Genomic DNA, 57,671 nt, shown 5'->3' with positions numbered 1-57,671 from the left:
TTTTGAAAATAATCTTTTAATACCAAAGAATAGATAAGTTAACTTCCCAAGTTTTACCTTGTTCAGAATTTTTTTCAAAATTGAATTCGTTGAACCATTGATAACTTGAGCTGCAAAGCCAAAATCCATACTGTTTACAACCGTTCCGTATGAACTGTTTAAAACATATATCCTACTTGTTTTTCCCTCTAAAATGGCATCTACACTTCTATAGAGCGATGTTATATTCATTGCCTTAGCAAAATCATTTCCAGATCCTGTTGGATAATAAGCAAACGGTAGACTAGCTGGCCAAAAACGCAAAGCTTTAGATAGTGTGCCGTCTCCACCTAAAATCATTAATTGGTCCTCACTACTGACAAACTCCTTTAAAATAGCCTCTATTTGACTTTTTTCATCCTCAGGACCAACTGTCATAAAAATATTAACTGCAAGCTGTGGATAACTTTCTTTTATTTTGAATATGATATGTTCAGCAGTATGACTACCAGCATTAGGATTAGCTAATATATATAACGTCATTTATTCCCCATCACTAAATATATAAAAATAAGCTAAGTGCTATTTTTTAGTATAACATAAAAACGGCTAGTTTAGCCGTTCTTAATATTATTTAGTTGGTACGAACTGGTGTAACCAATTGGATAAAATCTTCCCCTTCATTATTTGGAATTAATGTAAATGGACGGACAGAAGAGATAAAGCTAATTTTCACTTGTTCACTAGTTGTGGCTTTCAATGCTTCTATCAAGTAAGTTGGGTTAAAGCTGATTACTAAGTCTTCACCTGATACTTCTACAGTATCTAATTCCTCATTCACACGTCCAACTTCTGGAGAATTTACATGAGCCGATACAACATTATTAGCAATTTCTAGTTTTACTGTACCATTTTGGGTTGCATTTGAAAGAAGACGAGCACGCTCCATCGAGTGACGAAGATTTGCAGTATCAAAAATTGCAGTTGTTTTAAACTCAGTTGGAATTAAGCGGTCTGTATCAGGGTAGGTACCTTCTAATAAGCGTGTATAGAAGCTAATATGCTCGCTTCTAAAAAGGATTTGATTATTTGAAAAGAAGACTTCTACTGTTTCAATATCATCTGTAAAAACTGCAGTAAATTCACGGAGAGAACGACTTGGAATGACAACATTAAAATCATCACCAGAGGTATCAAGGACCAATTTCCGTTGGCTCATACGGTGTGAATCTGTTGCAACAGTTTTTAGATTTTTATTTTCTGTTAAAACAAAATGAACACCCGTAAGAATAGGACGACTTTCTTGTGTAGAAGCTGCAAATGCTGTTTCATTAATTGTTTGTTTTAATACTTTGGTTTCTAACACCAATGGTTTTGAAGTTGGAACTTCCTGTAAACGAGGATACTGTTCTGCTTCTTTTCCCTTTAATGTGATTTCAGACTTACCACTTGTCAAAACGATTTGCTTTTGTTCAATTTCATTGAAGTCAAGGACCAAATCCGGCATACTGGATACGACATTAATAAAGAAACCAGCTTCTAAGAGAATGGAACCTGGAGAACTGATCAAAAGTCCTGCATTTTCATCTTGAATAGAAATAAAATGTTCAATCGAGATTTGTCCATTTGAACCAGTTAAAGTGATTCCTTCACTAGTTACTGTAATTTTTACTGTTGAAAGAATTGGAATAGCATTTTTTGTACTGATTGCCCGTTTAGTAATACTAAGTGCTTGTAGAAATATATTTTTATTAATAGAAAATTGAATCATGGATTCTCCTTTATTTATTATCTATAAGGTTAATAGTAATAGTAGTCTCTGTGTATTCTGTGGAAAAGTGATGAAAGACCAATAAAACTGCGGAAATTAACTTGTTCACAACTTGTGGAAAAAACAGAGCTTTTTTGAAAAGTTATACACAGGTTAACGAAGTTTATTTTTTATACTGGTAATCTCTATTTCTAAATTCTCATCATCCAAGAGGAGAGTTTTTATTTTATTGTATGCATGCATAACGGTTGTATGGTCTCGATTACCAAATTCTTTTCCAATTTTTGGAAGGGAATTGTCTGTCATTTCACGTGCTAAAAACATAGCAACTTGTCGCGCGTGAACGATATGTTGAACACGCTTAGAACCCTTTAATTCTTTCAAGCTGACACCGTAGAAATTTCCCACTTCGGTTTGGATTTTCTCAATAGGAATAACCATATTTTGTGGATTTGTTTGTTTTCTTGATCGAATAGCCTCAGCAGCAACCTCGACACTTATCTCAGACAGTTGACGCATAGTGGCTATCAAATGGATATCTTTTAAGGCACCTTCAAGGTCACGTACGTTCGAATCAAATTGTCCAGCTAGATAGGATAGCGTCTCATTTGTAAAGTTGTAAGGCAGGTTCTCGCACTTGTTACGTAAAATTGCGATACGTGTTTCAAAATCAGGTGGAGTGATTTCACTGGTTAACCCCCATTTGAAACGTGTTACTAGTCTTTCTTCCAAATTGTCTAAGTGATCGGGATTACGGTCGCTTGTGAGTACAATCTGCTTATTTTTTTCATGAAGCGCATTAAAAGTATGGAAAAATTCTTCCTGTGTTGTTGCTTTATTACGGAGAGACTGAATGTCATCAATTAGAAGTAAGTCCAGATTACGATAGGTTTTTTTGAAACTTTCCATATCATTGAGACGGAGGTGTTCTAAAAATTCATTGATGAATGTTTCCGATGAGACATATTTTATTCTTGCCTGGGGATTATCGGCTAGAACCTTATTTCCAATCGCATTTAAAATATGAGTTTTTCCAAGACCAGGACCACCAAAAATGAATAATGGATTGTAGAGCTCACCTAGGTTATCAGATACAGCTAAAGCTGCAGCCTTTGCCCAGTGATTATTGTCTCCTTGTACAAAATTAGCAAAGGTGTACTGGGATTTTATATCAGAATGAACCGGTTTAAAAGTTTCTTGAGGAGTAGCCGACTCAGGTGTCTGTACCTGGTGAACCACTGAACTTCTTGCGTTTGTAGTGTTCTTAATCTCCTGTTCATCCTCTGTAAATTGATATTGGATGGCAAGAGGCTCTCCGTAGATTTCAAAACTAGCGGCAATCATTAACTCTTCGAAGTTTTTTTCCCAGAAATCTTTTTTAAATGGACGATTTAAGAAAATATTGGCAACTTGCTGGTTGATTCCGAGTAATTTTGCATCAGCGACATAAAAATCATAAATAGATGGCTTAAAATTTACCTTTGCCAATTCAATAAATCGTTGCCAAAAAAGTTGTTCTTGGTTCATATTTTCCCCCTTTCACATTATATTCGTTAGAATAGTGTACCATAAAAAACAAAAGTTTTCCACAGATAATTTTAAAAATCCACACTGTTAAGAAAAGTTTTCCACAAGATGTGAATAAAAGCCAGAACCTTTGCTGGTCCTGACTTTTTGTAATGATTTTAGTGTGGAAAAGAGTGTTTATAAAAATAAATTGTAAACAAGTCTATTTAAAATTGTTGATAATTCTTTCGAATTCATCGAGATCATTAAAGCTAATCCGAATTTCTCCGCTCCCGTTTTTCTTCTTGATAATTTTTGTAGCTGTTCCAAGAGTTTTACTGAGTGAATCTTCCTGTTCTTTTAAAAATTGGTCGCGTTGTTTAAGCTTAGTGTGTTTTTTCTTATTTGCAGCTATTAATTTTTCAAGCGTACGCACACTTAAATCCTTTGATAAAATGAGTTGAACCCATTCGGCTTGCTTTTCTTCTGAAAATGACACCAATTGTCGCGCGTGCCCTTGTGAAATTTTTCCTTCTTCTACAGCTTGTTTAGTCTGAGATGATAGATTTAGTAGGCGCAATAAATTACTGATATATGGTCTTGATTTTCCCATGATTTGAGCAACTTCATCATGTGTTAACCCTCTACTAATCAATTTTTGATAAGAGGCTGCTTCTTCTATCGGATTTAAGTTAGAACGCTGCAGATTCTCTATGATAGCCTGATAGAGTAAATCATCATCAGTTAGTTCCTTTAACACTGCTGGTATTGTAGTCAGTCCAGCTAATTGACTGGCTCGCAACCTTCTTTCTCCAGCTAATAATTCGTATCCGATAATAGAAGATTTTCTTACAATAATCGGTTGAATTAATCCATTTTCCTTAATGGATTGAGCGAGCTCAAGTAGCTCCTTTTCATCAAAATGAATTCTTGGCTGATAGGGATTGGGATGGATTTCTGAAATATTTAGTGTACGTAATTCTTCCATATATCCTTATTCTAGCAAAAAAAAAGAGACTTTACAATTGTGTAAAGTCTCTTTTGTCAATTATTCGCTAAGTTCTTCTGTAGAATGTGTCAACTTAATGTCAACAGTTTGTTTCTGATTATTGCGGTAATAAGTTACAGTGATTGTGTCTCCAATTTGATGTTTGTAGAGAGCGCTTTGGAGATCACTCTTATTTTGAATAGTTTCTCCGTCAATCTCAGTAATGACATCAAAAGTTTCTAATTTTCCATCTGCAGGTAATCCACTTTGTGTAGAGACAATTACGACACCGGATGTTAATTCCGTATTTGATAATCCAGCCTTTTCTAATTGACTAGTTGACAAGGTCGTCAAGTTAACCATATGAACTCCAAGAGCAGGTCGGCTAACTTTTCCAGCTTTCTCAAGTTGATTGATAATGGCTACGGCATCATTTGCAGGAATAGCGAATCCCATCCCTTCCACAGCCACACCTGAGCTACTTACAGAACTTGAGGTGATTTTGCTAGAGGTGATACCAATAACTTGTCCTTGGATATTAATCAATGGTCCTCCAGAGTTTCCAGGGTTGATAGCTGTATCGGTTTGAATAGCGTTGGTTGAGATTGTTTGACCATCTTCTGATTGTGAAGTAACTGTCCGACTTAGACTAGAAATAATACCTTGAGTAACTGTATTAGCGTAGACGCTACCTAGAGGACTACCAATTGCGATAGCAGTTTCTCCAACTTTAATTGTATCGGAATCAGCAAATTCAGCAACAGCAGTGACTTTATCTGCTGATATTTTTATAACAGCTATATCAGAATAGGTATCGGAACCAACGAGTTCACCGCTGATTTTTTCTCCAGATGCTAAAAGAATATCAATCTTTTCTGCGTTATTAATGACATGTGTATTTGTCACAATATAGGCATATTGACCATCTTTTTTATAGATAACCCCAGACCCCTCTCCAGCAACAGCTAGTTCGTCAGATGATTCAATATTTCCAAAGATAGCACCAAGACTATTGTTGGCTGATTTTTGGTAATTAATAACAGACACAACAGCATTTTGTACTTTCTCTACAGCTTTTGTGGTGGAAGTTTCATTATTGTATTGAACATTGCTGACACTAGTGATAGCAGAATTTGCTTGTTGAACCTGTGGTTGGAAGAAAGATGCTGATAAGGCCCCAATAAGACCCCCAAAAAATCCAATTACAAATAAAATCGCAAATTTCAAATATTTTTTCATATAAGGAATCCTTTCCATTTCTTTAATTTTCCTTAAGATTACTCTTGCTTTCTTAATTATAGCTTAAAGTTTTCAAAAATCAATCCACAACCTGTGGATAACTCTGTGAATTATGTGAAAAAACTGTAGCTATATCCTGATTTTTTAAAAATATTTTCTGTCGTATGCTTGTGGATATGTTACAATTATTTTATGAAAATAAAATTGATTACCGTTGGAAAATTGAAAGAAAAGTACCTCAAAGAAGGTATTGCAGAATATAGTAAACGATTGGGACGATTTGCTAAGTTGGATATGATTGAGCTTCCTGATGAAAAAACACCAGATAAAGCCAGTCAGGCAGAGAATGAACAAATATTAAAAAAAGAAGCCGATAGAATTATGTCTAAAATTGGAGAGCGAGATTTTGTCATTGCCTTAGCGATAGAAGGCAAACAATTTCCATCGGAAGAATTTAGTCAAAAGATATCTGACATTGCAGTAAATGGGTATTCAGATATAACTTTTATCATCGGTGGTAGTTTGGGTCTCGATTCTTGTATTAAAAAAAGAGCTAATTTGTTGATGAGTTTTGGACAGTTGACACTTCCCCATCAACTAATGAAATTAGTTCTCATCGAGCAGATTTATCGTGCATTTATGATTCAGCAGGGAAGCCCATATCATAAGTAGTTTCACGTGAAACAAGGAGTGAAAATGAATCAAAAAGAGTATCGTGTTTTTGAGGGATTGAGAATTGCTTGTTCATTAACGTTTATCAGTGGTTATTTAAATGCCTTTACTTTTGTGACTCAGGGTGGTCGCTTTGCTGGTGTACAATCTGGAAATGTTATTTCCCTAGCTTATTTTTTAGCTAAAGGTAACTTTGCGCAGGTAGTTAATTTTTCCATTCCCATTTTATTTTTTGTATTCGGACAATTTTTTACCTACTTAGCAAGAAGGTATTTTGAAAAGCAAACATGGTCTTGGCACTTTGGTAGTAGTGTAATGATGTTAGTTCTTATTTTACTAACTATCATTCTCTCACCTATTATGCCTGCGTCTTTTACAATTGCTAGTCTAGCCTTCGTAGCCTCTATTCAAGTAGAAACATTTAGAAGGTTACGAGGTGCTCCGTATGCCAATGTGATGATGACAGGGAATGTCAAAAATGCTGCTTATCTCTGGTTTAAAGGAGTTATTGAAAAAGATTCAGAACTTAGAAAAACAGGTAGAAACATCTTATTGACCATTATAGGGTTTATGCTAGGTGTCATCATATCTACTCACCTATCCTTCCAATTTGAAGAATATGCCCTTATTGGTCTGATTTTGCCAGTTTTATATATTAATTATGAGTTATGGCAAGAAAAAAGACCTACTCGAGGTAGGTCTAAATGATTCCAGCAGGATTCGAACCTGCGACCGTTCGCTTAGAAGGCGAATGCTCTATCCAGCTGAGCTATGGAACCTTAACCATTTTATTTTACATTAAACAAAGCACTCTGTCAATACAATAAAAAATCAAAAAATGTATTGACAAACAAAGTTACATGTATTATACTAGTTATTGTTCTAAAAATGGTCCGTTGGTCAAGGGGTTAAGACACCGCCTTTTCACGGCGGTAACACGGGTTCGAATCCCGTACGGACTATTTCTTCCGCCATAGCTCAGTTGGTAGAGCGCATGACTGTTAATCATGATGTCACAGGTTCGAGCCCTGTTGGCGGAGTAAATAAAGCATAGGAAACCTTGAGAAATCAAGGTTTTTTATTTTTTACAAGAAAAAACCGAGAAAGTTTAGGATTCTCGGTTCTTAGAATAATAGTATCCAATGAATTGATAGGAGAAAAATACAAAAACTGCACCAAAAGAAATCAGTAAACCTAGATAGAAACCATTTGGTACAAAGGTTAAAACTAGTTTAGTTTGACCTGGACTTACCTCCACTTTCATAAAACCATCTTGCGCTTTTTGGATTTTGATAGGTTTACCATCAATGGTTGCATTCCATCCTTTATCATAGGGTAAAGTAAGGAGGAGTGAGGATTCTTTATCGGTTACAAAATCAACAGTTACTTTATTACCATCAGTTTTTGTTACTACTTGTTTTTCTTGGAGAATGGAAATAGCCTGTTGGAAAGCTAATAAGTCCAATCGATAAAATTGTGGTTTATCAAAAGAAACTTGATTATTTTCAGGAAAATATACATCGACTTGAACTTGTACATCTGTAGTAAAGCTCCCCACATTGAAGAAAGAGAAAGCATTATCTAATGTAAACTCACTTGACTGATTATTGACAGTAATGACAACCTTTTTTTGATTCTCATTTGAGAATGTTAAATTTGGCAAATTTAAGTATACTTGGCTATTTGCAGGTATATTTACTAAGAAAGTTGCTTTTGCAGCATCCTCATTGTCAACTTTGTTGACAGTCATTCGATTGCTCAGTTCAACTGTATTTTGTGAAACAACATCTGATAAAGTGTGGTAGTATTTTTGAGATAGCCCTGTTAGTTGATTAAGAAAATTTGTTTGATTATCGAGAGTCAGATTTGTAAAATTGACATCTTTGTAAATCCCTTCAGTCAATAGGGCTAACCCTAGATTAAAACTATTTTCGTAAAGATTAATAGTAGACTGACTCTGATTCAGTGTGAAACCAAACTTATTTGGGTCCGTAGTAGCTAAATTATATTTGACCCCGAATAGGCTATCAGCAATAATTGTATTATTCTGATAACGAAGATTCAAATTGGTACCGTCTGAACGGAAACCGAGCTTATCTAGTACTGAGCTGGAAGCACGATTTCGAATGGAGGAGAATTGAGAAATACCGTTGTAATTGAATTTCATGCTATCATTGCCAGTTTGTGGTAATAGACGTTCTATACGATAAAATGAATCAGTTGTAGTCTTTGTAGACTTTACAATACTGTCAATATCTGTCAATTTTTCTTCATAGTTTGATCGGCTAGGAAAATGCCATTCATCAGAAATCCCCTGAACCTGATAATGACTATGTAATCCAAGTTCTAAGAAAGTGAAGAACAATAAAACAATATTAATCAATTTTAAGGATGATTTATAGCGAATCATTGCTACAAAAAGAATGAAGTAGGCTATTAGAAATTCTAGTGTGAGTAGGAAATTTACATCCGTTAGAAACTCATAATAATCTCTAAAAATAAAGGTAGAAGTAAAGCAAATGAGTAAAAATGAAACAATCAGAGTAAAATTTTTAATACTTACTTGACGTAGTCGTACCAATGTCTCTGCTGCTAAATAGATAACGGTTATTGATAGAGCCCATGCATAACGATAGAGGAACATGTTTGGCGCATGCATACCTTGCCAAAAAAGATTGAGTGGTTGTAGGTAGAAACTTGAAATAATGAATGTAAAGAATAGAGCATAGGAGAGTTTGACAGTTGGTTTTATTTCTTTTAATGTAAAGAATAATAAAGCGAGTATTAATGGAACGAGACCAACAGAGATCATGGGAATAGAACCAAATTTTGTTGTATCAAAGCTACCAACTAAGTTTTTTGCAAAGAAGTCCAGATACCAAGAGTCTTCGGTTTTTAGGTTGGCAATTTTTGTAAATGTCTCACCATGAGTTTTTAAATCCAAATAGGTTGGCAACAACATGAACATGCTGCTTAGAGCAGATAAAATTGACACTATTGTAAAGTTGATAAATCTTTTGATTCTCTGACTATCTATCCATGATAATTGAACCAATGTCCATAATGTTAGAAAAATAGCCACCATATAACCGAAGTAATAGTTTTGGATAAACAAGCATGTTAATGTTATGTAGTAGAGAATCGGACCCTGTTTTTTTAATAATCGATGCAATCCAAGAAGAACGAGTGGGAGGAGTATAAAAACGTCTAGCCAGTTGTTTATTTCTAATTGACTTGTACTAAAACTCATCAGAGAAAAACTATTAGCGAGTAATAGTGCCCATTCTTCTTTCAAATTTTTATGGATACCCTTTAGACTGAAATAAGTTGACAACCCAGTCAATCCAAATTTGACAATAGTGACAAGGTAGATAGCGTCAGGCATGGATTGTAAATCAAAGAAAAAGACAATTGGAGATAGGAATGAGCCTAGGTAATAGGAGGATAGAGCATAAAAATTGAGTCCTAAACCACTTGAAAATGTGTAAAATAAAGAGCCGTCTCCGTGTAAAGTATTTCGTAATGTTTGATTAAAAATAACATACTGATGGAAGCCATCACTGGCCAATATTGTTGTATTACTTCCCCACCAGATTCCTTGAAATGCTAAGACGATAGAAATAATAGTCAGCGGAATAAGGAAAGATAAGAGATAATAAAAGGATGTTTTTGTAAATATTTTTTTCATAGATTTAAAAGAAAAGGCGAATAAATCGCCTTTTTATTATGCTTTCCAAAGTTCTTGTACTTTTGCTTGTACTTCAGCATTTTCCAAGAATTCATCATAAGTTTCGTCGATTCGGTCGATAACACCGTTTTTAGAAATGACGATGATATGGTTTGCTAAAGTTTGAATAAATTCGTGGTCATGGCTGGCAAAGATGATGGATTCTTTAAAAGCTTTCAAACCATCGTTCAGACTGGAAATTGATTCCAAGTCCAAGTGGTTGGTTGGATCATCTAAGACCAAGACATTTGACTTGAGGAGCATGAGTTTTGACAACATCACGCGCACTTTTTCGCCCCCTGACAAGACGTTTACAGGTTTGTTAACCTCATCACCCGAGAAGAGCATACGTCCCAAGAAACCGCGCAAGAAGGTATTGTCATCTTCTTCCTTGCTGGCAAATTGACGGAGCCAATCAAGGATAGATTCGTTTGTATCAAAGTCACGAGTATTGTCTTTTGGTAAGTAGGATTGACTAGTAGTGACACCCCACTTGACAGTACCTTCATATTCAATATCGCCCATAAGAGCACGAATGAGAGCAGTTGTTTGGATGTCGTTTTGACCAATAAGAGCAGTCTTGTCACCTGGGCGCAGGATAAAGCTGATATTGTCAAGAATCGTTTCACCATCGATGACAACTTTCAAGTTTTCAACTGTTAAGAGGTCATTACCGATTTCACGTTCTGATTTGAAGTTGATAAATGGGTATTTACGGCTAGAAGGAATGATTTCTTCCAACTCGATTTTGTCCAGCATCTTTTTCCGTGAAGTAGCTTGCTTAGACTTAGAGGCATTAGCAGAGAAACGGGCAACGAATTCTTGTAGTTCTTTGATTTTTTCTTCTGCTTTGGCATTACGGTCAGCTTGTAGTTTAGCTGCTAGTTCACTGGATTGTTTCCAGAAGTCATAGTTACCAACGAAAATCTTGATTTTACCGAAGTCAAGGTCGGCCATATGGGTACATACCTTGTTCAAGAAGTGGCGGTCGTGGGACACGACGATAACCGTATTTTCAAAGTCAATCAAGAAATCTTCGAGCCAGTTGATAGATTGGATGTCCAGACCGTTGGTTGGCTCGTCCAAAAGAAGAACATCAGGCTTACCAAAGAGGGCCTTAGCCAAGAGGACCTTAACCTTCTCACCGTTGGTCAATTCGCTCATGTTTTGGTAGTGGAGGTCTTCTGAGATATTGAGGTTTTGGAGCAATTGAGAAGCTTCACTTTCAGCTTCCCAGCCACCAAGTTCAGCAAACTCACCTTCTAATTCAGCAGCACGAACACCATCTTCATCAGAAAAATCTTCCTTCATGTAAATAGCATCTTTTTCTTTCATGATGCTGTAAAGTTGCTCATTTCCCATGATAACAACGTCAATCACGCGCTCATCTTCATAGTCGAAATGGTTCTGACGTAGTACAGAAAGGCGTTCGTCTGGTCCAAGTGAAATATGACCTGTTGATGGCTCGATGTCACCCGCAAGAATTTTCAAAAATGTAGATTTACCGGCCCCGTTTGCACCAATCAAACCGTAGGTATTTCCTGCTGTAAATTTGATATTGACATCGTCAAATAATTTGCGGTCGCTAAAGCGAAGCGACACGTCTGATACTGTAAGCATAGTTTCTCCTCTATTTCTGTCTATTAGTTTTATTGTACTAGAAAGAACTTGAATTTTCAATGAATTACATTGGAATCAAAATATCTTCATCATAATGTTTATGGTCTTTTTGAAGACTGAAGCCACGTCCACGCACCTGACTCGCAGGCATAACAACCATAAAGGCAGTTTCATCAATTTCTAATACCGCTGTCTCCAGTTTCTGCATTTCTGGAATAGAGATGGTAGTCATCAACATGCGCTTGTCAACCCCTGTAAAGCCACCAATAATTGGAAGTTCTGTCACACCGCGATCAGCAACTTTAGTAATATAGTCTTTAATTTCTTCTGATTTTTGAGAAATAATCATGACGTTTCGAGAAGATTGGGTACCAGACATCATGCGGTTGACAATATAAGTAATGGTCATTAGGGCAATAATCGAGTACATAACAGTATCAGTATCGAAGGCAACAAATCCAAGACCAACGATAATACCATCAATAATAGCCATTGTCAGACCTAATGATAAAGGGGTGTACTTGTGAATAAATTGAATAAGAATACCTGTTCCACCAGTAGAAGAATTTCCAAGGAAGACAAGCCCAAGTCCAAAACCTAGGATAATTCCACCGAAAATAGCAGCTAGGAGAGGATTTTCTGTCAAGTTGGGTAAACCTGCTGTCAACTTGATGCAAAGAGGATAGATGATAGCACCATAGACAGTTTTGATAAATACAGATTTTCCTAAGAAAAACCAACAGATGATTAATAAAGGGATGTTACAGTAGAGGACAAAATCAGACGGACTCCACCCCAGAAGAGCATTGAGTGCGATTGCTAAACCTCCGACACCACCAGATACGATATTATTCTCTAGAAAAAAACTGTTAAATCCAATGGCCATGACAACTGATCCGAGTGTGACAGAGATAAAGTCCTTTATACGTTCTTTCATATATTCTCCTTGGTTAGTGTTATAAAAGCAATTTCTATTATCCCTAATTTAGACAGTATCGTCAAGGCTTTGTCAGCTTGACTTTCTAATTTTTTGCGGTTATAATAGGAATCAATCAGAAGAGTAGTAAGTGGATAATTTTTAGAGAGTTTGTGGTTGGTGTAAACAAACAAGAGTCGCTTATGAATGGACTGAGTGAATAGAATCTGAATAAATAAGGATTCGGCTAGCAGGCCTTATGTGCAAAAAGATGTAAGCTTATTTAATGCTTATAAGTGAGGTGGCACCGTGTCCTTGACGCCCTCGCACAGTTTTCTGTGCGTGGGCTTTTATTATGTAAAAGGAGAATATTTTATGAGTAAACCGATTATCCTAACAGGGGATCGTCCAACAGGCAAATTACATATTGGACATTATGTTGGTTCGTTGAAAAATCGTGTTTTATTACAGGATGCAGGTCAACATGAACTTTTTGTCTTTTTAGCAGACCAACAAGCGTTGACAGATCATGCAAAGGAACCGCAAAAGATTGTTGAATCCGTTGGAAACGTAGCACTAGATTATCTAGCGGCAGGACTTGATCCAGCTAAGACAACGATTTTCATCCAGAGTCAAATTCCTGAATTGGCAGAGTTGACCATGTACTATATGAACTTGGTATCTGTTGCACGTCTAGAACGCAATCCTACAGTGAAGACTGAGATTGCTCAGAAGGGATTTGGCGAAGGAATTCCAGCTGGTTTCTTGGTCTATCCTGTGTCACAAGCGGCGGATATTACAGCCTTCAAGGCAAACTTTGTTCCAGTAGGAAATGACCAGAAACCTATGATTGAGCAGACTCGTGAAATCGTTCGTAGCTTTAACCATGCTTACCAGACTGATATTTTGGTAGAGCCGGAGGGCATTTATCCTGAAAATGAGGTAGCTGGTCGCTTGCCAGGTTTGGACGGCAATGCCAAGATGTCTAAGTCACTTGGAAATGGTATTTATCTGGCAGATGACATGGATACGCTCAAGAAGAAGGTCATGTCCATGTACACTGATCCCAACCACATCCGTGTTGAAGATCCAGGTAAGATTGAAGGAAACATGGTTTTCCACTATCTTGATGTTTTTGGTCGCGAAGAAGATAAGGCTGAGATTGAGGCTATGAAGGAGCACTATCAACGTGGTGGTTTGGGCGATGTGAAGACCAAACGTTATTTGCTGGACATTTTAGAGAGAGAATTAGGACCAATCCGTGAACGCCGTCTGGAGTTTGCACAGGATATGGGACAGGTCTATGCAATGTTGGAAGCAGGTAGCCAAAGAGCTCGCCAAGTTGCTGCGACAACTCTTGACCAAGTGAAATCTGCTATGGGAATTAACTATTTTAAATAAGGCTAACAATGAAAGAGCAATGTTGAGAAAATGTTGCTTTTTTCATTTGTTTTACGACGTAGCAAAAGACAAACATTCGAATTTTATATATAAAACTGAATAGAATTTTCTGAATTTTTAGGAATGATGATATTAAAGCGAATAATGATTGACAAATGATTTCAAAATGTTATCATAAATAAAATACAAATAGCAATAATGTTATATATTAAATAAGAAAAGAGGAAGAAAATGTCAAACTGGGACACTAAATTTTTGAAAAAAGGCTTTACTTTCGACGATGTATTACTTATTCCGGCTGAAAGTCATGTATTACCACATGATATTGATTTAAAAACACAATTAGCACCAAATTTGACCCTTAATCTTCCGATTATTTCTGCTGCTATGGATACAGTAACAGATAGCAAAATGGCTATCGCTATGGCGCGTGCAGGTGGTTTGGGCGTCATTCATAAGAATATGTCTATCGCAGAGCAGGCAGATGAGGTGCGTAAGGTAAAACGTTCTGAAAATGGAGTCATTATCGATCCATTCTTCTTAACACCAGAACACACCATTGCTGAAGCTGAGAAATTGATGGCTACTTATCGTATTTCCGGTGTGCCAATCGTTGAAACATTGGAAAATCGTAAATTAGTTGGTATCATTACTAACCGTGATATGCGTTTCATTTCTGACTATTCACAGCCAATTTCGACCAACATGACAAGCGATGAATTGGTGACAGCGCCAGTTGGAACAGATCTTGCGACTGCGGAGGCTATTCTTCACAAGCATCGTATTGAAAAATTGCCATTGGTTGATGAAAATGGTCGTTTATCAGGCTTGATTACCATCAAAGATATTGAGAAAGTGATTGAGTTCCCAAATGCAGCAAAAGATGAATTTGGTCGTCTCTTGGTTGCGGGTGCTGTTGGTGTTACATCTGATACTTTTGAACGTGCAGAAGCCCTTTTTGAAGCGGGGGCAGACGCGATTGTCATCGATACAGCTCACGGTCACTCAGCAGGCGTTTTGCGCAAGATTAAAGAAATTCGTGAACACTTCCCAACTCGTACCTTGATTGCCGGCAACATTGCCACAGCTGAAGGAGCTCGTGCTCTTTATGAAGCTGGTGTTGATGTTGTGAAGGTCGGTATTGGACCAGGTTCAATCTGTACAACACGTGTCATCGCAGGTGTTGGAGTACCACAAGTGACAGCTATCTACGATGCGGCTGGTGTTGCGCGTGAATATGGTAAAACCATTATCGCTGACGGTGGTATCAAGTATTCGGGAGATATTGTCAAGGCACTTGCTGCGGGTGGTCATGCCGTTATGCTTGGTTCTATGTTTGCTGGTACAGATGAAGCACCGGGCGAAACAGAAATCTTCCAAGGTCGTAAGTTCAAGACCTATCGCGGTATGGGCTCTATTGCTGCCATGAAACAAGGTTCAAAAGACCGTTACTTCCAGGCATCTGTAAATGAAGCCAATAAGCTTGTTCCAGAAGGAATTGAAGGACGTGTAGCCTATAAAGGCTCTGTTGCAGATATGATTTTCCAAATGGTTGGTGGACTTCGCTCAGGTATGGGCTATGTAGGTGCGGGTAACTTGACTGAACTGCATGAAAATGCTCAATTCATCGAAATGTCAGGTGCTGGTTTGAAAGAAAGCCATCCACACGATGTTCAAATCACAAACGAAGCTCCAAACTATTCAGTTCAGTAAAACAAAAACAATACCCTCTTGACAGGGTCTTTCAGATTGAAGAAAAAGTCCATTTTGGACAATTTTCTTCAATCTTTTTTCTTTATGTTGAAAATAAAAAAACTCTCAGAAACACCGAAATATCAATGTTTCTAAGAGTTTAATAACTTGCTATCTTTCGCAAATTTCTTCAATTTTTTATATTTTTAGGAGTTTGTCTACGTTCTGCAATACCCTCTTGACAGTTTTTTTACTTTTTGTAAACTTTATTGACGACAGTGTAAACAATCTTATTCTGACTCAGTAACCTTACCAGACTCAATATGGAAGATTTTTAAACTATCAGGTAGCTTATGTAAATGGTCTAAAGATGTCGTTGTAATAAATGTTTGAATCGTATCTGTAATAGTTTCTAGTAGTTTGATTTGACGATTATTATCCAGCTCACTCATAACATCATCAAGGAGTAGAATTGGGTACTCTCGTGTGACCTCCTTCATCAGCTCAATTTCAGCCAGTTTGAGTGACAGAACGAGACTGCGGTGCTGACCTTGGCTACCATAATGGGCATTCATTCCATTTATAAAGAAAGCTACATCATCTCGATGTGGTCCAACTCCTGTATTTTTCTTAAATAAATCACGTTTACGACACCTTTCCAATTCCGTCAAGAATTTGTCAATTAAATTGACATCGTCTGTCAATTCGATTGAGGTTTTGTATTCGATTGTCAATTCTTCCCGATTGCCAGATATTTCTTGAACTTTTCTATTTCCGAATTCCTCTAATTTCTTTAGAAAGTCAATACGATGTTGGATAACACGACTACCATATTCAGCAAGTTGCTGATCTAACACGGATAGGAAGTTCTCATCAATCTTATCTGTAGATTTGAGGTAAGTATTTCTTTGTTTTAAAACGTGGTTATAATTCGATAGGTCAGAGAGATAGAGTGGCTTGATTTGCCCGAGCTCGACATCGATGAACTTTCTTCTCAAAGCAGGCGCACCTTTTATCAGCTGTAAATCTTCAGGGGCGAAGAGAACAACATTCATGTGGCCGATATAGTTGGAAAGCTTGGCTTGTTTGAGATGGTTGACCTTGGTCACTCGCCCCTTGTCTGTCAAGTGAATGTCAAGTGGAACTTTACCACTTGTGCGATGGAGTAAACCAGAAACAGATAATTCCTTTTCTTGAAACTGTAATAGGTCCTTATCTGTCCGTGTTCGATGACTTCGTGTTAAGGCTAAAACATAGATAGATTCTAGAATATTGGTTTTTCCTTGGGCGTTTTCGCCTAAAAAGACATTGAGCCCTTTGTGGAACTCAATATCTAATTGGTTGTAATTGCGAAAATGTTGTAACTCTAATCGTTCTAGCCACATGTCTACATACCAGGGAAACGAACAGGTTTTCTTTCAATATTTTTAGTTGCTTTTTTAGGAGTTTTTACCTGTTTCTTATTCTTTTTATTTTCTTGATTTAACTTTTTAACGATTACAGCCACACGTTCTTTTTCAGCTTGATCCTCTTGGTGCTGTTTGATTTCCTCTGCACTAGGAGCGACGATTGTGATGCTGGTGTTGTGGTCTGGGAGTGTGATAACATCTCCGACACGGATTTTTTTACCGCGTCTTTTTTCATCCTCTCCATTGAAAAGAATGGTATTTTCTTCTAAGAAACCTTTAATGGCACCTCCTGAATGGAGAATACCAGTCGTTTTTAACAATGCTTGTAATGTGATGTAGTCATCAAATAATTTAAATTCCATAAGTCACCTCGTTACAGAATATTATATCACAAAATGGTATAATGGAAGGTACAATGTTTGAAAGAGGAAGAAGATGAAATTACAAGAGGGAGTAGATCTTCATTTTATTGATACAGATCAGTTTACGACAAATCGTATACGTATTCGCTTTGCAGCTGAAATGAGTGAGGCTACCGTTGCTGGTCGTGTGTTAGTTGCAAATATTTTTGAAATGGGTAACCAAGAATTTCAGACTGCTCAGGCTGTTCGGAGAAGATTGGCAGAATTGTATGGTGCTCAGTTCTCGACCTCAGTTTCAAAACGTGGTAGGGTGCACTGTGTAGATGTGACAATTTCATATGTCAGTCCTCGTCACTTGCCAGAAAATGAGGATATTACAGTAGAGATTCTTGATTTTTTATACACGTGTATATTTAGACCGCTGAAAAAGGGGCGAGGATTTGATAGTCAGATTTTCGAGGTTGAAAAAACGAATTTAATCAATTTTCTTCAGTCAGAGATAGAAGATAATTTTTATCATGCAGATGTTGAAATGAGTAAGCTTTTTTATAAAGATCCCTCTCTTCAAATTCCACGCGTCGGTAGGCTTGATTTGGTTGAAAAAGAAACAGCAGAATCAACCTTTCAGATTTATCGGAATATGTTGCGTATGGATAAAATTGATATATTTGTCTTAGGGAAGGTTGACAGAGAGCAAGTCAAAAGAAAACTTGAAGATTTTGGTTTTACTTATAGAAATCCAAAATTAGAGTTAGAATATCATCAAGAATACTCAAACATCACGCAAGAAAAAATCGAGCGTAAACAGGCAAGGCAGTCCATTTTGGAATTGGCATATCATTTACAGGTGGTTTACAACGATGTAAACTATCCGGCTTTGATGGTATTTAATGGTCTACTAGGTGCTTTCTCCCATTCGAAGTTATTTATGAATGTTCGTGAGAAAGAAAGTTTGGCCTATACAATTGGAAGTCAGGTCTCTATTTTTTCAGGAATGCTGAAGGTCTATGCTGGAATTAGCCGCGAAAATAGACTCAGGGTAATGAAGTTAATTAGTAAACAACTACTTGATTTAAAATGTGGTAAATTTACAGAAGAAGAATTAGAGTTGACAAAAAATATGTTGATTCATTCGGCAACCCTGGCTCAAGATAGGCAGAATAATTTGATAGAACAAGTATATAATCAAGTTACCTTAGGAAATAGAAATTTAAGTTGGCTAGATTGGATTGAGGCTATCAAATCGGTATCAATAGACGATGTCATTCGAGTAGGACAGATGATTAATTTACAGGCTGTTTACTTTATGGAGGGGACAGAAGAATGAAGTTAGTTGAGAAGAAGTATCCTTACATGAAAGAATCTGTCTTTTATGGGAAAGTTGACAATGGGTTGACAGTTGTTTTACTTCCTAAAGTAGATTTCCATGAGACATATGGAATTCTAACGACCAATTTTGGGGGTATTCATACTCGATTTACATTGGCTAATGGTAATAGTGTTGTTTATCCTGCAGGGATTGCACACTTTTTAGAACATAAGCTGTTTGAAACTGAGAATGAAGAGGATATTATGAATGAGTTTGCTAAATTGGGAGCAAGCGCAAATGCTTATACCAGTTTTAGACAGACTAGTTACTTATTTTCAACGACTCAGAAAGTATTGGAGTCTCTATCACTTTTACAATCTTTTGTTCGAGAACCGTATTTTACAGAAGACAATGTAGAAAGAGAACAGGGGATTATTGAACAAGAAATTGAGATGTATCAAGATGATGCAGATTATCGCTTGTTTACGGGAATTTTATCATCGCTTTATCCAGAAAGTCCTTTGGCCTATGATATAGCAGGGACAGTTGAATCAATTGCTGCAATTACTGCGGATGATTTACATGAGAATTTTGATGTGTTTTATCATCCAAGTAACATGAATTTATTCGTTATTGGTAATTTTGATTTAGAGGCAGTTTGGAAACAAATTTCAAGTTATCAAGTAGCTCAGATGGATAATCCAGCTCAGTCGTTTGAATTGGCAGGTGTCCAAAAGTTGCCGATACAGGAGCATCTCTCAGAACAATTTGAAGTATCTACCCCAAAATTGGCTGTTGGTTTACGGGGAAATGACGAGGTTGATAAGGAGACTATTCAGAAATATCGGCTCAGTTTACAATTTTTATTTGCCATGTTGTTTGGTTGGACTTCAAAACGATACCAACAGTTATACGAGCAGGGAAAAATTGATTCTTCTTTCCAGTTCCAATTAGAGGTTACACCTGAGTACCACTATTTGATTATCTCGGGAGATACTCAAGAACCCATTACGCTTTCTAGTATACTGATGAAAGCACTTAGGAAATTTGAGGATGATGCAGATGTGACAGAGGATCATTTACAATTGTTGAAAAACGAGATGTATGGAGATTTTATTCGTAGCTTGAATTCTCTTGAGTTTACAGCTAGTCACTTTGTTTCTCAGTATTCAGAATATGAAAATGTTTTTGATATACCTCAAATGATACAAAGTCTTCAGTTAGATGACATCAGAGAGGCAGGTCGTCGCTTTATTGATCACTGTGATATGACAGATTTCACGATTTTTCCAAAATAAGTGGGCGCAACCCGTCGAAATTTCTTTGGAATTTTGTTAGAATAGTATACTGTACATGATGAGCGATAGAGAGAGGATATTATGAGACAAAAGAGTATAGGGGAAGTACTTAGAACAGCCAGAGAAGGACAGGGTTGGACATTCGTTGATTTGCAACGGATAACAAAAATCCAAGCTAAATATTTGCAGGCACTTGAGTACAATGATTTTGATTTTATTGCAAACTCAGATGATGTTCAGTCTATTTTAAAAGCATACGCTGAGGCTTTGGAATTAGATGCAGATGTCCTACTGGATGCTTACGAGACCAATAGTTTAGTGAAATATTATGAAGATGAAGAAGAAGAACTACGCTCGTCAGAATTGAAAAGAAGCTATAAGGTTCGTAAACGTAAAAAGAACTCTTATCTTCCGTTGATTTACTTATTACTTGCGACGGGTTTGATTATTATTTTTGTGACTTATATTGTTCATAGCAGGCTCCAAAATAGAGCATCTATTACGCCTACTACAACGTCATACAGTATAGTTGAGCAATCTGTATCTGAAGCAAGTAGTGGCACAGAGACGAGTTCTACTGAGCAGGCGCAGTCAAATTCAACGAGTTCAAGTAGTTCCGCTACAGAAAATGTGACTATTTCAGGATCAGGTTCTAACATTGTTGCGACCCTTAAAACAGTGACTTATCCAGTAGAAGTAACTGTAACAGCAAAAAATACAACGAGTTGGATTAGCCTTTCTGACACCTTGTTAGAGGGGGGCGTTACACTAACACCTGATAATTCAACAGTAACTACTACTGTTGAAGAAGGAGTGACTTCTACTACACTTGTTCTTGGTGTTGTCAAAGGAGTAGAGGTAACTGTAGGTGGCCAAAAGTTAGATCTATCAGCCTTGACAGCAGATACAGGCTCAATTACAATAAATTTTGAACAATAAAGGTTTTATATGAAAAAAGAAAATATTCCCAATGCATTGACGATAGGTAGGATTTTGGTAATCCCAATTTTTATCTTGTTACTGACCGTTTGGGATTCCACTGTCAGTCATGTGCTTGCAGCACTTATCTTTGCCCTTGCAAGTATTACGGATTATCTAGACGGCTACTTGGCTCGTAAATGGCAGGTTGTAACAAACTTTGGAAAATTTGCGGATCCGATGGCAGATAAGATTTTGGTGATGACAGCATTTATCATGCTTGTAGAGCTTGGCTTTGCTCCAGCTTGGGTAGTTGCAGTTATTATTTGTCGTGAATTGGCAGTGACAGGTCTTCGTCTACTCTTGGTGGAAAATGGAGGAACAGTTCTAGCTGCGGCTATGCCAGGAAAAATCAAAACATTTTCACAGATGTTTGCAGTTATTTTCCTGCTCTTACACTGGAACGTCGTGGGGCAAATAACACTCTATATTGCACTTTTCTTCACCCTATATTCTGGCTATGATTATTTCAAGGGTGCGTCCTTCTTGTTTAAAGATACATTTAAATGATGAATATTATTGAAGTAAAAAATTTAAAATATAAATACGACCAAGAGGATGAGCAATATACTCTAAATGATGTTTCGTTTCACGTGAAACAGGGAGAGTGGCTGTCTATTATTGGTCATAATGGTTCGGGTAAATCAACAACAGTTCGTTTGATTGATGGACTACTGGAAGCTGAATCAGGTGATATTTATATTGACGGTGATGCCTTAACCATTGATAATGTATGGGATAAGCGACGCTTGATTGGTATGGTTTTTCAAAATCCAGATAACCAATTTGTAGGCGCTACAGTTGAAGATGATGTTGCATTTGGTTTAGAGAACCAGGGAATCCCTTTGGAGGAGATGCGAAGTCGAGTAAATGATGCCTTGGAATTGGTTGGAATGGCTGATTTTAAAACTCGTGAGCCAGCTCGGCTATCTGGTGGTCAGAAGCAGAGGGTGGCGATTGCTGGAGTGGTTGCCTTGCGTCCAAAAATTATTATTTTGGATGAGGCTACGTCTATGTTGGATCCAGAAGGTCGTCTCGACTTGATTAAGATTGTCCGTGAAATTAAGGAGCGTCATGGTATGACGGTTATTTCTATAACACATGATTTGGATGAGGTTGCATTGAGTGATCGAGTTATCGTGATGAAAAATGGACAGGTTGAATCAATTAGCACTCCAAATGAACTATTTATGCGAGAAGATTTGGTAGATTTAGACTTGGATAGACCGTTTACGACAGAACTGGCTTCATCTTTGCGCCAGACTGGACTTGATTTACCGCTCCGCTATTTTACAGAGGAAGAATTAGAGGAAACTTTATGGGAATTGATCTCCAAGAAGTAAGCTATACCTATCAAGCTGGCACTCCTTTTGAGGGGCGTGCGCTTTTTGGTGTGGATTTGGAGATTGTTGATGGCTCTTACACGGCCCTTATTGGGCATACGGGTTCGGGCAAATCAACGATTTTACAACTCTTGAATGGATTAAATGTACCAACAGAAGGAAGAGTAGTCATTGATGATGTTGTGATTACAGCGACGTCTGAAAATAAGGATATTAAGCAAGTCAGGAAGAAAGTGGGGCTGGTGTTCCAATTTCCTGAAAGTCAAGTGTTTGATGAAACGGTCTTAAAAGACGTTGCTTTTGGTCCACAAAATTTCGGAGTTTCTCAGGAAGAGGCTGAAACGATTGCGCGTGAAAAGTTGGCCTTGGTTGGAATTGATGAAAGCTTGTTTGAGCGTAGTCCTTTTGAACTATCTGGTGGTCAAATGCGTCGGGTAGCTATTGCTGGGATTCTGGCAATGGAACCAAGTATCTTAGTTTTGGATGAACCAACGGCTGGATTGGATCCTGCGGGTCGTCAGGAATTGATGGATATTTTCAAAAAGCTTCATGAATCAGGCATGACAATCGTTTTGGTAACTCATTTGATGGATGATGTCGCTAACTATGCTGATTTTGTTTACATTATGGAAAAGGGAAAGCTGGTCCGTTCTGGTAAACCAGTCGATATTTTTCAAGAGGTAGATTTTTTAGAGAGTATTCAGTTGGGAGTGCCTAAGATTACTAAGTTTGCAGCTAATTTGGAGAGAAGAGGTTTTGTATTTGAACGTCTTCCTATTACAATTGAAGAATTTACGGGGATGGTGACACATGGATAAATTAATTTTAGGTCGCTATATTCCTGGGGATTCAATTATTCATCGCTTGGATCCAAGAAGTAAGCTTTTAGCAATGTTTGGATTTCTATTGATGATTTTTTGGGCCAACAATTTGGTCACCAATGCCTTATTGATAGCATTTGTTTTAGGAATGGTTGTTTTATCTCGTATTCGCTTATCATTTTTTATTAATGGCTTGAAACCGATGATAGGAATTATTCTATTTACAACTTTCTTTCAGGTTTTCTTTACACCTGGAGCGACCATTCTATGGGAGTTTTGGATTTTTAAATTATCTGTAGAAGGGTTGCAACAGGCGGCGATTATTTTTGTTCGCTTTGTTTTGATTATTTTCTTCTCGACCTTGTTGACCTTGACGACAACACCGCTCAGTTTGGCTGATGGTATCGAGTCAGGGCTTGCACCTTTGAAGCGATTTAGGGTTCCTGTGCATGAAATTGGTTTGATGTTGTCCATGAGCTTGCGTTTTGTACCGACCTTGATGGATGATACCACTCGGATTATGAATGCTCAGAGAGCTCGTGGAGTGGACTTTAATGAGGGAAATCTTATTCAGAAGGTAAAGTCAGTTATTCCTATTTTGATTCCGTTATTCGCATCAAGTTTTAAGAGGGCAGATGCTCTTGCAACGGCGATGGAGGCGCGTGGGTATCAGGGCGGCGATGGGAGAACCAAGTATCGGATTTTGGAATGGAAGTTAGCAGATACGTTAGCAATTTTAGTTATGTTAGCTTTAGCTGGACTCTTATTTATATTGAAAAAATGAGTAAAAAACGCTAGAAATAGCGTTTTTATCGTCTAATCTCAATTTGTCTGTAATATTTGTAACAATTTCACAAAGTCTAAGTAATAGTTAGAGGGTATGATAGACACATGACAGAAAGGAATGTGACTATTATGAACATTACATTAAAGAAAAACTTAAAAACAACTATTGCTGGTTTGGTAGCGGGAATCTCCCTTTTGACTGCGGGTGTAGTCAGTGCAGAAACCTATACTGTAAAGTCTGGTGATACCCTGTCTGAAATTGCTGAAACACACAATACTACTGTTGAAAAATTAGCAGAGCAGAATAAGATTAGCAACTTAGATTTTATCCATGTTGGTCAAGTTATAGAATTGGGTGATGTGACAGTGAATGCAGTAGAGAGTTCAGTTGAACAAGCTCAATCAGCAACATCATCAACTTCTACTGCAACAGTAACAACTAGCACCTATTCTTCAAACTTGAGTGCTGAAGATGCAGCAGCAAAAGAATGGATTGCAATGAAGGAATCAAGCGGTAGCTATGATGCACGTAACGGTATCTACATTGGTCGTTACCAGTTGACAAATACTTACTTGAATGGTGATTACTCACCAGAAAACCAAGAGCGTGTAGCAGATGCTTATGTAGCAGAACGTTATGGTTCATGGTCTGCAGCCAAGGCTTTCTGGTTGGCAAATGGTTGGTACTAAGATAAATTAGAAGAGGTCTAGCACGATGCTAGACTTTTTTTCTATTGTTGAAAGTTGTCTAGCTTTACAGATAGGGTTGTTTTGTTTATAATTGTGAAAAAATTGACTAGAAAAGAAGAACTATGAAATTACAAAAACGAATTTTTCGATTAAATATGATCATGCTTATTTTTTCCTTGGTTGCGATGCTGGGGGTAAGTGTTTATGTGGTTAATAGCATTTATCGTAACCAAGAAACATGGCAGTCCACTAGCCAGAAGACAGCAAGTAGTCAACAGAGTTTGGAAAAGTTTTCGGGATCAGATTTTGCAGTATTGGCAGATGAGTTAGCATCGAATGATGCACGACTCTATGTAGAAAGTAATGGTGAGGCTGTCTTTTCAAATCTGAAAGATGATGCGGATGAGATATTGGGAGTGACAGTATCATCAACCACTCACACCTCCTATGTAGATGGAGAAATTGTGATTAGCCGTAAACTTGCCACGGATGGGCAAGTTTATTATTTATATGCCTTGTTAGAAGATTTGGAAGACCAGCAAGAAAGCCAAGAATTTCAAGCCTTCCTGATACAGCTTTTGTTAGTTGGTGGAATAGGTATCGTGGTCGTAGTGGTGCTTAACTTCTTCTTTACTCGCCGTCTCCTAGGGGTTATCATGCGTCCTCTGGAGGAATTGCACAGCGGTGTAGAACGTATCCAGCAGGGAGATTATACAGTACCTCTGACCTATCAAGGTGATAAGGAATTTGAAGAATTGACCCAAGGGTTCAATCAAATGCAGACTTCTTTGTTAGATGCCCGTGAGAAAAATCAACTGTATGAACAAAATCGAACCCAGATGGTCGCAGATATTTCGCATGATTTGCGGACTCCCTTGACTTCTATCAAAGGTTATGCCAAGGGAATTTTGGATGGTATTGCCAATACGGATGAAAAACGTAATCAGTATTTGACTGTTATCTATCAAAAATCTCAGGTGATGGAGAAATTACTGGAAAAATTATTTGCTTTTTCACAATTGCAGACAGATAAAATGCCATTTGATAAAGTCCAGCTTGATTTGGCTATCTTTTTACAGTCCTATGTAAGCGAGAAAACTGAGGAATTAGTAGATGAGGACATTCGGTTTAGTTTGGAAGTATCGGATGGATTGCCAGTTGAGATTGACCCAATTCAATTTCGTAGAATTCTAGATAATCTGGTGGACAATGCACGAAAATATGCCGCTGTAAAGCCCTTGATAATCAGTATTACTGGACAAATGCAAGAGCAAGAAGTTGTTTGGACTTTTACAGATAACGGAAAAGGTGTAGAAAAGAATAGATTTGACTTGATTTTTGAAGAATTTTACAGGGCAGACGATACCAGACAGCAAGTAGAAGGCCATGGTCTGGGGTTAGCGATTGTAAAAAATATTATGGAGAGACTGGATGGCCAGGTATCTGTTGAGGCAACTCCAGGACTTCGATTTATCTTTAGACTACCTAGAAAGGATATGAAATGACACGGATTTTAATCGCAGAAGACGATGTAGAGATTGCTTATTTGGAGCGAGATTATCTGGAAATGCAGGGCTACCAAGTAGATTTGATACATGACGGTGGTCTTGTAGAGGACCAACTCAAAAAAGAGGATTATGTTCTTTTAATGCTGGATGTCATGCTCCCAAATAAAACTGGCTACGATCTTTGTCGTGATTTACGGGATAAGGTGGACTTCCCTATTTTGATGGTTACATCCAAGCAAGAAACCATGGACGTGGTGAGAGGACTAGGCTTGGGAGCGGATGATTACATTAGCAAACCTTTTGATCCTATGGAGTTGGTGGCGCGTGTAAAGGCTCATTTGGCTCGCTACCAGCGTTTTCAAAAAGATAATGATCAGAATGAATTAACAGTTGGGAATATGACTATTTTCTTGGATAATTGGAAGGTGACTTTGGATGGTCAGGAAATCAAATTGCCCAATCGTGAATTTGAATTGCTGGTTTATCTAGCAAAACACCCTAACCGAGTATTCTCTAAAGATCACTTGTTTGAAACCATTTGGGGATATGACTATGTTGGAGATAGTGCGACAGTTGCTGTTCATGTCAATCGGCTCCGAGATAAATTGGGAGCGGATTTGATTGAGACTGTCTGGGGAGCAGGCTATCGTCTTAATGATTAATTTATAAGTGTTTAGAATTTGTTTAGAAAGTTTCTCTAAAGTGTTAAAACCTATCCTCTATAATAGACTTATCAGCAAGAGCTGAAGAAAACAAGTTAAAAAGAGGACAAAATGGAAAATAACAATCAACAACAAGAAATTATTGAAGTGGCAGAAAATAAGAAAACAGGTGTCTGGGAATCAGTCAAACAGAAGGTTACAGGCATGAGTAAGAAATCGATTATCTTATTGTCAGTAGGTACCTTGGTACTTGTGACGGCTGGTTTTGTCGTAGCAGAAGTCTATGAAAATAAACTAGAGGCATTAGGAGATCAAATTGAGCGACAGGTTGGAATTGCAGATGATGATGACAATCAACAGGTAATAGCACAAGCTAATGCATCATCAGCCTCATCAGTAAATACAACTTCTGCTAGTCAACTAGCAACAAGTTACGGTGTAAAGTTAGTTGACACCTCTGAGCTAGATGGTACTTATACAGCAACATCTGGAAATGACAGCTACACGTTGACTGTAAAAGGGAATCAAGCAACCTTGACAGAAGTTGATAAAGACGGAGATCAAGATATTGAACAAGTTATCTTTGATTTAGATAAAAAACTTGCCTACATTGATGGCGAAGCAGATAGTTATACCTTGAATGGTCCAACTCTTACTTTGACAGAAATTGATGCCAATGATATAACCTTAGAGAAACTAACATTCACGAAACAATAAGAAAAAGGACCGTTAGAGTCCTTTTTGGTTTACATTATTGTCAATCTTCCCCAAAAATTTCTTGAGCAAGGCGACGACCCGTCGGTGTAGCTGCAAGGCCACCTTCAGCAGTTTCACGGAAGGCAGTTGGGAGGGCTGAACCAACTTGGTACATGGCATTGATGACTTCGTCAACGGGGATTTTGGATTCGATACCTGCTAGTGCCATATCGGCAGCTACCATGGCGTAGCTTGCTCCCATTGCATTACGTTTGACACAAGGGACTTCTACCAGACCAGCGACCGGATCGCAAATCAGACCCAGCATATTTTTGATGACAAAGCAGATGGCTTGGCTGGCTTGGTAGGGAGTTCCACCTGCTGCCAGTGTCAGGGCTGCGGCAGACATAGCAGAGGCAGATCCGACTTCTGCCTGACAGCCTCCTTCTGCACCTGAGATGGAGGCATTGTTGGCAATGACTAGACCGAAAGCCCCAGCTGTAAAGAGGAAATCAAGTTGTTGCTCTTCTGTCAAGTTTAACTTGTCAATAGCAACACCAAGAACGGCAGGCAAGCAACCAGCAGAGCCAGCAGTTGGTGTGGCACAGACCAAGCCCATTTTAGCATTCAATTCATTAACGGCCATGGCATTTCTAGCCGCGGACAAGATAGAAGAGTCCGACAGAGTCTTACCACTTTTCATGTAGGCATCTAACTTGGCAGCATCGCCTCCCGTTAAACCAGATACGGATTTGCTTTCAGTAAGTCCATCTACGATGGAGGCTTTCATAACTGTCAAGTTTCTTGACATGATTGTCAATATTTCTTCGCGACTACGGCCGGTCAACTCAATTTCAGTCGCGATCATGAGTTCAGCTACATTACCAGAAAAGTTGTCTGCTTGTTGAACTAATTCTTCGATAGTATAAAACATGTCTTTCTCTTTCTAGTTGAAGAAGGTTACATTGTGCAGGTGTGGAATTTTTTCAATTTCTGCAATAGAATTTTCACATTGGCGAGCATCCACTTCGATAATCATAATGGCTTTCTCGCCAGCTTTTTCACGTGTCACGTTCATTTGAGCGATATTGATGTCATACTTAGAAAGAACATCGGTCACTTTCGCAATCATACCAGGGACATCTTGGTGAACAATAATAATAGTTGGCGTATTCATATTGAGGTTGACAGAAAAGCCGTTGAGCTCTGTTACTTGAATGTTTCCCCCGCCGATGGAAACACCTGTGGCTGAGATAGATTTTTTATCGTTTTTTATGATGATTCTGGTGGTATTGGGATGTGGGGTATTGCTGTCCTTGTTGACACGCCAGTAAACCTTAATGCCGCGTTCTCTTGCAATATCAAGAGAGTCAGGAATGCGGGGATCATCCGTATCCATGCCCAGAATACCTGCTACCAAGGCTACATCCGTACCGTGACCACGATAGGTCTTGGCAAAGGAATTGTAGAGTTGAAATTCCACCTCTGTCGGCTCATCGCCGAAGATGGAAGACACAATTTTCCCAATTCGGACCGCCCCAGCTGTGTGACTAGAAGATGGACCAATCATAACAGGTCCAATAATATCAAAGACCGACTGAAATTTTAAGTTTGTCATAGTAATCCTCACGTTTTTCTTGGTACTATTATATCAAATTTTCCGGTTAGAGAATATGCCTAGATGAATGTGTTTTCTTATGTTAAAATTCTATCGCTTACCCTTTTTGTATGGTATAATACAAGTTGTTCAAAATCGTCAATCGTTTTTGGATAATCAAATTTTGGAATACGACCTTCAAATCGTTATTTCTACGAAAAGATGGGAGAAGATTATGTCAATTGACAATTCTAAAACCCGTGTTGTTGTCGGTATGAGTGGCGGTGTAGATTCATCGGTTACGGCTCTCTTGCTCAAGGAGCAGGGCTACGATGTGATCGGCATCTTCATGAAAAACTGGGACGACACGGATGAAAATGGCTTCTGTACAGCAACAGAAGACTACAAGGATGTGGCTGCAGTGGCAGACCAAATCGGCATTCCTTACTACTCTGTCAACTTTGAAAAAGAGTACTGGGACCGCGTATTTGAGTACTTTCTAGCAGAGTATCGGGCAGGACGGACGCCAAATCCAGATGTCATGTGTAACAAGGAAATTAAGTTCAAGGCTTTCTTGGATTATGCAATGAACTTGGGTGCGGACTATGTGGCGACGGGGCATTATGCTCAGGTGTCACGCGACGAGGACGGCACTGTCCATATGCTGCGTGGGGCAGATAATGGCAAGGACCAGACCTACTTCCTCAGCCAACTATCACAGGAACAGTTGCAGAAAACCATGTTTCCGCTCGGCCATTTACAAAAGCCACAGGTGAGGGAAATAGCAGAGCGAGCAGGCTTGGCGACAGCTAAAAAGAAAGATTCGACAGGTATCTGCTTTATCGGTGAAAAGAACTTCAAAGAATTTTTAGGGCAGTATTTGCCAGCCCAGCCCGGTCGGATGATGACAGTTGACGGTCGTGACATGGGAGAACACACTGGTCTCATGTACTATACCATTGGCCAGCGGGGAGGGCTAGGTATCGGAGGACAAATCGGTGGGGACAATGAGCCTTGGTTTGTGGTCGGAAAAGACCTGTCAAAAAATATCCTCTATGTCGGTCAAGGCTTCTATCATGAGTCCTTGATGTCAACTTCTTTACAAGCTAGTCAAGTACACTTTACACGTGATATGCCTGAAGAATTCACACTTGAGTGTACAGCTAAGTTCCGCTACCGTCAACCAGATAGTCAAGTGACTGTCAAGGTAAAAGGTGACCAGGCAGAGGTTATCTTTGCAGAGCCACAACGGGCTATCACACCAGGCCAAGCCGTTGTTTTCTACGACGGTCAAGAATGCTTGGGCGGCGGCATGATCGACATGGCCTATAAAGATGGAGAGGCTTGTCAGTATATTTAATCAAAAATAAAAGCTTAGCACCTTCGTGCTAAGCTTTTTATCTTATCCCCAGAAAGCATCTTCAGCTTTTTGGTCGGCTGAGAAGAGCCAAACTTCCTTGATTTTACCATCTTCCATACGGAAAAGATCGATACCATTCATGTTTAGTTCTTCACCATCTGTTCGAGTACCGAGGAATGTTACGTTAGCGGCAACAAGAGTATCATTATCGGATACCCAGTTTGTCACTACTTTGAATGATCCATTTGTTTTTTCGGCGAAAGTTACTAGATGTGCTCCGAGTACTTCCTTACCAATTTTAGCACCAGATGTTGAATGATTTCCAGGTTGATGCCAGATAATGTCGTCTGCCATTGTTTCAAAAAGAGCTGCAAAATCGCCAGCGATGAGAGCATTGTTATAGGCATTAAAAATTTCCAAGTTTGTTGACATTTGATGTCCTCCAATTTTTTTGATATAGTACAATTATAGTGGAAGTAGTCAATTATGCAAGTAGGTACTTTTGCATTTGTTGGTATCAAAAGTGATACTATTGAGATAAATAAAGGAGAATTTTTTTGAAAAAAGTTAGTGAATATGGTATTTGTCCTTTTGCAACAACGCAAAAAGTCTTGACTGGTAAGTGGGGATTGGTGATTATCTACCAACTCAGTACAGGAACGAAACGCTTCAATGAATTACAGCGACTAATTCCAGGGATTACCCAAACCATGTTAACAAGGCACCTTAGACAATTGGAGGAGGATCGCATTATTAGTCGCACGGTCTATGCAGAAGTCCCACCTCGTGTAGAGTACAGCTTGACAGAAATGGGTGAAAAATTTCGTTCGGTGCTGGATGCTGTTGAGGCTTGGGGCTTAGAATATATTGAAACGTTAGCGTAACACCAGATTTGAAATTCTACAAATCTTTTGATAGAATAAGAGTAACAATCATCATGATGGTCAAAGCTCATGGGAATTGTAGGCTTTTTTGTCCTGCAATTTTCGAGAGTTTTGGCTATTTTTTGCTATTGAGGAGAGATGATGGATTTTCGTACAGTGGTAGGCAACCAGTCCTTTAGTGTTCGTGCAACGGGCTTGGTGATACAAGATGAGAAGTTATATCTTGTTAAGTCGCCTGAGGGGAAATATTACACCTTAGGTGGAGCTATTCAGCTTGGTGAAACGACGGAAGAGGCTGTCCTGCGGGAAATGCAAGAAGAAATCGGAATTGAGGTGGAGGTTGGACCAGTAGCATTTGTCGTTGAAAATCAGTTCACCTTGCAGGAGAAATCCTATCATCAGATTGAATTTCTCTATATAGTTACCCCACTGTCTAATCCAGCTACCAATCTGGAAGAAGGGAATTCTGTTCGCCAGTGTGAATGGGTTGCTTTTGCGGACTTAGAGAAACTAGATCTCAATCCAGCCTTTCTTAAGACCGAGTTAGCCAACTGGGACGGACAACTAAAGCATTTTATGAACAAAGACAACTAAAGTAGCGGAGGAAACCATGCCTGTTAAATTGATTGCCCATGTCTTGCTGACTGTTGCAGACAGCCATTTGATTATTCAGCGTTCGCAAATTAAGCGTGGCAAACCCAATGTTTTCCCTCAATATTGGGACATTCCAGGTGGTCGTGTTGAGGAGAATGAGTTGCCCCGTGATGCTGCAGTGAGAGAGTGTTTTGAAGAAACAGGCATTTCGATAGCCAAGGAAAATCTGACCATTATCCATGAAGATAGTCAGTTTGATGAAGAGAAAGAGGCGGTGTTTACAAGGCTAGTCTATGAAGTGGCACTTCCTGAACAGCCCAAAACCATTCTTCTTGACCCAGAAGAGCATACAGATTTTCTATGGTTAGCCCCTAGCGATAAAAATAAGAAAAACTTAGTTCCATATCTGGACGAAATTTTAGAAAAGAGAAGGAATAATGGATTTCAGAACCAAAGTTGACAATCAGATTTTTGGTGTCCGTGCCTCTGCATTGATTATAAAGGATGGGAAAATTTTCCTGACCAAAGATTATAAGGGGCGTTATTATACCATTGGCGGAGCGATTGCAGTTAATGAAACGGCACAAGATGCGGCTGTTCGAGAAGTCAAAGAAGAATTAGGGATTGACAGTCGTGTCAATCAACTGGCTTTTGTTGTCGAAAATCAATTTACACATGAAGGCATAGACTTTCACAATATCGAGTTTCATTTTATCGTGGAGCCTGTTGGAGAAATGCCTGAGAAGATGATTGAAGGTCAATTGAAACAAACGTGTGAATGGATTGCACTTGACAACCTTGTCAACCTAGATATCGTGCCAGCCTTTCTGGCAGAGGAATTGCCAAACTGGAGTGGACAAGTTGAACACATTATGAACATGAAGGAGAAAACAACATGACACACACATTTGCAGAAAATTATGATGTCATCGTAATCGGTGCGGGGCACGCAGGAGTAGAGGCGGGATTGGCAGCCAGTCGGATGGGCTGTAAAACCCTGCTTGCGACGATAAACTTGGATATGGTGGCTTTTATGCCATGTAATCCCTCCATTGGTGGCTCTGCCAAGGGGATTGTGGTACGAGAAATTGATGCCTTGGGTGGCGAAATGGGTCGCAACATTGACAAGACCTATATCCAGATGAAGATGCTTAATATGGGTAAAGGGCCAGCTGTTCGTGCCTTGCGGGCTCAGGCAGATAAGGCAGAGTACGCAGCAGAGATGAAGCGGACGGTGGAGCGTCAGGAAAATCTGACCCTGCGTCAAACCATGATTGATGAGATTTTAGTGGAAGACGGCAAGGTTATCGGTGTCCGCACGGCTACCAACCAGAAATTTTCAGCCAAGGCAGTTGTGGTGACGACGGGTACAGCTTTGCGTGGTGAGATTATCATCGGTGACCTCAAGTATTCGTCAGGACCTAACAACAGTTTGGCTTCTATCACGCTGGCGGATAATCTGAAAGAATTGGGACTTGAAATTGGTCGGTTCAAGACAGGGACACCACCGCGTGTCAATGCTCGTACCATTAACTACGAAGAAACCGAGATTCAACCAGGTGATGAAAAGCCAAATCACTTTTCATTCTTGTCCAAGGATGAGGACTATTTGCAGGATCAAATCCCTTGCTGGCTGACCTATACCAACGCGACCAGTCATGAGATTATCAATAGCAATCTTCACCGGGCACCTATGTTTTCAGGGATTGTTAAGGGGATTGGTCCCCGTTATTGCCCATCAATCGAGGACAAGATTGTCCGTTTTGCGGATAAGGAACGCCACCAGCTTTTCTTAGAGCCAGAAGGTCGCAATACAGACGAAATCTATGTCCAAGGGCTGTCAACCAGTTTGCCAGAAGATGTGCAGCAGGACTTGATTCACTCTATTAAAGGCTTGGAAAATGCCCAGATGATGCGGACGGGTTACGCCATTGAGTACGATATGGTTATGCCTCACCAGTTGCGGGCGACGCTTGAAACCAAGAAGATTTCAGGGCTCTTTACAGCAGGTCAGACCAACGGAACATCAGGTTATGAAGAAGCAGCAGGTCAGGGAATTGTCGCTGGTATCAATGCAGCCCTCAAGGTGCAGGGCAAGCCTGAGCTGATTTTGAAACGAAGCGACGGCTACATTGGTGTTATGATTGATGACCTGGTAACCAAGGGAACGGTGGAGCCTTACCGCCTCTTGACCAGTCGGGCAGAATACCGCTTGATTCTGCGTCATGACAATGCTGATATGCGACTGACGGAGATTGGTCGTCAGGTTGGCTTGGTAGATGATGAACGCTGGCAGGTCTTCCAGATTCACAAAAACCAATTTGACAATGAAATGAAACGCTTGGAGTCTATCAAACTCAAGCCAATCAAGGAAACTAACGAAAAAGTCGTAGCTATGGGCTTCAAGCCTTTGACGGATGCCCTTACCGCCAAGGAATTCATGCGTCGTCCAGATGTGACTTACGCAGATGCGGTAGCCTTTATCGGCCCAGCAGCAGAGGACTTGGACGCCAAGACCATTGAATTGATTGAAACAGAAGTCAAGTACGAGGGCTACATTGCCAAGGCCTTGGATCAGGTGGAGAAGATGAAACGTATGGAAGAAAAACGCATTCCAGCCGACATTGACTGGGATGATATTGACTCCATTGCGACCGAGGCTCGCCAAAAATTTAAGCTGATTTCACCAGAAACTATTGGCCAGGCTAGTCGGATTTCCGGTGTCAATCCAGCGGATATATCCATTCTCATGGTCTACTTGGAAGGACGCAGTCGTTCCATTTCTAAAAACAAATCAAAGGACAGTCACTAAGGCTGTTCTTTTCGCTGTATGTCAGCTATATGTCAACTACTTTAAAATCATGTGAAAAGTAGCTTTTTTACTGAATTTATGGTAGAATGGCAGGCAGAGGTTAGTGATGAAAAGATTTCGATTTTCGACAATTCACTTTGTCATGATAGGTGTCATTTTATTTGGGTTGGTGGCTCTTGTCCACCGATTTTTTCCAATTGGTGCCAGTACAGTTTTTGCGCTACTCATCAGCCTATTGGTGTTGATTGCGCTGTTTATTTATCAAAAACATTCTTATGAATTTAGTGAGCTAGAACAGATTGAATATCTCAATAATCAGGCAAATTCTGGTTTGATGATGCTCTTGGATAAAATGCCAGTGGGAGTTATCAAAGTTCGACCAGATAGTAATCAGGTAGAATGGTTTAATCCCTTTGCTGAGCTGATTTTTGCTCAAGAAAATGGTGAGTTTGATCAAAAAAAACTACGTGAAATTATTGACGTTGGTCTGGATGAGGAGCGAATTTATGCAAATTTTTCAGGCAAGAGATACGCTGTTAACGTTGATTTTGATCAAGGGTTATTTTACTTTTTTGATGCGTCGACAGAGTATTCAGCGACAAATAGTTTGATCGGAAGCCGTCCTGTTATAGGGATTATTTCAGTTGATAACTATGATGAGCTTGAGGATGCTGTAACTGATTCTCAAATTAGCCAAGTCAATTCCTTCTTGGCTCAATTTGTTTCGGAATTTTGCCATGATTACGGTATCTACTATCGACGCGGCACAATGGATCGATTCTATTTCTTTACAGATTATGCTGTGTTGGAAAAATTGATAGAGAATAAGTTTTCAGTTATTGATAAGTTCCGCGAGGAGGCTAAAAAGTTAGATTTAGGTTTGACTTTGAGTATGGGATTGGCGTATGGTAATGAAAATCATCACCAAATCGGACAAGTTGCGCTCCAAAATCTCAATATGGCTGAGGTTCGTGGTGGAGACCAGGTTGTGGTCAAGGAAAATGATGAGAGTAAACAGCCACTTTTCTTTGGCGGTGGCTCGGCTTCTTCCGTTAAACGAACACGTACGCGGACTCGTGCTATGATGACTGCTGTATCAGATAAACTCAAATCGGTTGATGCTGTTTTTGTGGTGGGACATCGTAATTTAGATATGGACGCGCTTGGATCCGCGGTCGGCATGCAGTACTTTGCTCAAAATATTATGAACAATGCCTATACGGTGTATAATCCAGATGAAATGGCACCAGATATTGCACGTGCTATCAAGAAGTTGAGTGATGAAAATTGTTCTAATTTGCTAACGGTTGAGGAAGCCATGAAGATGGTCACTTTCCAGTCGTTGTTAATCATGGTAGATCATTCAAAGATTGGCTTGACTTTGGATAAGGATTTCTATGACCAATTTACCCAGGTTGTGGTGGTTGATCATCATCGTCGCGATACAGATTTCCCAAATAATGCAGTTTTGACTTATATAGAGAGTGGTGCTAGTTCTGCGAGTGAGTTAGTAACGGAATTAATTCAGTTCCAGAATGACAAACACCATAAGCTTAATCGCATTCAATCCAGTTTATTGATGGCTGGGATTATGCTTGATACAAAAAATTTCACCTCTCGTGTGACTAGTCGTACTTTTGATGTGGCTAGTTACTTGCGGACTCGTGGTAGCGATAGCTTGGAAATCCAGCAGATTGCTGCGACAGATTTTGAGGAATATCGTCAAATCAATGAACTGATTTTAAGTGGGCAGAGAATTGAGTCCAATGTTGTTATTGCGTGTGCAGATGATACTAAAGAATACGATAATATTATTCCGAGCAAGGCTGCCGATACAATATTGGACATGGCAGGAATTGAGGCGGTATTCGTTATAACAAGAAATACCAAAGGGTATGTATCTATTTCTGCAAGGAGTCATAGTAAAATCAATGTTCAACGCATCATGGAAGAAATGGGTGGAGGTGGCCACTTTAACCTAGCTGCCGCTCAGGTATATGACCAGACAATCGCAGAAGTATATGAAAAGTTGACGGATAAAATCCACGAAGAAATAAATGGAAATTAGGAGAACAGATATGAAAGTAATCTTTTTAGCAGATGTTAAAGGCCAAGGTAAAAAGGGTGAGATTAAGGAAGTTCCAACAGGTTACGCCCAAAACTTCTTGATTAAGAAAAATTTGGCTAAGGAAGCAACAAACCAAGCAATCAGCGCCCTTCGTGGTCAGGAAAAATCTAAGGAAAAGGCTCATGCAGAGATGATTGCAGAAGCAGAGGCTATCAAGGCTAAGTTGGCTGAGGAAGCTACTTTAGTGAAATTTGTCGAAAAAGTTGGTCCAGATGGTCGTACCTTTGGTTCTATTACCAGCAAGAAAATTGCTGAAGAATTGGACAAGCAATTTGGCATCAAGATTGATAAACGCCATATTCAGCTGGATCACCCAATTCGTGCGATTGGTCTCATTGATGTACCAGTTAAAATCTATCAAGATGTAACAGGCATCATTAATTTGAGTATTAAGGAAGCTTAATTATTTATCTAGCCAGTGAGGAGGTGAGATCTTGGCAGAGTTGGATGAATTGCGGGTACAACCGCAGGATATTCTAGCTGAACAATCGGTATTAGGAGCTATTTTCCTTGATGAAGGCAAGCTGGTCTTCGTTCGTGAATACATCGAAGCTGAAGATTTTTTCAAACATGCTCATAAGCTAATTTTTAAAGCTATGATTGCTCTTTCTGATAGAAATGAGGCAATTGATGCGACTACCATGCGTAACTATTTAGTGAACCATGGTGATTTGGAAAATATCGGTGGCTTGGCCTATTTGGCTGAAATTATTAGTTCCGTACCGACGGCAGCCAATGCGGAATTCTATGCCAAGATTGTTGCTGAAAAGTCTAATCTCCGTAAACTGATTGCCCGTTTGACGGATGCAGTTAATCAGGCTTATGAGGGTGCGGATGGTTCAGATGACATTATTGCCAATGCTGAAAAAGCTTTGATTGATGTCAGTGAGGGAGCCAGTCGAAGTGGTTTCAAGCGGATTGATGATGTCTTGAATATAAACTTTGACAACCTTGAAACTCGTGCTAAGCAGACGTCGGATATTACAGGGATTGCAACTGGCTATCCTGCTCTCGATGCTATGACAACGGGTCTGCATGAGGAAGAGTTGATTATTCTTGCGGCTCGTCCTGCGGTTGGTAAGACGGCATTTGCTCTCAATATTGCACAAAATATCGGTACAAAACTGGGTTTGACAGTTGCCATCTTTTCTTTGGAGATGGGTGCAGAAAGCTTGGTTGACCGTATGCTCGCTTCTGAGGGGGTTATCAATTCGAGGGCTATTCGTACGGGGCATTTGACGCAGGAAGAATGGAATAAGTACATGGTGGCTCAAGCTAACCTGGCTCGGGCTAGTATCTATATTGATGATACACCAGGTATCAAGATTACAGAGATTCGTTCGCGTTCACGGAAGTTGGCTCAGGAAACGGGCAATCTGGGCTTGATCTTGATTGACTATCTTCAATTGATTACGGGAACAGGTCGTGAAAACCGACAACAAGAGGTTTCTGAGATTTCCCGTCAGTTGAAGATTTTGGCTAAGGAATTGAAAGTTCCTGTTATCGCCCTCAGTCAGTTGTCGCGTGGTGTGGAGCAACGTCAGGATAAGAGACCTGTTCTGTCTGATATTCGTGAATCGGGATCTATCGAGCAGGATGCGGATATCGTTGCCTTCTTATATCGTGATGATTATTATGAGCGCGGTGAGCAGGAAGACGGCGGCATTCCTAACAATACGGTTGAAGTTATCATCGAGAAAAACCGTTCCGGTGCGCGTGGTACCGTGGAACTGATGTTCCAAAAAGAATACAATAAATTTGCAAGTATTTCCAAGAGGGAGGATGGATAGAGAATGAGTGATGCATTTACAGATGTTGCTAAAATGAAGCAAATCAAACAAGATATTAAGGACCATGAGGGACAGATTGTCGAGTTGACCCTTGAAAATGGTCGTAAGCGTGAGAAGAATAAGCAGGGGCGTATTGTGGAGGTTTATCAGTCTCTCTTTATCGTTGAATTTGAAGATCCAAACAATACCTTTGTAGAATCTTATACTTATTCAGACATTTTGACTGAAAAGATTTTGATTCATTATTTGGATTAATCGCTATATAAGGCTTTACAGAGCCTTTTTTTTGTGCTATACTAATCTTTGTGTGAAATAACAGCAGGGCAAAATGAAGCTCGTCAACAGAAGGTCAGCAAGAAGAGTAATCGTTGCTGTTTCGATGAAGGCCTCCTGCACGAATCAGGTTTGCTTAAAACGTTATTTCCTACAAATAATTTTTATATTTTATTTTAGGAGGACATAACTATGTCACGTTATACAGGACCATCTTGGAAACAAGCTCGTCGTCTTGGCTTGTCATTGACAGGTACAGGTAAAGAATTGGCACGTCGTAACTACGTACCAGGTCAACACGGACCAAACAACCGTTCTAAATTGTCAGAATACGGTTTGCAATTGGCTGAGAAACAAAAATTGCGTTTCTCTTACGGTTTGGGTGAAAAACAATTCCGTAACTTGTTCGTACAAGCTACTAAAATCAAACAAGGTACTCTTGGTTTCAACTTCATGCTTCTTTTGGAGCGTCGTTTGGACAACGTTGTTTACCGTCTTGGTTTGGCAACTACTCGTCGTCAAGCACGTCAATTCGTAAACCACGGTCATATCCTTGTTGACGGCAAACGCGTTGACATCCCTTCATACCGTGTTGAAGTTGGTCAAGTGATCTCAGTTCGTGAGAAGTCAATCAAAGTTCCAGCTATCCTTGAAGCTGTTGAAGCAACTCTTGGACGTCCAGCTTTCGTATCATTCGATGCTGAAAAGCTTGAAGGTTCATTGACTCGCTTGCCAGAACGCGACGAAATCAACCCAGAAATCAACGAAGCTCTTGTCGTAGAATTCTACAACAAAATGCTCTAAGATTTGTATCGATATTTTAAAAGCCCTATTTACAAGGGCTTTTTGTCTGTATTTGAGGAGGGATTATGTGGCGTAAGTATTTTTTGCTAGCGGTATTAACTATTTTGGTCGTAGGTGGGGCATTCTTTTTGTCTCAATCAGCGACTGCGCCAAATGAATCAGACTATGTGAAGGCTGTAAAGAGTTATCAGGCTATTTCTATAGATGAAGTGGAGCAAAAGGTCCAAGACGAGGAAGAATTTATATTATACATAGGTCGTGAGACATGCCCTTATTGTCGCGATTTTGTTCCGAAATTAACAGAGGCAGTAGAGCGATCACGTGCGACTATCTACTATTTGGATAGCGAGTCGGATCCGAATGGAAAAATACAACAATTTCGACAGAGTCAAGGTCTTGCTACGGTTCCTAGCTTAACCTATTATAAATCGGGTAAATTATCTGGAATACTTCGTAAAGGGAGTCAAGCAATGCTATCTGAAATAGAGAATTTTTTAGCTCTTCAAGGGCAGTAAATAGTTTTAAGAATGTATGAAGCGAATATCATACATTTTTTGTTCATGTTTGTGAAAAATATTTCAAAACAAATTGAAAAACATTTCACAATCTTGTATAATACTAATATCAGATAAAAATTGGAGGTTTATATGAAAAAGAAAGCTTGGTTAGGCTTGTTGATGAGTCTACTTGCTGTTTTGTTTTTAGTGGCGTGTGGAGGTAAGTCTGAAAAGACAGCTACATCTTCATCATCTATGACTTCTTCTTCATTAGAAGAAGCTGTTTCAGGTGCATCTGAGAAAGTTTATACAGATCCATCTGAGTTGAAAGATAGCTACGATGTTATCGTTGTTGGTTCAGGTGGTGCAGGTATGTCGGCAGCTATCTCAGCTAAAGATGCTGGTGCTAGTGTTGTTTTGTTGGAGAAAATGCCTGTAATCGGTGGTAACACGGCTAAATCATCAGCTGGTATGAATGCTTCACAAACCAAATTCCAAGAAGCAGAAGGCATTGCTGATACAAACGATAAATTCTATGAAGAAACACTTAAAGGTGGTAAAGGAACAAATGATCCTGAATTACTTCGTTACCTTGTAGATAACTCAGCTGGTGCAATTGACTGGTTGGATGGTATGGGTATTACCCTCAGCAACATCACTACCACTGGAGGTATGAGTGAAAAACGTACACACCGTCCTGCAGATGGTTCAGCTGTCGGTGGCTACTTAGTAAATGGCCTTTACCACAATCTTGTTGAACGTGAAGTACCAATTTTTGTCAATGCAGATGTTACAAAACTCCAAGATAAAGACGGGGCTGTAACAGGTGTTGAAGTTGAGATTGCTGGTGAAACTAAGAAAATCTCAGCTAAAGCAGTTGTATTAGCAACTGGTGGTTTCGGTGCTGATTTGGAAATGGTTGCTAAATTAAATCCAGCATTGAAAGGTTATGTTACAACTAACCAAGAAGGTTCAACAGGTGACGGTATTGCACTTGCTGAATCAGAAGGTGCAGCAACTGTTGATATGGAACAAATCCAAATTCACCCAAGTGTTGAGCAAGAAACTTCTTACTTGATTACAGAAGCAGTTCGTGGCGAAGGTGCTATCCTTGTCAACTCAAAAGGTGAGCGTTTTGTTAACGAATTGGAAACTCGTGATAAAGTTTCTGCGGCTATCAATAGTTTGGATCCAAACTACGCTTATGTTATCTTTGATGATGCCTTGAAAGATCGTGTGAAGGCTATTGCTCAGTATGAAGAAAAAGGTCTTGTAAAAACGGGTGCTACTCTTGCAGATTTGGCTAAAGAAATTGGTGTACCTGCGGATGCTCTTCAAACAACACTTGATACTTGGAACAAGGCTGTAGCAGATAAAAATGATGCAGCATTTGGTCGCACATCAGGTATGGACCATGCTTTGAATACTGGTTCTTACCATGCCATTAAAGTTGCACCTGGTATTCACCATACAATGGGTGGTGTGAAAATCAATACCAATACTGAAGTATTGAAAACAGACGGTTCAGCAATTTCAGGTCTTTATGCTGCTGGTGAAGTAACTGGTGGTGTTCATGGTCAAAACCGTATTGGTGGTAATGCTGTAGCAGACATCATTGTATTTGGTCGTCAGGCTGGTGAACAAGCAGCTGGATTTGCTAAGAAATAAATTGTAGACATAAGAGGCTCGGCAGAAAGAAGGTCGAGCTTCTTTTTCTTGTCCCTCTATCTCTAAGATGATATACTTTTAAGGTATGAAGAAGAAAATAGTATTATTGTTAGGAGCTATTGCAGTCATTGTTTTGATTTGGTCTGCTATTGCTGGTCAGCGTCAGCAATCCTATGCCGAGGCTGAATTAAGAGACCAGGATAAAATCTGGATTATCACTGATTCGCATTATTTATCACAGGATTTATTTGATGATGGAGAGGCTTTTTTCTATATAGAAAAAACAGCTGCTGGCAAGGATTTACGTTATGGAAAAGAGCGGATGGAGGCTTTGGTTGAGCAGGTTGAGCTTGAACATCCTTCCTTGTTACTAGTCAGTGGAGATTTGACTCTTAATGGAGAAAAGCAGAGCATGGTTGAATTAGCTCAGTATTTTACAGAGATTGAAGAACAAGGAACGGAGGTTTTGGTGATTCCTGGTAACCATGATGTTGCCAGTGGATGGGCTAGGGCCTTTAAGGGAGACCAGCAGATAGTGACGGATCAGGTCTCCGCTCAGCAATTTGCAGAGCTATTTGCCAATCACGGTTATCAACAAGCTAGCAGTCGTGACAAAGCCTCATTGAGCTACCTGGCCAAACCATTTTCAAATGCTTGGTTTCTGATGATAGACAGCAACATCTACTCTGACGGCTACGGAAAAGGAGCTCCTCCAACCAATGGACGTATTAAAAAAGAGACCCTAGAATGGATAGAAGTTCAGCTTAGTTCAGCTAAGGAAGCTGGAGTGAGCCTGATACCTGTTGTCCATCACAATGTCTTGCAACAGCATGCTATGCTCTCAAAAGGCTATACTTTGGATAATGCTGCCGATTTGAAGGCTTTGTTTAATCAGTATGGGATTCATTTTGGTTTTTCAGGGCACACTCATTCTCAGAATATTGTTAAGGAAGACTTGGGACAAGTTAACTATACTGAAGTGGTCAATGGAGCATTTTCTATTTATCCAGCTATTATCGGCCAATTGAGCCTTGATGATACAAGCATTCACTACCAAAAAACTCAACTTGATATGGCTTCGTGGACAGAAAAGCACCAACCTAGTGATCCAAATTTGCAGGATCACGTTACCTACTTACAAACTGTCTTTGATTATACCAGTGACATCATGGTCCACAATGTGTTAAACGATGAGCGTTGGTATGACGGGGAGACGGCAGATGTTATTTCACAATTTATTATGCCGGCCAACCGTGCTTATTTTTCAGGTGAAAAATTGGACCAGACTTGGCTTGATGAGACGGTATTTCCAAGCCAAGCCTATCAGACCTTGCAAGCAGCATCACCAAGAAGTTTCTTGGCTGACTATCTTGATGTGATTATTGAACGTAGTCAAAATAGGGATGTGGAGCAAGTAACGGTTTCTAAATGATGAATAGAAAAAAGGCTGGGCAAGCCCAGTCTCGTTTCTCAGAGTTCGTGTCAACATCTCAGCGCAGTGGTTGATTGGCAGATTTGTTCGTGTTTCACACTCCAAATCTGACCTAATCAACTGTGCGGGGGTGGGAAGACGAACTCTTTTTTAGACTAGTCGAGTTCTATCCCATTCCCTCTATGCTTGTAAAGGGAGAATGATTTTTAGTTGCACCCAATTATCTTCCTTGCTAAGTGTGAGACTGCCACCGTATTTATTGGCAACATACTCCATACTCTTAAGACCGAATCCGTGGTAGTCCTTATTTGTTTTTGAGGTTGCAGGGAGCTGTCCTGTGGATAAGTCAAGTGAAGAAGTGTCATAATTATCCAATCGAATGATGAGAAATTGCAAATGGCTGGCAACCTTTAAAGTAATCAAGCGTTGTTCAGGGTTATCTATTTTTTCCACAGCCTCGATGGCATTGTCAATGGCATTTCCAAATAGAGCTGAAATATCCATTACATCCATAAAATGGAGGGGCTCTCCCTGAACAATACAGGTAAAGTTGATTCCATTTTGCAAACAGTAATAATTTTTCTGGCTGAGAATGGTATCTAGAACGGGATTTCCTGTTTCAATCTTGGCATCAAGTGTCTGGATCACCTCGCTCATTTCCTCTAGGTATTGCTCCTTTTTGGTTTTATCCGATTCTTGCTGAATGATGGCCAGTTGATGCTTTAAATCATGGACCTTACGGTCAAGAATCTCACTGTTTTCACGATAGGCTTGGTATTGCTTGTATTGAAGTTGAAAGATATTATTGATAGAAGTCAATTCCTGCCGTAAATAGCGATCGTATTGTTGAGATTCTTGGGTGAATAGGAGTAGAAGACCAGAGAGATTGACGGTTGTCCGGAGAATGAAGATGCTGGTCGAATCTTGAAATTGGCGCGTGCCAGAGAGGATGAAACCAATATTACTGAGAACAAAGATAGATAAGGTTGTAAAGACGGCTACAGTAACATCTCGCTGCTCAATGAATTTATCCAATTCTTCTAAGCGAACTTTTTTATCTTGTAGATAGATGAGCCAGTAAGAAAGTAGAGAAGTTATCAACAGAAATAGCCCCTGTGTCCACAAGTTATCCACAGGTTGTTGATAAATCGTCAAACAGTAGAGATGCCAAGTAATGGAGGCTACTAATTCGGCAATAATAAAGGCTTTTGCTGTCAAATAGAGACCAGTCCTCTTGTGGATAACTCCAAGAAATCGAACGGAAACAAACATCCAAGCGATATTGGTGCCCATTCCTACAGTCCAAAAAAGCAAAGGGAGTTTGCCAGCTACAAGTTGAAGTAAGATTTGGATGAGAAAAATCAGGAGGATACGTACCTGTTTGCGTGACCATTTTTCAGACAAAACAAGTGAGGAACATACCAGTAGGCAGGCCAAGCTTTCTGTTAGTGCAGTATAGAAACGTGGAATATCAGGGAAATTGATCATAGTAGGCTATCTCCGATGAAGTTGGTTAGAGCTGTCATAAATTCCTTTTTCCTTGGGCGGCTAATCGGCAAGGCTGTATTTGTGACGTAAACAAGGCTACCTTCCACTTTTTGAACATGGGACAAATTGATGATATAGGCCGAGTGGGCTCGTACAAACACTTTACTGTCTAACATGGCTTCGAGATTTTTGAGACTATTATGGGTAATGGTTAGGCCACCATCAACTGTGTAGATGTGAACCTGATGTCCTTGACTTTCTAGGTAAACAATATCTTCTTGATAGAGTTTTACGGTGGACTGCTTGCTTTTTATATACAAACTTTGTTTCTCTTGGCTATCGGGTAATTTTCTAAGAATTTTTTTAAAATGTTCCTCAAAGACAAAGGAGCTCAGTGGCTTGAGCAGAAAATCAATAGCTTCAACTGAATACCCTTGAATCGCTACGTGAGAATGATTGGTCACAAATACTAATAGAACTTCTTTGTCCACAGACCGAATTTTTTGAGCGGTGGTCATCCCGTCCATAATTTCCATCTCAACATCTAGGTAAATCAGGTCAAATTGTTTTTGATAGTCACTAGTGATATGGAGACCGTCATTAAAACAGCTGATTTCCACTGCAATCCCAGCTTTTTGACAGTAGGTTTTGATGTAGTTGGACAATCTCTCTTGCTCAATTTTTTGATCTTCTACAATCGCGATTTTCATAAGGCACCCCTTTTATTTTCTATCAGTATATCAAAATTAGAATGAAATTGTTAGCAATATTTTAGAAAATCAAATGATAAAATAGCAAGAGTAGGTTTATTCTTGTAAATTTACAAATTATGAAGGTTAAATGACAGATTATGAAGAAAGTGTTTTCATTGAGTATGTTAATTGATATAGTGGACTCAAGAAAAAGAAAAGGCTTACATGAAAGCCGAAATGTTTAGGAGGACAATATGAAGAACCTTAGAAGAACCCTGTCTGCTCTAGGGATTGTTTTGCTAGGGGGTACAGCAATTGGTGCCGCTGTTGCCAATGTATATGCTTTGAAATATACACCAATTATAAATACATATTTTGGGCATACAGACTATAAAATTGAGGATAAAGAATCAGAAGGTAGTACAACATATTTTGAAAGAATGTATTCAGATGAGGTTACTCGCCTAACAGCAGATTCTGCAGCTGGTAAAGAAGCTGCTGGAGAAGGTATCGTACTGTTGAAGAATAACTCTGAATTACCTCTCCAATCAGGTAGCAAAGTTACTCTTTTAGGTGTTACTAGTGCGAATATTTTATATGGTGGAGGAGGCTCTGGAGCTGTAGACACTTCGACAGTTCCAACAATGAAGACAGCCTTGGAAGCCAGTGGTTTTGAGGTTAACCCACAAATGTGGGATTTCTATACAACTGGAGCTGCAAAAGACATCAAAATGGATGTTCCTGACATTGCAGGAACAGGTCGTTATGTTATCCATGAAGCCAGTATGGATTTATTAACAGATAAAGAAAAAAATAGTTTTAGTTCTTATAATGATGCAGCAATTGTTTCAATTTCGCGGTCAGGAGGAGAGTCATCAGATTTACCGAAAGAGTATGACGAGAGTTATTTAGAAGCAATGGATGTTAAAGGTTATGTAGGTGATTTTCACTCAGATCCTGTGGATTCTCCTGAAGATATTGGACGCCACTATCTAGAATTGACTTCTAATGAAGAGAAGCTTATTAAGTACGCTAAAGAAAACTTTGATAAGGTAGTCTTGGTCATCAACTCAGCAAACCCTATTGATTTAGGATTCATTGAAGATGAAGAGTATGGAGTTGATGCGGCACTATGGATTGGAAACCCTGGCCAAGACGGTCTATATGCTTTGGCAGATATTTTGAATGGTACAATCAATCCTTCTGGTAAATTGGTAGATACTTATGCTTATGACCAGACGGGTTCACCAGCTTTTGTTAACTTTGGTTTGAATTCTGTCGAAAGTGATGACCCTCGTGGAACCAACTATGTTGTCTATCAAGAGGGAATCTATGTTGGTTATAAGTACTATGAGACACGCTATGAAGATAGTGTTCTTAATCAAGGAAATGCAACAGCCAATGTTGGTGTGACTGTAGAGAATGCGACGAAGTGGAACTATGAGGATGAGGTACAGTTTCCGTTTGGATATGGCCTTTCTTATACTTCATTCTCGCATGAGTTAGTAAAACACAGCAGTGATGAAAACAGCTATAAATTTAATGTTAAGGTCACAAACACAGGTGATGAAGCTGGTAAGGAAGTTGTTCAGTTATATATGCAATCACCATATACAGAATATGATAAAACAGCAGGTATCGAAAAATCTTCAGTACAACTTGTTGGTTTTGTCAAAACTGAAGAACTTGCACCAGGTGAGAGTGGTGAATACACAATTACAGTAGATAAAGAGAATCTGAAAACTTATGATACAACCGCGAATGGTGGTGAAGGTGGTTATATTGTAGAAGAAGGAAACCACTACTTTGCTATTGCGACGGATGCTCATAGTGCTGTCAACCATATTCTAGAGAAAAAAGGGATTACAAATTTACCTGAAGAAGCTGATAGTGCTTTGGTTGTAGAAGAAAAAGTTTCTTCAAGCGATAAATTTGCTGTTTCTACAGCGACAGGTGAGACAATAACTAACCAATTTACTGATACAGATATGTCAACCTATGATGAGAATTTTACTTATTTATCACGTAGCGATTGGAATGCTACCTACCCTCAACTGTATCAGTTAGAATTGACAGAAGATATTTCAGCAGGACTAGAAATTCCTACTGGAACGGATAACCCTGATGCGACCATGCCTCAAACAGGTGTTGATAATGGTTTGACATTAGCGATGATGAGAGAGGTCGATTTTGATGATCCACTTTGGGATACCTTCTTAGATCAGTTGAGCCCAGAAGAAATGTATGATTTAGTCCGTATTGGCGGCTATCAGACTCAGGCAATTGCTTCTGTAGGTGTTCCAGCAACAGTCCATGTAGATGGACCAGCTTATGTCGGAGTAGCTGGGCTGACTGGTGTAACAACAAAAGAAAAGACATACGCTTGGAGCTCAGAAATTCTTCTAGCTTCAACTTGGAATACAGATATACTCTATAATATGGGACAACTGATCGGTGAAGATGCATTAGCACAAGAAGAATTAAACTTTGCTGGTTGGTATGCACCTGCTATGAATATCCACCGTACCGCTTTTTCAGGTCGAAATTTTGAATATTATTCAGAAGATAGTTTCCTATCTGGACAAATGGGGGCAGCAACAACAAAAGGTGCAACTGAAAAAGGTCTTATTACCTTTATCAAGCACTTTGCATTGAATGATCAAGAAACTAGACGTGCAGCATTACTGACATTTGCAAATGAACAAGCAATTCGTGAAGTCTACTTGGCTCCTTTTGAAGAAAGTGTAGTTGAGGGTGGAGCCTTAGGGATTATGGCAGGTATGAACAGAGTCGGTACAGCTTGGGCAGGCAATCATACTGGATTGATGACCAATGTGGTACGAAACGAATGGGGATTTGATGGTATTGTTGTAACCGACCAAGCCTCCTTCCCAGAAGCCTTTCCATTCATGGCTATTCGAGGTGGATTGGAGGCAGGTACTGATCTTTATCTAAATACAGGAACAGATAATTGGCAAATTGAGGATTATCAAAATAACCCAACAGTGATGACACAATTGCGAACAGCTTCAAAGCATATTCTTTATGCAGTTTCTAGGAGTTTAGCAATGAACGGTCTATCATCAACTTCTGTTGTGAAAAAAGTATTACCATTATGGCAGATTTGGATGTATTCAGCTGATGTTGTTATTGCAATTATTGTTGGTGGTGGTATCTATTTCTTGAGTCGTAATTTTAAGAAAAAAGAAGAAAAAGAAGTAGCATAACAAGGGGGCCTTCCCCCTTGTCTTGTATAGGAGACCGTATGAAAGAATGGATTGCCAAACACCCAGATTTGTGGGAGTTTATCAAGTTTAATGTCTTATCAAACATCGCAACCATTACAAACTTCTGCGTCCTTTGGTTGTCAACCAATTTCCTCTTTACAGCCTTGTCAAGTCAGCCATTTCACTGGTTTATCTTTCACTATTCCGTAGAAAATGGCGGATTGAACGGCTTTCTCTCCTTCCTCTTGGCCTACATAGCGGCACAGGTTGTCAACTATATTGTCCAAAGGAAGTTGGTATTCGGAGCAGAAAACGATATATCCAAAACCCTCCATTGGTATATCTTGACTGTTGTCGTTGCAGGAATTTTGTCCATCGTGCTGCCGCCTTACACTACTCAGCTCTTTACATCATGGGGCTTGAGCTTGGGCTGGGCACAGACAGCGGCCAACTGGGTCAATATTTTCGTTCAAGTGGCTGTCAACTATCCGATGATGAAGTTTGTAATCATGAAATAAGAAGTGATGAACACAATCTCCCTAGAATTTTCTGGGGAGATTTTTTTATAGCAGATTATGTCCAAAATCATACAGATTATGAAGAAAGCGTTTTAATTGCTTGTGTAGTCTGATATGATAGTGATAAAGAAATAGAATGAGGAAAAGATGATGAAACATCAGGAGATTATTAATCGTTTAACGTTGGAAGAAAAAGCTGCACTCATGTCTGGAAAATCTGTTTGGGAAACTAAGGATTACCCAGAAAAAGGAATTCCATCTATCTTTTTGTCTGATGGACCACATGGTATTCGCAAGCAAGAAGGCGAAGGAGATCACTTAGGGCTGAACGCTTCTGTTCCTGCCACCTGCTTCCCGACAGCTGCTACTTTAGCAAATTCTTGGGATGTGGACCTGGTTGAACGTGTCGGACAAGGTCTTGGTGCAGAAGCAAATAGCTTGGGTGTCAATGTCATTTTGGGGCCGGGGCTTAATATTAAGCGTAGTCCCTTATGTGGTCGAAACTTTGAGTATTACTCAGAGGATCCATATCAAGCGGGAAAATTGGCGGCCGCAATGATCCGAGGAATGCAGTCGCAAGGTGTTGCGGCAACGCCTAAGCATTTTGCTGTCAACAGTCAGGAATTGCGCCGTATGGCTTCAGACTCCATTGTAGATGAGCGTACACTGAGAGAGCTCTATCTGACAGGATTTGAGATTGCGGTGCGTGAAGGAAATCCAAAGGCAATCATGTCTGCCTATAACAAAATAAACGGCGTCTATGCTAATGAAGACAAGCGCCTCTTGCGTGACATTCTTCGTGACGAATGGGGATTTACAGGCTTTGTTGTATCGGATTGGGGTGGCTCCAATGACCATGTTCTCGGTGTTGAAAATGGTAGTCATTTGGAAATGCCAGGTACTAAAAAGGTCGGTCAAAAGGAAATTATTGACGCTATTCAGTCAGGTCGTCTGTCCGAGCAGGTATTGAATGAGCGCGTGGATGAACTGATTGATTTAGTTTTAGAGTTGGCTCATGCTGAAAAACGATCTGTAGATTATTCTGAACAACATGAATTGGCCCGTCAGGCTGCCACTGAGAGCATTGTGCTATTAAAAAATAAGGATCAGATCTTGCCCTTATCTAGTGAGACAAAAATAGCCCTCATCGGAGAATTTGCCCAAAATCCTCGCTATCAGGGAGCTGGTTCTTCTTTAATCAATACAAGACAATTAGATAAAACAGTGGATTGCATCGCAGATTATCCATTAAATGTTATTGGTTACGAACAAGGCTATCAACGTGTAGATAAAGAAGACAGGGTGTTAGTTGACAGGGCTGTCAATCTTGCAAACCAAGCAGAACTTGTTCTTTACTATATGGGGCTAGATGAAATGAGTGAAAGTGAGGGCTTGGATCGTCATCATATAAGTCTTCCTAAAAACCAGTTATCCTTACTGAATGCCTTGGTGAGGACAGGTAAAAAAATCGTTGTTGTCCTATCAGCAGGCTCAGTTGTGGATATGAATTGGGATGTGGATGTAGATACGGTTCTTCACGGCTATCTATCAGGAGAAGCTGGTGCCAGAGCCATGTTAGATACCTTGACAGGACGTGTCAACCCATCAGGAAAACTAAGCGAAACCTATCCTATTAATCTTGCAGATGTTCCATCTTCGGATGACTATCCAGCGGAAGGCGATTTTGCCCTCTATAAGGAAGCTCTCTATGTAGGCTACCGTTACTTTACAAGCCTTTACAAGACTGTCAAGTATCCCTTTGGCTATGGATTATCCTACACAGACTTTTCTTACAGTCAATTGGATGTGACCGAATTAGGAGTCACAGTCACTATTACAAATACTGGTCTGGTTGATGGTGCTGAAATTGTCCAATTGTACGTAGGCAAAGAAGATAGTCAGATTTACCGCCCTGCAAAGGAGTTAAAAGGCTTTAAAAAAGTATATGTAAAAGCAGGCGAGTCTAAACAGATTTTTATTCCTTTTGAGGACTATACGTTCCGTTATTTTAATAAAGAGACAGGCCAATTTGAAGTAGAGGCTGGAAATTATCTCTTGTATGTAGGTGCAAGTAGTCAGGATATTCGCTTAGTTGGCGAGATTACCCAAGAAGGCACTGTAGACCAATTTCCTGCTTCAGAACAGCTTCCGACTTATCTGACAGCCCAAGTGCAGGCCGTCTCATCGCAGGATTTTGCACAATTGCTTGGACGTCCAGTTCCAGAAGAAACCTGGAAAATTGGTCAAGAACTGAGCCTGAACGATCCAGTTTTGAAACTCCAATTTGCTAAGAGTGGGTTGGCACGTGGCGTGCATAAACTATTGGCTAGCTTACTGAAAAAAGCAGAGCAGAAAGGGACTCCTGACTTGAACCTGCTGTTCCTTTATAATATGCCATTTAGGGCTATGGCTAAGATGACAGGTGACATGCTCGATTTACCGATGGTGGAAGGGATTCTAACCATTGTCAATGGCCATTTTTTCAAGGGCCTAGGCCAACTATGGAGAGCCTATCAAGCAAAAAGAAAATATCAAAAGCAACTTTCCTGAAAATGTGATAAAATAGTAACAAATTGTGTCAAATGGAGAGAAAGATGACCTTACTAAGCATTGCCATACCGAGTTATAATTCGGAGGCCTACCTTCATTACTGTGTTCATTCCCTTGTAATGGGCGGTGACAAGGTTGAAATTCTGATTATTAACGACGGGTCGACCGATCGGACTCAGGAAATCGCAGAGGGGCTAGAGAATCAATTTTCAAACGTACGTGCCATTTATCAGGACAATAAGGGCCATGGCGGAGCTGTTAATACAGGGATACGTGAGGCCAAGGGGAAGTATTTTAAAGTTGTAGATTCAGATGACTGGGTCGATACCAGGGCCTATTTGAAGATCCTAGAGAGTTTGCAGGCTTTGGAAGATGAAAATACTCCAGTTGATGCCTTTATCTCCAACTTTGTTTATGAAAAAGAGGGACAATCTCGCAAAAAATCCATGTCTTATCAATCCACTCTACCTGAGAACCGTATTTTCGGTTGGGAGGATGTAGGTGCCTTTTCCAAGGGGCAATACATGATGATGCATTCCTTGATTTACAGGACAGATTTATTGCGTGAGGTTGGTCTCGTTCTGCCAGAGCATACTTTTTATGTGGATAATATTTTCGTATTTACTCCTTTGCAGGCTGTGAAAACTATGTTCTATCTGCCAGTAGATTTTTATCGTTACTTTATTGGGCGAAATGACCAGTCTGTCAATGAATCCGTCATGATTAAGCGCATTGACCAGCAGTTAAAAGTTAATCGAATTTTGGTAGATAATTTAGACTTGGAGGCGATTGACAATCCTGATTTGCGAAGTTACCTGCTCAATCATGTGGAGATTACGACCATTATCTCCTGTGCCCTTCTCAATCGTGCTGGAACAGCTGAACACATGATGAAAAAGCAGGAACTCTGGCACTATATTCGGGATAATAATCCAGCTCTCTTTAAAATCGTTCGAAAAGGGTTACTCGGGCAATTAACCAACCTTTACGGTTATCCAGGTCGAAAAATTTCCAATGCCGTCTATAAAATCGCGAAAAGAATTTATGGTTTTAACTAAAACTCAGTTTCGGCTGAGTTTTTCTGTTATAATAAGGAATATGAAAAGCGTTTACAAAGGAGAAGATAAATGCAAAGATTAGGACAAACAGGTCTAGAAGTTTCACGAATTGGTCTAGGTTGTATGAGAATGGCTAGTCTGACAGAGCAGGAAACTGCTAAAGTGTTAGATACAGTCGTTGGACAGGGAATCAACTTTTTTGATCATGCGGATATTTATGGTGGTGGTGAATCAGAAATCCGTTTTGCTCAGGGGGCAAAATTGGCAGGTCTCAAGCGTGAGGACCTGCTTCTCCAATCAAAATGTGGCATTCGTAAAGGTTATTTTGATTTCTCAAAAGAGTATATTTTGGAATCTGTGGATGGGATTTTGAAGCGCTTGGATACGGAATATTTAGACGTTCTCGCCTTACACCGTCCGGATGCTCTGATGGAAGCAGAGGAAGTGGCAGAAGCCTTTTATCTCTTGAAAAAAGCAGGGAAGGTTCATCATTTTGGCGTCAGCAACCAAAACATTTACCAAATGGAGTTATTACAATCCTATCTCGATCAACCGCTTGCAGTTAATCAATTGCAGCTATCTCCTGCTCACACGCCTTTGATTGATGCTGGATTACATGTCAATATGAAAGATGATGCTGCGACTATGCGTGATGGTGGACTGATTGATTATTGCCAGCTTAAAAAAATCACTATCCAAGCCTGGTCTCCTTTCTTGATTGATTTGCAACGAGGTATTTTTGCCAATCATCCAGACTATGCTCATTTAAATCAAACTATTGGGGAAATAGCAGAGCGCTACCATGTTTCACATGAAACAATTGTCGTAGCTTGGATTTTGCGTCATCCAGCAAAGATTCAAACGATTGTGGGTTCTATGAATCCAGAACGCTTGACAAAGATTGCTCAAGCAAGCCAGATTACCTTAACCAGACCAGAATGGTACGAGATTTACAGAAGTGCAGGGAACATTCTGCCCTAGGAGGAATGTATGAAGTGGGAAATAAAAACATTTGAACAACTTAGTTTACAAGAACTTTACACTATCTTGACACTTCGGACCGATGTGTTTGTTGTAGAACAAGCTTGTCCCTATCCTGAAATTGATGGAAAGGATCCAAACTGTCTTCATCTTTTAGGAACAGACAATGGGGAGTTAGTGGCTTATTTGAGAATATTGCCGGCTGGTCTAAGTTATGATGAAGTTTCCATCGGACGTGTGGTCATCAAGCCAAGTCATCGTGGCAAAGGTTTAGGTAGGCCAATGATGGAGCAGGCAATTCACTTTATTACAAGCGAATGGAAGGAAAGTCAGATTAAGATCGGTGCCCAAGCCTATTTGGAAAAATTCTATCAATCACTTGGCTTTAAGCCAGTTTCTGAAGTATATTTGGAGGATGATATTCCGCATTTGGATATGCTATACATCAAACCAGTCAACTAGGGCTGGTTTTTCGATTTTTCTCGGCAATTTCTCCCAAAAATCAGCTATTTTATGGTAGAATGAATAGGTATAAAATCAGTAAAAGAGGAAGAAAATGAAACGTTCTATGTACGCTGGACGTGTTCGTAAGGAACATGTCGGACAGGAAATTACTTTGAAAGGTTGGGTTGGCCGCCGTCGTGACTTGGGTGGCCTGATTTTCATTGACTTGCGTGACCGTGAAGGCATTATGCAATTGGTGATTAACCCTGAGTCAGTTGAGGCTGAAGTGATGGCAAAAGCGGAGAGTCTTCGTTCTGAGTTTGTTATCGAAGTAACAGGAACGGTTGTGGAGCGTGAGCAAGCTAACGACAATATCCCGACAGGAGCTGTTGAACTGCAAGTAACCAGCTTGACAGTGTTGAACACGGCTAAGACAACTCCATTTGAAATCAAGGATGGCATTGAAGCCAGCGATGATACCCGTCTTCGTTACCGTTATTTGGATCTTCGCCGTCCAGAAATGCTCAACAACTTCAAATTACGTGCGGCTGTAACCCACAGCATTCGCAACTACTTGGACGATTTGGAATTTATCGATGTGGAAACACCAATGTTGACTAAGTCAACGCCAGAAGGTGCGCGTGACTACTTGGTACCATCTCGTGTGTCAAAAGGCCATTTTTATGCCCTTCCACAAAGTCCACAGATTACTAAGCAGCTGTTAATGAACGCTGGTTTTGACCGTTACTACCAAATCGTTAAGTGTTTCCGTGATGAAGATTTGCGTGGTGACCGCCAACCTGAGTTTACACAGGTGGACTTGGAAACCTCATTCTTGAATGAAGTTGAAATCCAAGACATCGTAGAAGGCTTGATTGCTAAGGTCTTGAAAGATACCAAAGGAATCGATGTGACCTTGCCATTCCCTCGTATGGCCTACGACCATGCGATGAACTTCTATGGTTCAGACAAACCGGATACACGTTTTGAGATGCTTTTGCAAGACTTGACAGAACTTGTCAAGGAAGTTGACTTCAAAGTCTTCTCAGAAGCACCAGTTGTCAAAGCCATTGTGGTCAAGGGTGCGTCGGATAGCTACTCACGTAAAGATATTGATAAGTTAACAGACTACGCGAAACAATTTGGTGCTAAGGGACTTGCTTGGGTTAAAGTAGACAAGGGAGAATTAGCGGGCCCAGTTGCCAAGTTCTTGACAGAAATTACAGCTAACTTGACAGCAAGTTTACAACTTGAAGACAAGGACCTGGTTCTCTTTGTGGCAGATGAATTGGAAGTTGCCAATAATACCCTGGGAGCTTTGCGTAACCGCTTGGCAAAAGAGCAAGGCTTGATTGACGAAAGCAAGTTCAACTTCCTCTGGATTGTAGACTGGCCAATGTTTGAGTGGTCTGAAGAGGAAGGTCGCTACATGAGTGCCCACCACCCATTCACCTTGCCGACGGAAGAAACAGCTCATCATTTGGATGGTGATTTGGCGCAGGTGCGTGCAGTTGCTTACGATATTGTTTTGAATGGTTATGAATTGGGTGGCGGTAGCCTTCGTATCAACCAAAAAGACATGCAAGAACGGATGTTCAAGGCTCTTGGTTTCTCAGCTGAAGATGCGCATGAGCAGTTTGGTTTCTTGCTTGAAGCTATGGACTACGGCTTCCCACCACATGGTGGATTGGCTATCGGTTTGGACCGCTTTGTCATGTTATTGGCTGGTGAGGATAACATTCGTGAAGTTATCGCCTTTCCGAAGAACAACAAAGCATCTGATCCAATGACACAGGCGCCGAGCACAGTTGCATCAGCACAATTAGAGGAATTAGCTTTAAACATTACACTTGAAAATGAATAAATTTTTCAGAAAACAGCGTGTACGCTTTTTAAGAAAGGCCAGAAAGAATAAGTTTTGGTCGGTCATTTTGGGAATTTCTCGGGAAAAATATGCTGAACGGATATCGGGGTCCATTATTTATGGACTCCTATCTAGTATTGCAGTCAATTTTTTCTTTAGACCAGGGAATGTATATTCGTCTGGAGTTACTGGTCTTGCACAGATTGTTTCTGCTCTGGCAGCTTCTTACGCTGGTTGGAATGTACCGATTGCGGTGGTCTATTACGGTCTGAACATCCCCTTGCTTATCTTAGCTTGGTATAAAATTGGTTATAAATTTACTATCTTTACCTTTATTACGGTATCCTTCAGTTCTTTCTTTATCCAATTTATGCCGCCAGTTACCCTGACGACGGATCCGTTAGTAAATGCTATTTTCGGTGGGCTTATGCTGGGAACTGGAATTGGCTTTGCGCTTAGGAACAATGTATCCAGTGGTGGTACTGATATTGTCTCTATTATTATTCGCAAGAAGACGGGACGTCAAGTTGGCTCCATTTCCTTGATTGTCAACATTATGATTATGTTGATTGCAGGGATGACCTTTGGCTGGCAGTATGCCCTGTATTCAATGGTTGCGCTGTTTATCTCCAGCCGCATGACAGATGCGATTTTCGTGAAACAAAAACGGATGCAGGCCATGATTATTACCAATCATCCTGAACGAGTCATTAAGAAAATCCATAAGAAGCTCAATCGCGGTGTGACCATTATCAACGGTGCTGAGGGTGCTTATAACCATGAGCAAAAGACGATTCTCATTACCATCATCACTCGTGCGGAGTTTAATGATTTCAAGCATATTATGAAAAAGGCAGACCCCAAAGCCTTTGTATCGGTAGCTGACAACGTCAATATTATTGGTCGGTTTGTGGAAAGTGACTGATTGACAAACACTACATGTAGGAGTAAAATAGTATTTACAGTCTACATGTAGTGTTTTTATTATAAAGAGGAAATGTATGAAGAAGAAAATATATTTGGTTTACATCAGTTTGAGTGGCAATACAGAGAGTTTTGTGAAACGTCTAAAGTCCTTTTTCCAATTTCAAACTGACTGGGAGATTGAGCTGGTCCATGTTAAAGATTTGGTCAAGCAGGATATTCCTTTCTATCAGCTAGATGCACCCTTTGTCGCCTTTTTGCCAACCTACTTAGAAGGTGGAAATGGAGTGGACAACGGAGATGTGGAAATTCTGACCAATCCTCTCGGAGATTTTATCGCTTTGGGGACCAATGCAGAGCTCTGTCTGGGTGTCGTTGGCTCAGGTAACCGCAATTTTAACAACCAATATTGTCTGACTGCCAAGCAATATGCTGAGCGATTTAATTTTCCTGTTATAGACACCTTTGAACTCAGAGGGATGCAGAATGACATTGAACGCATTGGTCGGAAGATAATGGAATTGATGTAAAGAGCCTCAACTCAGCTTTATGCTGGGTTGTTTTTTGGTCACACAAAAAAACTCACCAGAGTGACCAGTGAGTTTTAAGGGCTCTATAATTTCTGTAGTGGGTAAATCCACCATGGAAATTATGGAGCCTTTTTGAGTATAGAAAAAAGTCCCATATGACCTATAATGAAAAGTGTTCAACCA

Annotated in this window: 53 protein-coding genes, 3 tRNA genes and 1 other annotated feature (1 of these 57 running past the window's edge); of the genes, 40 read left to right on the top strand and 16 right to left on the bottom strand. The window is 39.7% G+C overall.

The features are described from left to right. From NOL38_RS05625 to NOL38_RS05605, 5 genes are all read right to left on the bottom strand, one after another. On the bottom strand, positions 1–522 hold the 5' portion of the coding sequence (locus NOL38_RS05625; protein WP_277941625.1) for a diacylglycerol/lipid kinase family protein. 360 nt of this gene lie to the left of the window's left edge; the window shows 522 of its 882 coding nt (coding positions 1–522); the start codon lies at positions 520–522; its stop codon lies off the left edge, out of view. A 91-nt stretch (positions 523–613) separates the two neighbouring features. Continuing rightward, positions 614–1,750: a DNA polymerase III subunit beta gene (gene dnaN, locus NOL38_RS05620; RefSeq protein ID WP_004194538.1), complete on the bottom strand. Its 1,137-nt coding sequence runs from the start codon at positions 1,748–1,750 to the stop codon at positions 614–616. A 153-nt stretch (positions 1,751–1,903) separates the two neighbouring features. Further along, on the bottom strand, positions 1,904–3,277 hold the full coding sequence (gene dnaA, locus NOL38_RS05615) for a chromosomal replication initiator protein DnaA (protein WP_024376047.1): 1,374 nt from the start codon (positions 3,275–3,277) through the stop codon (positions 1,904–1,906). A 202-nt stretch (positions 3,278–3,479) separates the two neighbouring features. Continuing rightward, positions 3,480–4,244, bottom strand: coding sequence for a ParB/RepB/Spo0J family partition protein (locus tag NOL38_RS05610; RefSeq protein ID WP_024402081.1), 765 nt, complete (start codon positions 4,242–4,244; stop codon positions 3,480–3,482). Positions 4,245–4,304: 60 nt separating this feature from the next. Beyond that, positions 4,305–5,501 carry a S1C family serine protease gene (locus tag NOL38_RS05605; RefSeq protein ID WP_024402080.1) on the bottom strand — a complete coding sequence of 399 codons (1,197 nt, stop codon included), beginning with the start codon at positions 5,499–5,501 and terminating at the stop codon, positions 4,305–4,307. Positions 5,502–5,675: 174 nt separating this feature from the next. On the opposite strand from NOL38_RS05605, the gene rlmH reads away from it, so the two are divergent. Then, positions 5,676–6,155 carry a 23S rRNA (pseudouridine(1915)-N(3))-methyltransferase RlmH gene (gene rlmH, locus NOL38_RS05600; protein WP_023371894.1) on the top strand — a complete coding sequence of 160 codons (480 nt, stop codon included), beginning with the start codon at positions 5,676–5,678 and terminating at the stop codon, positions 6,153–6,155. A gap of 24 nt (positions 6,156–6,179) precedes the next feature. After that, a complete protein-coding gene (locus NOL38_RS05595; protein ID WP_024379536.1) occupies positions 6,180–6,863 on the top strand; it encodes a YoaK family protein in 684 nt (227 codons plus the stop codon). Here NOL38_RS05595 and NOL38_RS05590 read toward each other — a convergent pair. Then, a tRNA-Arg gene (locus NOL38_RS05590) sits at positions 6,861–6,934 on the bottom strand. The two genes, NOL38_RS05595 and NOL38_RS05590, sit on opposite strands and share 3 nt — an antisense overlap. Positions 6,935–7,045: 111 nt before the next feature. On the opposite strand from NOL38_RS05590, the gene NOL38_RS05585 reads away from it, so the two are divergent. Continuing rightward, positions 7,046–7,117 (top strand) — tRNA-Glu (locus NOL38_RS05585). Between the two features lie 5 nt (positions 7,118–7,122). Beyond that, positions 7,123–7,195: transfer RNA gene (locus NOL38_RS05580), tRNA-Asn, on the top strand. 68 nt (positions 7,196–7,263) lie between these two features. Here the strand turns inward: NOL38_RS05580 and NOL38_RS05575 are convergent. The 3 genes from NOL38_RS05575 to NOL38_RS05565 form a co-directional block, all read right to left on the bottom strand. Further along, positions 7,264–9,843, bottom strand: coding sequence for a YfhO family protein (locus NOL38_RS05575; protein WP_277941624.1), 2,580 nt, complete (start codon positions 9,841–9,843; stop codon positions 7,264–7,266). 36 nt (positions 9,844–9,879) lie between these two features. Beyond that, a complete protein-coding gene (locus tag NOL38_RS05570) occupies positions 9,880–11,502 on the bottom strand; it encodes an ABC-F family ATP-binding cassette domain-containing protein (RefSeq protein ID WP_012775415.1) in 1,623 nt (540 codons plus the stop codon). Positions 11,503–11,566: 64 nt separating this feature from the next. Continuing rightward, positions 11,567–12,439, bottom strand: coding sequence for a YitT family protein (locus NOL38_RS05565; RefSeq protein ID WP_015647591.1), 873 nt, complete (start codon positions 12,437–12,439; stop codon positions 11,567–11,569). A 101-nt stretch (positions 12,440–12,540) separates the two neighbouring features. Beyond that, positions 12,541–12,747 (top strand) — a binding site (T-box leader). A 46-nt stretch (positions 12,748–12,793) separates the two neighbouring features. Here NOL38_RS05565 and trpS point away from each other — a divergent pair. Continuing rightward, positions 12,794–13,819 (top strand): tryptophan--tRNA ligase, encoded by a 1,026-nt coding sequence (gene trpS / locus NOL38_RS05560; protein WP_277941623.1) that lies wholly within the window; start codon positions 12,794–12,796, stop codon positions 13,817–13,819. Between the two features lie 231 nt (positions 13,820–14,050). Continuing rightward, the gene (gene guaB, locus NOL38_RS05555) at positions 14,051–15,532 is read left to right on the top strand and encodes an IMP dehydrogenase (protein WP_015647590.1); all 1,482 of its coding nucleotides are present in this window, start codon (positions 14,051–14,053) and stop codon (positions 15,530–15,532) included. Positions 15,533–15,801: 269 nt separating this feature from the next. Here guaB and recF read toward each other — a convergent pair whose 3' ends face one another. Further along, positions 15,802–16,896: a DNA replication/repair protein RecF gene (gene recF, locus NOL38_RS05550; protein WP_277941622.1), complete on the bottom strand. Its 1,095-nt coding sequence runs from the start codon at positions 16,894–16,896 to the stop codon at positions 15,802–15,804. 2 nt (positions 16,897–16,898) lie between these two features. Continuing rightward, positions 16,899–17,282, bottom strand: a complete 384-nt coding sequence (gene yaaA / locus NOL38_RS05545; protein WP_277941621.1) for a S4 domain-containing protein YaaA — start codon at positions 17,280–17,282, stop codon at positions 16,899–16,901. A 73-nt stretch (positions 17,283–17,355) separates the two neighbouring features. On the opposite strand from yaaA, the gene yfmF reads away from it, so the two are divergent. From yfmF to NOL38_RS05490, 11 genes are all read left to right on the top strand, one after another. Then, positions 17,356–18,609: an EF-P 5-aminopentanol modification-associated protein YfmF gene (gene yfmF, locus NOL38_RS05540; RefSeq protein ID WP_014638852.1), complete on the top strand. Its 1,254-nt coding sequence runs from the start codon at positions 17,356–17,358 to the stop codon at positions 18,607–18,609. Further along, positions 18,606–19,889: an EF-P 5-aminopentanol modification-associated protein YfmH gene (gene yfmH, locus NOL38_RS05535; protein ID WP_248019119.1), complete on the top strand. Its 1,284-nt coding sequence runs from the start codon at positions 18,606–18,608 to the stop codon at positions 19,887–19,889. The genes yfmF and yfmH overlap by 4 nt, the downstream gene beginning before the upstream one ends. An 81-nt stretch (positions 19,890–19,970) precedes the next feature. Next, positions 19,971–20,828 (top strand): cytoskeleton protein RodZ, encoded by an 858-nt coding sequence (gene rodZ / locus NOL38_RS05530; protein WP_277941620.1) that lies wholly within the window; start codon positions 19,971–19,973, stop codon positions 20,826–20,828. Between the two features lie 9 nt (positions 20,829–20,837). After that, positions 20,838–21,377 carry a CDP-diacylglycerol--glycerol-3-phosphate 3-phosphatidyltransferase gene (gene pgsA, locus NOL38_RS05525; RefSeq protein ID WP_277941619.1) on the top strand — a complete coding sequence of 180 codons (540 nt, stop codon included), beginning with the start codon at positions 20,838–20,840 and terminating at the stop codon, positions 21,375–21,377. Then, a complete protein-coding gene (locus tag NOL38_RS05520; RefSeq protein ID WP_277941618.1) occupies positions 21,374–22,210 on the top strand; it encodes an energy-coupling factor ABC transporter ATP-binding protein in 837 nt (278 codons plus the stop codon). The genes pgsA and NOL38_RS05520 overlap by 4 nt, the downstream gene beginning before the upstream one ends. Beyond that, positions 22,186–23,028 (top strand): energy-coupling factor ABC transporter ATP-binding protein, encoded by an 843-nt coding sequence (locus NOL38_RS05515; protein ID WP_002938195.1) that lies wholly within the window; start codon positions 22,186–22,188, stop codon positions 23,026–23,028. The genes NOL38_RS05520 and NOL38_RS05515 overlap by 25 nt, the downstream gene beginning before the upstream one ends. After that, entirely contained in the window at positions 23,021–23,815 is a 795-nt protein-coding gene (locus NOL38_RS05510; protein ID WP_024379550.1) for an energy-coupling factor transporter transmembrane component T family protein, read from the top strand. The genes NOL38_RS05515 and NOL38_RS05510 overlap by 8 nt, the downstream gene beginning before the upstream one ends. Positions 23,816–23,946: 131 nt before the next feature. Further along, the gene (gene apf / locus NOL38_RS05505) at positions 23,947–24,507 is read left to right on the top strand and encodes an aggregation-promoting factor (RefSeq protein WP_172018927.1); all 561 of its coding nucleotides are present in this window, start codon (positions 23,947–23,949) and stop codon (positions 24,505–24,507) included. A 122-nt stretch (positions 24,508–24,629) separates the two neighbouring features. After that, the gene (locus NOL38_RS05500) at positions 24,630–26,012 is read left to right on the top strand and encodes a HAMP domain-containing sensor histidine kinase (RefSeq protein ID WP_277941617.1); all 1,383 of its coding nucleotides are present in this window, start codon (positions 24,630–24,632) and stop codon (positions 26,010–26,012) included. Beyond that, a complete protein-coding gene (locus tag NOL38_RS05495) occupies positions 26,009–26,677 on the top strand; it encodes a response regulator transcription factor (RefSeq protein ID WP_277941616.1) in 669 nt (222 codons plus the stop codon). Before NOL38_RS05500 ends, NOL38_RS05495 begins: the two co-directional genes overlap by 4 nt. Positions 26,678–26,788: 111 nt before the next feature. After that, positions 26,789–27,394: a DUF3642 domain-containing protein gene (locus NOL38_RS05490; RefSeq protein ID WP_277941615.1), complete on the top strand. Its 606-nt coding sequence runs from the start codon at positions 26,789–26,791 to the stop codon at positions 27,392–27,394. Between the two features lie 40 nt (positions 27,395–27,434). Here the strand turns inward: NOL38_RS05490 and sdaAA are convergent, their stop codons facing one another. Beyond that, entirely contained in the window at positions 27,435–28,307 is an 873-nt protein-coding gene (sdaAA, locus tag NOL38_RS05485) for an L-serine ammonia-lyase, iron-sulfur-dependent, subunit alpha (RefSeq protein ID WP_277941614.1), read from the bottom strand. A 12-nt stretch (positions 28,308–28,319) separates the two neighbouring features. Further along, the gene (gene sdaAB, locus NOL38_RS05480; protein ID WP_002938202.1) at positions 28,320–28,991 is read right to left on the bottom strand and encodes an L-serine ammonia-lyase, iron-sulfur-dependent subunit beta; all 672 of its coding nucleotides are present in this window, start codon (positions 28,989–28,991) and stop codon (positions 28,320–28,322) included. A gap of 214 nt (positions 28,992–29,205) precedes the next feature. Between sdaAB and mnmA the strand changes: the two genes are divergently transcribed. Then, positions 29,206–30,330, top strand: a complete 1,125-nt coding sequence (gene mnmA / locus NOL38_RS05475; protein ID WP_024410781.1) for a tRNA 2-thiouridine(34) synthase MnmA — start codon at positions 29,206–29,208, stop codon at positions 30,328–30,330. 42 nt (positions 30,331–30,372) lie between these two features. Here mnmA and NOL38_RS05470 read toward each other — a convergent pair whose 3' ends face one another. Further along, on the bottom strand, positions 30,373–30,762 hold the full coding sequence (locus tag NOL38_RS05470) for a nuclear transport factor 2 family protein (RefSeq protein WP_277941613.1): 390 nt from the start codon (positions 30,760–30,762) through the stop codon (positions 30,373–30,375). A gap of 125 nt (positions 30,763–30,887) precedes the next feature. Between NOL38_RS05470 and NOL38_RS05465 the strand changes: the two genes are divergently transcribed. The 13 genes from NOL38_RS05465 (at position 30,888) to NOL38_RS05405 (ending at position 43,212) form a co-directional block, all read left to right on the top strand. After that, positions 30,888–31,214, top strand: a complete 327-nt coding sequence (locus tag NOL38_RS05465; protein ID WP_014638837.1) for a winged helix-turn-helix transcriptional regulator — start codon at positions 30,888–30,890, stop codon at positions 31,212–31,214. Positions 31,215–31,355: 141 nt separating this feature from the next. Further along, on the top strand, positions 31,356–31,808 hold the full coding sequence (locus NOL38_RS05460; RefSeq protein WP_277941612.1) for an NUDIX hydrolase: 453 nt from the start codon (positions 31,356–31,358) through the stop codon (positions 31,806–31,808). Between the two features lie 16 nt (positions 31,809–31,824). Then, on the top strand, positions 31,825–32,268 hold the full coding sequence (locus NOL38_RS05455; RefSeq protein WP_277941611.1) for an NUDIX hydrolase: 444 nt from the start codon (positions 31,825–31,827) through the stop codon (positions 32,266–32,268). Beyond that, the gene (locus NOL38_RS05450; RefSeq protein WP_277941610.1) at positions 32,246–32,707 is read left to right on the top strand and encodes an NUDIX hydrolase; all 462 of its coding nucleotides are present in this window, start codon (positions 32,246–32,248) and stop codon (positions 32,705–32,707) included. The genes NOL38_RS05455 and NOL38_RS05450 overlap by 23 nt, the downstream gene beginning before the upstream one ends. Next, positions 32,704–34,620: a tRNA uridine-5-carboxymethylaminomethyl(34) synthesis enzyme MnmG gene (mnmG, locus tag NOL38_RS05445; RefSeq protein WP_024401439.1), complete on the top strand. Its 1,917-nt coding sequence runs from the start codon at positions 32,704–32,706 to the stop codon at positions 34,618–34,620. The genes NOL38_RS05450 and mnmG overlap by 4 nt, the downstream gene beginning before the upstream one ends. A gap of 106 nt (positions 34,621–34,726) precedes the next feature. Then, entirely contained in the window at positions 34,727–36,688 is a 1,962-nt protein-coding gene (locus tag NOL38_RS05440; RefSeq protein ID WP_277941609.1) for a DHH family phosphoesterase, read from the top strand. A 10-nt stretch (positions 36,689–36,698) separates the two neighbouring features. Beyond that, positions 36,699–37,151 carry a 50S ribosomal protein L9 gene (gene rplI, locus NOL38_RS05435; RefSeq protein WP_012775408.1) on the top strand — a complete coding sequence of 151 codons (453 nt, stop codon included), beginning with the start codon at positions 36,699–36,701 and terminating at the stop codon, positions 37,149–37,151. Between the two features lie 31 nt (positions 37,152–37,182). After that, positions 37,183–38,538: a replicative DNA helicase gene (dnaB, locus tag NOL38_RS05430; RefSeq protein ID WP_002938217.1), complete on the top strand. Its 1,356-nt coding sequence runs from the start codon at positions 37,183–37,185 to the stop codon at positions 38,536–38,538. A gap of 3 nt (positions 38,539–38,541) precedes the next feature. Further along, positions 38,542–38,793: a Veg family protein gene (locus tag NOL38_RS05425; protein ID WP_002938218.1), complete on the top strand. Its 252-nt coding sequence runs from the start codon at positions 38,542–38,544 to the stop codon at positions 38,791–38,793. 210 nt (positions 38,794–39,003) lie between these two features. Continuing rightward, positions 39,004–39,615 carry a 30S ribosomal protein S4 gene (gene rpsD, locus NOL38_RS05420; protein WP_002938227.1) on the top strand — a complete coding sequence of 204 codons (612 nt, stop codon included), beginning with the start codon at positions 39,004–39,006 and terminating at the stop codon, positions 39,613–39,615. A gap of 65 nt (positions 39,616–39,680) precedes the next feature. Next, positions 39,681–40,130, top strand: coding sequence for a DUF6568 family protein (locus NOL38_RS05415; RefSeq protein WP_277941608.1), 450 nt, complete (start codon positions 39,681–39,683; stop codon positions 40,128–40,130). A 132-nt stretch (positions 40,131–40,262) separates the two neighbouring features. After that, positions 40,263–41,780 carry a flavocytochrome c gene (locus NOL38_RS05410; RefSeq protein WP_277941607.1) on the top strand — a complete coding sequence of 506 codons (1,518 nt, stop codon included), beginning with the start codon at positions 40,263–40,265 and terminating at the stop codon, positions 41,778–41,780. 85 nt (positions 41,781–41,865) lie between these two features. Beyond that, entirely contained in the window at positions 41,866–43,212 is a 1,347-nt protein-coding gene (locus NOL38_RS05405) for a metallophosphoesterase (RefSeq protein WP_277941606.1), read from the top strand. 180 nt (positions 43,213–43,392) lie between these two features. On the opposite strand, the gene NOL38_RS05400 is transcribed toward NOL38_RS05405, so the two are convergent. Beyond that, positions 43,393–44,700 (bottom strand): sensor histidine kinase, encoded by a 1,308-nt coding sequence (locus NOL38_RS05400; RefSeq protein WP_277941605.1) that lies wholly within the window; start codon positions 44,698–44,700, stop codon positions 43,393–43,395. Beyond that, a complete protein-coding gene (locus NOL38_RS05395; protein ID WP_277941604.1) occupies positions 44,697–45,410 on the bottom strand; it encodes a LytR/AlgR family response regulator transcription factor in 714 nt (237 codons plus the stop codon). Before NOL38_RS05395 ends, NOL38_RS05400 begins: the two co-directional genes overlap by 4 nt. A 236-nt stretch (positions 45,411–45,646) precedes the next feature. Here NOL38_RS05395 and NOL38_RS05390 point away from each other — a divergent pair, with 236 nt between their 5' ends. The 9 genes from NOL38_RS05390 to nrdI all read left to right on the top strand — a co-directional run bounded on the left by NOL38_RS05390 (position 45,647) and on the right by nrdI (position 57,488). Continuing rightward, positions 45,647–48,619: a glycoside hydrolase family 3 protein gene (locus NOL38_RS05390; protein WP_277941603.1), complete on the top strand. Its 2,973-nt coding sequence runs from the start codon at positions 45,647–45,649 to the stop codon at positions 48,617–48,619. A 38-nt stretch (positions 48,620–48,657) separates the two neighbouring features. Then, the gene (locus NOL38_RS05385; RefSeq protein ID WP_012775404.1) at positions 48,658–49,137 is read left to right on the top strand and encodes a GtrA family protein; all 480 of its coding nucleotides are present in this window, start codon (positions 48,658–48,660) and stop codon (positions 49,135–49,137) included. Between the two features lie 150 nt (positions 49,138–49,287). Next, positions 49,288–51,687: a glycoside hydrolase family 3 C-terminal domain-containing protein gene (locus NOL38_RS05380; protein WP_277941635.1), complete on the top strand. Its 2,400-nt coding sequence runs from the start codon at positions 49,288–49,290 to the stop codon at positions 51,685–51,687. A 44-nt stretch (positions 51,688–51,731) separates the two neighbouring features. Next, positions 51,732–52,745, top strand: a complete 1,014-nt coding sequence (locus tag NOL38_RS05375) for a glycosyltransferase family 2 protein (protein ID WP_024414666.1) — start codon at positions 51,732–51,734, stop codon at positions 52,743–52,745. Positions 52,746–52,814: 69 nt separating this feature from the next. Beyond that, entirely contained in the window at positions 52,815–53,726 is a 912-nt protein-coding gene (locus NOL38_RS05370; RefSeq protein WP_277941602.1) for an aldo/keto reductase, read from the top strand. 9 nt (positions 53,727–53,735) lie between these two features. After that, a complete protein-coding gene (locus NOL38_RS05365) occupies positions 53,736–54,188 on the top strand; it encodes a GNAT family N-acetyltransferase (RefSeq protein WP_277941601.1) in 453 nt (150 codons plus the stop codon). A gap of 94 nt (positions 54,189–54,282) precedes the next feature. After that, entirely contained in the window at positions 54,283–56,034 is a 1,752-nt protein-coding gene (aspS, locus tag NOL38_RS05360) for an aspartate--tRNA ligase (RefSeq protein WP_277941600.1), read from the top strand. Continuing rightward, positions 56,021–56,959 (top strand): YitT family protein, encoded by a 939-nt coding sequence (locus tag NOL38_RS05355; RefSeq protein WP_012028013.1) that lies wholly within the window; start codon positions 56,021–56,023, stop codon positions 56,957–56,959. The genes aspS and NOL38_RS05355 overlap by 14 nt, the downstream gene beginning before the upstream one ends. 76 nt (positions 56,960–57,035) lie before the next feature. Beyond that, positions 57,036–57,488 carry a class Ib ribonucleoside-diphosphate reductase assembly flavoprotein NrdI gene (nrdI, locus tag NOL38_RS05350; RefSeq protein ID WP_009911016.1) on the top strand — a complete coding sequence of 151 codons (453 nt, stop codon included), beginning with the start codon at positions 57,036–57,038 and terminating at the stop codon, positions 57,486–57,488. Positions 57,489–57,671 lie beyond the last annotated feature (183 nt).

It is taken from the genome of Streptococcus suis, assembly GCF_029616525.1.
Taxonomy (GTDB): Bacteria; Bacillota; Bacilli; order Lactobacillales; family Streptococcaceae; genus Streptococcus; species Streptococcus suis_AF.
The sequence above is the reverse complement of the archived record's forward strand: the minus strand, read 5'-3'. Positions and strand labels throughout refer to the sequence as shown.

What these genes read in the sequence shown, in the direction of transcription:
- NOL38_RS05470 (WP_277941613.1), bottom strand. Translation starts at nt 30,762, where the DNA reads ATGTCAACAAACTTGGAAATTTTTAATGCCTATAACAATGCTCTCATC.
- NOL38_RS05500 (WP_277941617.1), top strand. Translation starts at nt 24,630, where the DNA reads ATGAAATTACAAAAACGAATTTTTCGATTAAATATGATCATGCTTATT.
- NOL38_RS05520 (WP_277941618.1), top strand. Translation starts at nt 21,374, where the DNA reads ATGATGAATATTATTGAAGTAAAAAATTTAAAATATAAATACGACCAA.
- yfmF (WP_014638852.1), top strand. Translation starts at nt 17,356, where the DNA reads ATGAAATTACAAGAGGGAGTAGATCTTCATTTTATTGATACAGATCAG.
- nrdI (WP_009911016.1), top strand. Translation starts at nt 57,036, where the DNA reads ATGAAGAAGAAAATATATTTGGTTTACATCAGTTTGAGTGGCAATACA.
- NOL38_RS05395 (WP_277941604.1), bottom strand. Translation starts at nt 45,410, where the DNA reads ATGAAAATCGCGATTGTAGAAGATCAAAAAATTGAGCAAGAGAGATTG.
- guaB (WP_015647590.1), top strand. Translation starts at nt 14,051, where the DNA reads ATGTCAAACTGGGACACTAAATTTTTGAAAAAAGGCTTTACTTTCGAC.
- sdaAA (WP_277941614.1), bottom strand. Translation starts at nt 28,307, where the DNA reads ATGTTTTATACTATCGAAGAATTAGTTCAACAAGCAGACAACTTTTCT.
- NOL38_RS05595 (WP_024379536.1), top strand. Translation starts at nt 6,180, where the DNA reads ATGAATCAAAAAGAGTATCGTGTTTTTGAGGGATTGAGAATTGCTTGT.
- NOL38_RS05390 (WP_277941603.1), top strand. Translation starts at nt 45,647, where the DNA reads ATGAAGAACCTTAGAAGAACCCTGTCTGCTCTAGGGATTGTTTTGCTA.
- mnmG (WP_024401439.1), top strand. Translation starts at nt 32,704, where the DNA reads ATGACACACACATTTGCAGAAAATTATGATGTCATCGTAATCGGTGCG.
- NOL38_RS05370 (WP_277941602.1), top strand. Translation starts at nt 52,815, where the DNA reads ATGCAAAGATTAGGACAAACAGGTCTAGAAGTTTCACGAATTGGTCTA.
- NOL38_RS05365 (WP_277941601.1), top strand. Translation starts at nt 53,736, where the DNA reads ATGAAGTGGGAAATAAAAACATTTGAACAACTTAGTTTACAAGAACTT.
- sdaAB (WP_002938202.1), bottom strand. Translation starts at nt 28,991, where the DNA reads ATGACAAACTTAAAATTTCAGTCGGTCTTTGATATTATTGGACCTGTT.
- yfmH (WP_248019119.1), top strand. Translation starts at nt 18,606, where the DNA reads ATGAAGTTAGTTGAGAAGAAGTATCCTTACATGAAAGAATCTGTCTTT.
- aspS (WP_277941600.1), top strand. Translation starts at nt 54,283, where the DNA reads ATGAAACGTTCTATGTACGCTGGACGTGTTCGTAAGGAACATGTCGGA.
- NOL38_RS05490 (WP_277941615.1), top strand. Translation starts at nt 26,789, where the DNA reads ATGGAAAATAACAATCAACAACAAGAAATTATTGAAGTGGCAGAAAAT.
- NOL38_RS05450 (WP_277941610.1), top strand. Translation starts at nt 32,246, where the DNA reads ATGGATTTCAGAACCAAAGTTGACAATCAGATTTTTGGTGTCCGTGCC.
- NOL38_RS05515 (WP_002938195.1), top strand. Translation starts at nt 22,186, where the DNA reads ATGGGAATTGATCTCCAAGAAGTAAGCTATACCTATCAAGCTGGCACT.
- NOL38_RS05380 (WP_277941635.1), top strand. Translation starts at nt 49,288, where the DNA reads ATGAAACATCAGGAGATTATTAATCGTTTAACGTTGGAAGAAAAAGCT.
- NOL38_RS05455 (WP_277941611.1), top strand. Translation starts at nt 31,825, where the DNA reads ATGCCTGTTAAATTGATTGCCCATGTCTTGCTGACTGTTGCAGACAGC.
- NOL38_RS05510 (WP_024379550.1), top strand. Translation starts at nt 23,021, where the DNA reads ATGGATAAATTAATTTTAGGTCGCTATATTCCTGGGGATTCAATTATT.
- rplI (WP_012775408.1), top strand. Translation starts at nt 36,699, where the DNA reads ATGAAAGTAATCTTTTTAGCAGATGTTAAAGGCCAAGGTAAAAAGGGT.
- NOL38_RS05460 (WP_277941612.1), top strand. Translation starts at nt 31,356, where the DNA reads ATGGATTTTCGTACAGTGGTAGGCAACCAGTCCTTTAGTGTTCGTGCA.
- NOL38_RS05425 (WP_002938218.1), top strand. Translation starts at nt 38,542, where the DNA reads ATGAGTGATGCATTTACAGATGTTGCTAAAATGAAGCAAATCAAACAA.
- dnaA (WP_024376047.1), bottom strand. Translation starts at nt 3,277, where the DNA reads ATGAACCAAGAACAACTTTTTTGGCAACGATTTATTGAATTGGCAAAG.
- NOL38_RS05575 (WP_277941624.1), bottom strand. Translation starts at nt 9,843, where the DNA reads ATGAAAAAAATATTTACAAAAACATCCTTTTATTATCTCTTATCTTTC.
- mnmA (WP_024410781.1), top strand. Translation starts at nt 29,206, where the DNA reads ATGTCAATTGACAATTCTAAAACCCGTGTTGTTGTCGGTATGAGTGGC.
- NOL38_RS05385 (WP_012775404.1), top strand. Translation starts at nt 48,658, where the DNA reads ATGAAAGAATGGATTGCCAAACACCCAGATTTGTGGGAGTTTATCAAG.
- NOL38_RS05440 (WP_277941609.1), top strand. Translation starts at nt 34,727, where the DNA reads ATGAAAAGATTTCGATTTTCGACAATTCACTTTGTCATGATAGGTGTC.
- NOL38_RS05405 (WP_277941606.1), top strand. Translation starts at nt 41,866, where the DNA reads ATGAAGAAGAAAATAGTATTATTGTTAGGAGCTATTGCAGTCATTGTT.
- NOL38_RS05570 (WP_012775415.1), bottom strand. Translation starts at nt 11,502, where the DNA reads ATGCTTACAGTATCAGACGTGTCGCTTCGCTTTAGCGACCGCAAATTA.
- rodZ (WP_277941620.1), top strand. Translation starts at nt 19,971, where the DNA reads ATGAGACAAAAGAGTATAGGGGAAGTACTTAGAACAGCCAGAGAAGGA.
- NOL38_RS05610 (WP_024402081.1), bottom strand. Translation starts at nt 4,244, where the DNA reads ATGGAAGAATTACGTACACTAAATATTTCAGAAATCCATCCCAATCCC.
- rpsD (WP_002938227.1), top strand. Translation starts at nt 39,004, where the DNA reads ATGTCACGTTATACAGGACCATCTTGGAAACAAGCTCGTCGTCTTGGC.
- NOL38_RS05495 (WP_277941616.1), top strand. Translation starts at nt 26,009, where the DNA reads ATGACACGGATTTTAATCGCAGAAGACGATGTAGAGATTGCTTATTTG.
- rlmH (WP_023371894.1), top strand. Translation starts at nt 5,676, where the DNA reads ATGAAAATAAAATTGATTACCGTTGGAAAATTGAAAGAAAAGTACCTC.
- NOL38_RS05415 (WP_277941608.1), top strand. Translation starts at nt 39,681, where the DNA reads ATGTGGCGTAAGTATTTTTTGCTAGCGGTATTAACTATTTTGGTCGTA.
- recF (WP_277941622.1), bottom strand. Translation starts at nt 16,896, where the DNA reads ATGTGGCTAGAACGATTAGAGTTACAACATTTTCGCAATTACAACCAA.
- NOL38_RS05410 (WP_277941607.1), top strand. Translation starts at nt 40,263, where the DNA reads ATGAAAAAGAAAGCTTGGTTAGGCTTGTTGATGAGTCTACTTGCTGTT.
- pgsA (WP_277941619.1), top strand. Translation starts at nt 20,838, where the DNA reads ATGAAAAAAGAAAATATTCCCAATGCATTGACGATAGGTAGGATTTTG.
- NOL38_RS05375 (WP_024414666.1), top strand. Translation starts at nt 51,732, where the DNA reads ATGACCTTACTAAGCATTGCCATACCGAGTTATAATTCGGAGGCCTAC.
- NOL38_RS05565 (WP_015647591.1), bottom strand. Translation starts at nt 12,439, where the DNA reads ATGAAAGAACGTATAAAGGACTTTATCTCTGTCACACTCGGATCAGTT.
- NOL38_RS05605 (WP_024402080.1), bottom strand. Translation starts at nt 5,501, where the DNA reads ATGGAAAGGATTCCTTATATGAAAAAATATTTGAAATTTGCGATTTTA.
- yaaA (WP_277941621.1), bottom strand. Translation starts at nt 17,282, where the DNA reads ATGGAATTTAAATTATTTGATGACTACATCACATTACAAGCATTGTTA.
- dnaN (WP_004194538.1), bottom strand. Translation starts at nt 1,750, where the DNA reads ATGATTCAATTTTCTATTAATAAAAATATATTTCTACAAGCACTTAGT.
- apf (WP_172018927.1), top strand. Translation starts at nt 23,947, where the DNA reads ATGAACATTACATTAAAGAAAAACTTAAAAACAACTATTGCTGGTTTG.
- trpS (WP_277941623.1), top strand. Translation starts at nt 12,794, where the DNA reads ATGAGTAAACCGATTATCCTAACAGGGGATCGTCCAACAGGCAAATTA.
- NOL38_RS05400 (WP_277941605.1), bottom strand. Translation starts at nt 44,700, where the DNA reads ATGATCAATTTCCCTGATATTCCACGTTTCTATACTGCACTAACAGAA.